The organism is Gordonia sp. VNK1, assembly GCF_040049135.1.
Taxonomy (GTDB): Bacteria; Actinomycetota; Actinomycetes; order Mycobacteriales; family Mycobacteriaceae; genus Gordonia; species Gordonia oleivorans.
In genome coordinates this window covers 56,879-99,158 of record NZ_JBDZDJ010000023.1, presented here as the reverse complement: position 1 = coordinate 99,158, position 42,280 = coordinate 56,879, and the positions used below count along the sequence as shown (strand labels likewise).

The 42,280-nt window shown below is 67.0% G+C and carries 45 protein-coding genes and 1 pseudogene (1 of these 46 only partly in view); 21 read left to right on the top strand and 25 right to left on the bottom strand.

Annotation, left to right across the window (positions count from 1 at the left end):
• Window positions 1-89: 89 nt before the first annotated feature.
• Together ABLE94_RS22105 and ABLE94_RS22100 are read right to left on the bottom strand one after the other, a co-directional pair.
• Window positions 90-950: a serine hydrolase gene (locus ABLE94_RS22105; RefSeq protein WP_348809879.1), complete on the bottom strand. Its 861-nt coding sequence runs from the start codon at window positions 948-950 to the stop codon at window positions 90-92.
• A gap of 37 nt (window positions 951-987) precedes the next feature.
• Window positions 988-1,920 carry a S1 family peptidase gene (locus tag ABLE94_RS22100; RefSeq protein ID WP_348809878.1) on the bottom strand — a complete coding sequence of 311 codons (933 nt, stop codon included), beginning with the start codon at window positions 1,918-1,920 and terminating at the stop codon, window positions 988-990.
• 184 nt (window positions 1,921-2,104) lie between these two features.
• Between ABLE94_RS22100 and ABLE94_RS22095 the strand changes: the two genes are divergently transcribed.
• The 3 genes from ABLE94_RS22095 (at window position 2,105) to ABLE94_RS22085 (ending at window position 5,171) form a co-directional block, all read left to right on the top strand.
• Window positions 2,105-3,340, top strand: coding sequence for an oxygenase MpaB family protein (locus tag ABLE94_RS22095; protein ID WP_348809877.1), 1,236 nt, complete (start codon window positions 2,105-2,107; stop codon window positions 3,338-3,340).
• Window positions 3,341-3,600: 260 nt separating this feature from the next.
• Complete coding sequence (locus ABLE94_RS22090; protein ID WP_348809876.1) at window positions 3,601-4,515, top strand: hypothetical protein; 915 nt, start codon at window positions 3,601-3,603, stop codon at window positions 4,513-4,515.
• Between the two features lie 164 nt (window positions 4,516-4,679).
• Window positions 4,680-5,171, top strand: a complete 492-nt coding sequence (locus tag ABLE94_RS22085; RefSeq protein WP_348809875.1) for a nuclear transport factor 2 family protein — start codon at window positions 4,680-4,682, stop codon at window positions 5,169-5,171.
• A 27-nt stretch (window positions 5,172-5,198) separates the two neighbouring features.
• Here ABLE94_RS22085 and ABLE94_RS22080 read toward each other — a convergent pair whose 3' ends face one another.
• Complete coding sequence (locus tag ABLE94_RS22080; RefSeq protein WP_348809874.1) at window positions 5,199-5,474, bottom strand: hypothetical protein; 276 nt, start codon at window positions 5,472-5,474, stop codon at window positions 5,199-5,201.
• Between the two features lie 215 nt (window positions 5,475-5,689).
• Here ABLE94_RS22080 and ABLE94_RS22075 point away from each other — a divergent pair, with 215 nt between their 5' ends.
• Window positions 5,690-6,529 (top strand): Cof-type HAD-IIB family hydrolase, encoded by an 840-nt coding sequence (locus ABLE94_RS22075; RefSeq protein WP_348809873.1) that lies wholly within the window; start codon window positions 5,690-5,692, stop codon window positions 6,527-6,529.
• A 19-nt stretch (window positions 6,530-6,548) separates the two neighbouring features.
• Here ABLE94_RS22075 and ABLE94_RS22070 read toward each other — a convergent pair whose 3' ends face one another.
• Window positions 6,549-6,695 (bottom strand): hypothetical protein, encoded by a 147-nt coding sequence (locus ABLE94_RS22070; RefSeq protein WP_348809872.1) that lies wholly within the window; start codon window positions 6,693-6,695, stop codon window positions 6,549-6,551.
• A gap of 73 nt (window positions 6,696-6,768) precedes the next feature.
• Between ABLE94_RS22070 and ABLE94_RS22065 the strand changes: the two are divergent.
• Window positions 6,769-7,152: pseudogene (locus tag ABLE94_RS22065) on the top strand (type 1 glutamine amidotransferase domain-containing protein); the annotation flags it as partial.
• 83 nt (window positions 7,153-7,235) lie between these two features.
• Here ABLE94_RS22065 and ABLE94_RS22060 read toward each other — a convergent pair.
• Both ABLE94_RS22060 and ABLE94_RS22055 read right to left on the bottom strand, forming a co-directional pair.
• A complete protein-coding gene (locus ABLE94_RS22060; RefSeq protein WP_348809871.1) occupies window positions 7,236-8,321 on the bottom strand; it encodes an AI-2E family transporter in 1,086 nt (361 codons plus the stop codon).
• A gap of 64 nt (window positions 8,322-8,385) precedes the next feature.
• A complete protein-coding gene (locus tag ABLE94_RS22055) occupies window positions 8,386-8,871 on the bottom strand; it encodes a DNA glycosylase family protein (protein ID WP_348809870.1) in 486 nt (161 codons plus the stop codon).
• A gap of 523 nt (window positions 8,872-9,394) precedes the next feature.
• On the opposite strand from ABLE94_RS22055, the gene ABLE94_RS22050 reads away from it, so the two are divergent.
• On the top strand, window positions 9,395-9,901 hold the full coding sequence (locus ABLE94_RS22050) for a nitroreductase family deazaflavin-dependent oxidoreductase (protein WP_348806060.1): 507 nt from the start codon (window positions 9,395-9,397) through the stop codon (window positions 9,899-9,901).
• 10 nt (window positions 9,902-9,911) lie between these two features.
• On the opposite strand, the gene ABLE94_RS22045 is transcribed toward ABLE94_RS22050, so the two are convergent.
• The 6 genes from ABLE94_RS22045 to ABLE94_RS22020 all read right to left on the bottom strand — a co-directional run bounded on the left by ABLE94_RS22045 (window position 9,912) and on the right by ABLE94_RS22020 (window position 15,465).
• Entirely contained in the window at window positions 9,912-10,745 is an 834-nt protein-coding gene (locus ABLE94_RS22045) for a hypothetical protein (RefSeq protein ID WP_348809869.1), read from the bottom strand.
• Between the two features lie 146 nt (window positions 10,746-10,891).
• Window positions 10,892-11,110 (bottom strand): hypothetical protein, encoded by a 219-nt coding sequence (locus ABLE94_RS22040; protein ID WP_348809868.1) that lies wholly within the window; start codon window positions 11,108-11,110, stop codon window positions 10,892-10,894.
• The gene (locus ABLE94_RS22035) at window positions 11,092-12,423 is read right to left on the bottom strand and encodes a flavin monoamine oxidase family protein (protein WP_348809867.1); all 1,332 of its coding nucleotides are present in this window, start codon (window positions 12,421-12,423) and stop codon (window positions 11,092-11,094) included. Before ABLE94_RS22035 ends, ABLE94_RS22040 begins: the two co-directional genes overlap by 19 nt.
• 52 nt (window positions 12,424-12,475) lie before the next feature.
• Window positions 12,476-14,158 (bottom strand): ArnT family glycosyltransferase, encoded by a 1,683-nt coding sequence (locus tag ABLE94_RS22030; RefSeq protein ID WP_348809866.1) that lies wholly within the window; start codon window positions 14,156-14,158, stop codon window positions 12,476-12,478.
• Entirely contained in the window at window positions 14,104-14,526 is a 423-nt protein-coding gene (locus ABLE94_RS26545; RefSeq protein ID WP_348809865.1) for a glycosyltransferase family protein, read from the bottom strand. Before ABLE94_RS26545 ends, ABLE94_RS22030 begins: the two co-directional genes overlap by 55 nt.
• 126 nt (window positions 14,527-14,652) lie before the next feature.
• The gene (locus tag ABLE94_RS22020; RefSeq protein WP_348809864.1) at window positions 14,653-15,465 is read right to left on the bottom strand and encodes a DUF1206 domain-containing protein; all 813 of its coding nucleotides are present in this window, start codon (window positions 15,463-15,465) and stop codon (window positions 14,653-14,655) included.
• Window positions 15,466-15,638: 173 nt separating this feature from the next.
• Here ABLE94_RS22020 and ABLE94_RS22015 point away from each other — a divergent pair, with 173 nt between their 5' ends.
• From ABLE94_RS22015 to ABLE94_RS22005, 3 genes are all read left to right on the top strand, one after another.
• Window positions 15,639-17,366 carry a GMC oxidoreductase gene (locus ABLE94_RS22015; RefSeq protein WP_348809863.1) on the top strand — a complete coding sequence of 576 codons (1,728 nt, stop codon included), beginning with the start codon at window positions 15,639-15,641 and terminating at the stop codon, window positions 17,364-17,366.
• A gap of 84 nt (window positions 17,367-17,450) precedes the next feature.
• On the top strand, window positions 17,451-17,747 hold the full coding sequence (locus ABLE94_RS22010; protein ID WP_348809862.1) for a YiaA/YiaB family inner membrane protein: 297 nt from the start codon (window positions 17,451-17,453) through the stop codon (window positions 17,745-17,747).
• Window positions 17,748-17,857: 110 nt separating this feature from the next.
• The gene (locus ABLE94_RS22005; RefSeq protein ID WP_348809861.1) at window positions 17,858-18,466 is read left to right on the top strand and encodes an HD domain-containing protein; all 609 of its coding nucleotides are present in this window, start codon (window positions 17,858-17,860) and stop codon (window positions 18,464-18,466) included.
• 28 nt (window positions 18,467-18,494) lie between these two features.
• On the opposite strand, the gene ABLE94_RS22000 is transcribed toward ABLE94_RS22005, so the two are convergent.
• Window positions 18,495-19,616 (bottom strand): CaiB/BaiF CoA transferase family protein, encoded by a 1,122-nt coding sequence (locus ABLE94_RS22000; RefSeq protein WP_348809860.1) that lies wholly within the window; start codon window positions 19,614-19,616, stop codon window positions 18,495-18,497.
• Window positions 19,613-20,800, bottom strand: a complete 1,188-nt coding sequence (locus tag ABLE94_RS21995; protein WP_348806049.1) for an acyl-CoA dehydrogenase family protein — start codon at window positions 20,798-20,800, stop codon at window positions 19,613-19,615. Before ABLE94_RS21995 ends, ABLE94_RS22000 begins: the two co-directional genes overlap by 4 nt.
• Before the next feature lie 135 nt (window positions 20,801-20,935).
• Here ABLE94_RS21995 and ABLE94_RS21990 point away from each other — a divergent pair, with 135 nt between their 5' ends.
• Window positions 20,936-21,943 (top strand): LacI family DNA-binding transcriptional regulator, encoded by a 1,008-nt coding sequence (locus tag ABLE94_RS21990; protein ID WP_348809859.1) that lies wholly within the window; start codon window positions 20,936-20,938, stop codon window positions 21,941-21,943.
• A 136-nt stretch (window positions 21,944-22,079) separates the two neighbouring features.
• On the opposite strand, the gene ABLE94_RS21985 is transcribed toward ABLE94_RS21990, so the two are convergent.
• Window positions 22,080-22,691 carry a TetR/AcrR family transcriptional regulator gene (locus ABLE94_RS21985; RefSeq protein WP_348806047.1) on the bottom strand — a complete coding sequence of 204 codons (612 nt, stop codon included), beginning with the start codon at window positions 22,689-22,691 and terminating at the stop codon, window positions 22,080-22,082.
• 68 nt (window positions 22,692-22,759) lie between these two features.
• Between ABLE94_RS21985 and ABLE94_RS21980 the strand changes: the two genes are divergently transcribed.
• The 5 genes from ABLE94_RS21980 to ABLE94_RS21960 all read left to right on the top strand — a co-directional run bounded on the left by ABLE94_RS21980 (window position 22,760) and on the right by ABLE94_RS21960 (window position 26,919).
• Window positions 22,760-23,581 carry a siderophore-interacting protein gene (locus tag ABLE94_RS21980; RefSeq protein WP_348806046.1) on the top strand — a complete coding sequence of 274 codons (822 nt, stop codon included), beginning with the start codon at window positions 22,760-22,762 and terminating at the stop codon, window positions 23,579-23,581.
• Between the two features lie 50 nt (window positions 23,582-23,631).
• Window positions 23,632-24,600, top strand: a complete 969-nt coding sequence (locus ABLE94_RS21975; protein ID WP_348806045.1) for a DUF389 domain-containing protein — start codon at window positions 23,632-23,634, stop codon at window positions 24,598-24,600.
• Window positions 24,601-24,704: 104 nt separating this feature from the next.
• The gene (locus ABLE94_RS21970) at window positions 24,705-25,595 is read left to right on the top strand and encodes an SHOCT domain-containing protein (protein ID WP_348809858.1); all 891 of its coding nucleotides are present in this window, start codon (window positions 24,705-24,707) and stop codon (window positions 25,593-25,595) included.
• Between the two features lie 14 nt (window positions 25,596-25,609).
• Window positions 25,610-26,206, top strand: coding sequence for a sulfite oxidase-like oxidoreductase (locus tag ABLE94_RS21965; protein WP_348806043.1), 597 nt, complete (start codon window positions 25,610-25,612; stop codon window positions 26,204-26,206).
• Entirely contained in the window at window positions 26,203-26,919 is a 717-nt protein-coding gene (locus ABLE94_RS21960; RefSeq protein ID WP_348806042.1) for an FAD-binding oxidoreductase, read from the top strand. The genes ABLE94_RS21965 and ABLE94_RS21960 overlap by 4 nt, the downstream gene beginning before the upstream one ends.
• Before the next feature lie 96 nt (window positions 26,920-27,015).
• Here the strand turns inward: ABLE94_RS21960 and ABLE94_RS21955 are convergent, their stop codons facing one another.
• The 8 genes from ABLE94_RS21955 to ABLE94_RS21920 all read right to left on the bottom strand — a co-directional run bounded on the left by ABLE94_RS21955 (window position 27,016) and on the right by ABLE94_RS21920 (window position 34,712).
• Entirely contained in the window at window positions 27,016-28,110 is a 1,095-nt protein-coding gene (locus ABLE94_RS21955) for an MSMEG_0565 family glycosyltransferase (RefSeq protein ID WP_348809857.1), read from the bottom strand.
• A 5-nt stretch (window positions 28,111-28,115) separates the two neighbouring features.
• The gene (locus tag ABLE94_RS21950) at window positions 28,116-28,961 is read right to left on the bottom strand and encodes a carbon-nitrogen hydrolase family protein (RefSeq protein ID WP_348809856.1); all 846 of its coding nucleotides are present in this window, start codon (window positions 28,959-28,961) and stop codon (window positions 28,116-28,118) included.
• A gap of 54 nt (window positions 28,962-29,015) precedes the next feature.
• The gene (locus tag ABLE94_RS21945; protein WP_348809855.1) at window positions 29,016-30,476 is read right to left on the bottom strand and encodes an MSMEG_0567/sll0787 family protein; all 1,461 of its coding nucleotides are present in this window, start codon (window positions 30,474-30,476) and stop codon (window positions 29,016-29,018) included.
• A 1-nt stretch (window position 30,477) separates the two neighbouring features.
• A complete protein-coding gene (locus tag ABLE94_RS21940) occupies window positions 30,478-31,533 on the bottom strand; it encodes an MSMEG_0568 family radical SAM protein (RefSeq protein WP_348809854.1) in 1,056 nt (351 codons plus the stop codon).
• Between the two features lie 103 nt (window positions 31,534-31,636).
• On the bottom strand, window positions 31,637-32,956 hold the full coding sequence (locus tag ABLE94_RS21935) for an MSMEG_0569 family flavin-dependent oxidoreductase (RefSeq protein ID WP_348809853.1): 1,320 nt from the start codon (window positions 32,954-32,956) through the stop codon (window positions 31,637-31,639).
• Window positions 32,953-33,288, bottom strand: a complete 336-nt coding sequence (locus ABLE94_RS21930; RefSeq protein WP_348809852.1) for an MSMEG_0570 family nitrogen starvation response protein — start codon at window positions 33,286-33,288, stop codon at window positions 32,953-32,955. The genes ABLE94_RS21935 and ABLE94_RS21930 overlap by 4 nt, the downstream gene beginning before the upstream one ends.
• Window positions 33,281-34,180: a carbon-nitrogen hydrolase family protein gene (locus ABLE94_RS21925; protein ID WP_348809851.1), complete on the bottom strand. Its 900-nt coding sequence runs from the start codon at window positions 34,178-34,180 to the stop codon at window positions 33,281-33,283. The genes ABLE94_RS21930 and ABLE94_RS21925 overlap by 8 nt, the downstream gene beginning before the upstream one ends.
• A gap of 10 nt (window positions 34,181-34,190) precedes the next feature.
• Window positions 34,191-34,712: an MSMEG_0572/Sll0783 family nitrogen starvation response protein gene (locus tag ABLE94_RS21920; protein ID WP_348806035.1), complete on the bottom strand. Its 522-nt coding sequence runs from the start codon at window positions 34,710-34,712 to the stop codon at window positions 34,191-34,193.
• 549 nt (window positions 34,713-35,261) lie between these two features.
• Between ABLE94_RS21920 and ABLE94_RS21915 the strand changes: the two genes are divergently transcribed.
• Window positions 35,262-35,729: a hypothetical protein gene (locus ABLE94_RS21915; protein WP_348809850.1), complete on the top strand. Its 468-nt coding sequence runs from the start codon at window positions 35,262-35,264 to the stop codon at window positions 35,727-35,729.
• 93 nt (window positions 35,730-35,822) lie between these two features.
• Here the strand turns inward: ABLE94_RS21915 and ABLE94_RS21910 are convergent, their stop codons facing one another.
• Window positions 35,823-36,911 carry a VOC family protein gene (locus ABLE94_RS21910; RefSeq protein ID WP_348809849.1) on the bottom strand — a complete coding sequence of 363 codons (1,089 nt, stop codon included), beginning with the start codon at window positions 36,909-36,911 and terminating at the stop codon, window positions 35,823-35,825.
• A 226-nt stretch (window positions 36,912-37,137) separates the two neighbouring features.
• Between ABLE94_RS21910 and ABLE94_RS21905 the strand changes: the two genes are divergently transcribed.
• The 5 genes from ABLE94_RS21905 to ABLE94_RS21885 are packed head-to-tail and all read left to right on the top strand — an operon-like array spanning window position 37,138 to window position 41,731.
• Entirely contained in the window at window positions 37,138-38,016 is an 879-nt protein-coding gene (locus tag ABLE94_RS21905; protein WP_348806032.1) for an acetaldehyde dehydrogenase (acetylating), read from the top strand.
• Window positions 38,013-39,062 (top strand): 4-hydroxy-2-oxovalerate aldolase, encoded by a 1,050-nt coding sequence (gene dmpG / locus ABLE94_RS21900; RefSeq protein ID WP_348809848.1) that lies wholly within the window; start codon window positions 38,013-38,015, stop codon window positions 39,060-39,062. The genes ABLE94_RS21905 and dmpG overlap by 4 nt, the downstream gene beginning before the upstream one ends.
• Window positions 39,059-40,528, top strand: coding sequence for an aldehyde dehydrogenase (locus ABLE94_RS21895; protein WP_348809847.1), 1,470 nt, complete (start codon window positions 39,059-39,061; stop codon window positions 40,526-40,528). Before dmpG ends, ABLE94_RS21895 begins: the two co-directional genes overlap by 4 nt.
• 12 nt (window positions 40,529-40,540) lie before the next feature.
• Complete coding sequence (locus tag ABLE94_RS21890) at window positions 40,541-41,302, top strand: SDR family NAD(P)-dependent oxidoreductase (RefSeq protein ID WP_348809846.1); 762 nt, start codon at window positions 40,541-40,543, stop codon at window positions 41,300-41,302.
• 12 nt (window positions 41,303-41,314) lie between these two features.
• A complete protein-coding gene (locus tag ABLE94_RS21885; RefSeq protein ID WP_348809845.1) occupies window positions 41,315-41,731 on the top strand; it encodes a tautomerase family protein in 417 nt (138 codons plus the stop codon).
• A gap of 185 nt (window positions 41,732-41,916) precedes the next feature.
• Here ABLE94_RS21885 and ABLE94_RS21880 read toward each other — a convergent pair whose 3' ends face one another.
• Window positions 41,917-42,280, bottom strand: the end of a protein-coding gene (locus ABLE94_RS21880) for a hypothetical protein (RefSeq protein ID WP_348809844.1). It continues 878 nt past the right edge of the window; 364 of the gene's 1,242 nt are visible here — the last part of the coding sequence; the start codon falls outside the window, past its right edge — the gene reads right to left on this strand; its stop codon occupies window positions 41,917-41,919.

Sequence of the window (42,280 nt, the reverse complement as noted above, 5' to 3'; positions counted from 1 at the left end):
CTGCACTACACTGGACATGCGCAACGCCGGAACTCCTCAGGTTTAGTCTTCGCAAACCAAACCTTAAGCAGGACAACGGCGTTGCGCCCTCACGCCACGCCGAACCCACCCACAACTACGTCATAAGAGCCGATCTTGCTGTGCAGTGTCACGTATCCGACGGTCGTGTCCCGGTTGAGGAACAGATGCAGATTGATGACCGCACGCTGCAACAGGTCGAGCATCGCCGCATCGCTGCCCGGGTCGACCAACTGCGAATCAGCAAGCAGGGTGAACAGTTTCGCCATCTGGTAGGCGCTCGCTCCCTGAGCGGTCGGACCGTCATTGCTGCACGGAATCCGTTGCGGCGGATAGCCGATGCCGAAGTCGCCGCACAACCACAGTCCCGTTTCGGTATCCGCGTCGAAGAAGTTCGCCTCCGATGCGGCTCCGGTGACGTACCCGAAGCCCAGGCGCTGAATGCACCTTCCGGCAGAGGCGTTGTCTCCGAGTGCGATCGCGCCGAACAGATCGTTCCAGAAGGTCTGGGAGAAGTTCACCGTGTTGGTGGCCGGATCGTAATCGAAGACCTGATCGTACTTGGGAAGCAGGTGCCGGTCGGCAAGGGCCGCCAGGCGCGGCAAGCGGTTCGTCCGGAGCACGTCGTCGAAGCCGTCGTGCAGCGCCTGGAAGGCCGCCGCCGGCACCGTCGCGGCGAGCAGATCGTTGCTCGCCTTCCGTAACTCGAAGGCCGCATACATCGCCACAACCTTCAGCATGCTGGCCGAATAGCACTCGATGAATTCGAGTCGGCCGGCGTAGCCGCGGGTGCCGTCCGGATGGAGGTCGACGATCGCGATCGGCGCCGCATTCGGTGGGTTGGGAGTGGTGGCCATCGCCGTGTCCAAGGCCTGTTGCAGCGCCGGGTCGTGGATCAGGGGATCGTTCTTCGCGTCGGGAAAGGGAAGCATCGGCAGTCCTTGTTGTGGTCCAGAAGGGGCGTGGTGTCTAGAAGGCGATGCCGACGGAGTCGGCCGCCCCGATCAACGCACCCTCGGTCACCATCTGGGTGGCGAACCCGGAGATGGCGCCGTCCGGCGGTGAACCGATCGTGACGATGCGGCTGTACTCGATCCCCTTCTGGGTGAGGATGCCCACCACCTCGTCGTTGTCGTTGACGATCAGCGAACCGCTGTCGCCGGGTTTGCAGAAAATGGGGGCACTGATGTCGCGCGCCCAGATCTCGAAACTGTTGGCCGGGGTACCGCGCCCCAACGGGGCCAGCCCGATCCCGCTGACCGTGCCCAGCGTCAGGTTCGTCGTCCGTCCACGCTTGCGGACCCGGTCGCCCACCTCGGCGCGGGCCATGCCGCCGACACTGCCGATGTCGGCGATCGTGGCGTCGAATCCGACGTTGTCGACCGCGAAGACGGCGATGTCGGTCGACGCCTGCCACCGGTAGAGCCGCCCGACGTGTCGGGTGCTGTCGGGCTGATAGATCGGATCACCCTGGAGGACTTGCTGATCGCTCTCGGCGATCACGTGGGCGCAGGTGACACCGACGACACCACCGAACAGCGTGTCGGAGGCGAACCCGCCGAGGGTGCCGGCGCCGTGCTGGATCAGCGCGCCACCGTGGGCCGCGCGAATGGTGATGCCGCCGAGCAGTGGGTCGTGTGGCGCCGTGTCGAGCAGGGGTGTCAGCGCACGCTCGACGACACTCACCGGGAATCCGGCACCGGCGATGAGGCCATCGAGCCCGGCCGGAATCCGCTCGATATCGGCAACCATGACGCGGATGACCAGATCATCGGTGAGTTCCCCGTCGTCGGTACGCAAGCCGACGTCGACCGCGAGAAGTCCGGGAAGGAAAGGCAGCGCACCGCGGAGGACGGTGGCGAGCGCGTCCTTGGCGTCGAGCATGTCCTGACCGACATCCATGGGCGTCTCCTTCGTGTGTCTGTGGTGGCACCCTGACCTCGGAGCGGGTCCTCGGCGGCTCTTGGGAATCGAGTGTGTCGGAGCCGGCGCGGAACCGAACGAGTAGTGGACTACCCGACCGGCGTCGCCCTCTGCGTGCGGGGCCACCGTTGCATCTGCTGAGACGAATGGGTAGTTTCGTCTCATGACTACCGTTGATCCCATCGCGCCCGCGGACACGCACGCACCGCGCCGATTCCGGTCCGCGGAGCGTCGCGGGCGTCGGATCGGCCGCCTGCTGAAGACCTACATGAACCTGCGCGAACCGACCGCCGCCGAACTCGAGACCATCGGGCGGCGGATGATGATGCGCGACGAACCCGCGGCGGCTCTGGTCCGCGCCATGCGGGCACCACGGGAATCACCCGAGCGGGTCAGCATGGCGCAGTTCCGCGACGCCCTCGACGACGGCGTGCCCACCGACGCGCCGCCCGCGCTCCGCGAGTTCTTCGCCACCGTCGAGGCCACCCCGGACTGGGTCGACCGCGAGCTCTGCGAGAAGGGCGCCGGAGTCTACCGACGCCTGGGGCAGAACGCGAATGATGTTCTGCTGCAACTGTCCTTGATCGGTGGTTACCGCTTCGGCGGGCCGCCGGATCTCCTTGTCGCGACCGGCGGCCTCACCGGGTCCACCGCGATGCGCCGCCTCGGCGAAACCCAGACCTGGGGAATCGCTGTCGGGCAGCGCGGCAGCATGCAACGTTCCGGCGAGGGCTGGAAACTCACCGTCCACGTGCGACTGATGCACGCCCTGGTCAACGACTCCTTCGAACACAATGGTCGTTGGGACATCGAGGAATTCGGCCTTCCGATCAATCAGGCCGACCTCGCCGCCACACTCAGCCTGTTCAGCGGAACGCTGCTGATGGGCGTGCGCGCACTCGGTGTCCCGGTCAGCGATGAGGACTCCCGCGCGTTGATGCACCTGTGGAAGTACGTCGGCTGGCTGATCGGTGTCGACGAGGACTGGCTCTTCGATGAGGAAGTGGCGCAACACCAATTCAGCTACGCCATCCTGCTTGCGCAGGGAGAGGTCACCGACGCCGGAGCCGAACTGACCACCGCCCTGGTGAACGCACAGAAGGACCTACACTACAAGAGGTTTCCCGCGGCGTCGGGAACCTATGCGCGACTGCGACTTCTGAGCATGCTGCAGGGCTTTCTCGGTGTCCGAGGGATGCGCGACCTGGGGCAGCCGCTGACGCTGCCGTGGGCTTTCGGGACCGCATGGGCACGAAACACGCTGAACTACCGGATCATTGGCCGGACCCCCATGGGTGAGCGGTACCTGGAGTTCCTGGGGGAGCGGTCGAGCCGCCGAGCCCGCTACCGCCACTTCGGTGACGACGCGGCGGAGGTCGGCACACTCGACCATCGGTAGCCGCAGGCGCCGGCAGCACTCTTGTTGGGGTACAACGACATTCACAGGAAAGCGCTGTAAGACAACAGGATTCGGTGATCTCGCAGTGATCTCCGGATCATCCACTGGGTGTGCTCGGGCGACGTGAGGGCGACGTCAGTGACATCCGCAAGGGACGAAAGTCCGCAGGTCAGAGGACCTTCTGACGAAGTGTGGCGCACCGATGTCCGGGTGGTCTGCTCGGGCTGCGACGCGTGGCCGTCCAGCGTATTCTGCACTACGTGAGCAAGTTGAGTCCGGCCATTTCTGCATTGAAGGCGGCGCATTGGCAGCATTGCCTGGCGCCGCATCTCCTCGACGGGGAGGTGATCGTCGCGTTTGTCTCGGCGCATCGTCTCAAGCCCACTGTCGAGGGTGTGGCCGTGACCAACGCTCGGGTCCTCGGTTTCCACACGGCCGCTCCATCGCGACGAGACGTGATCACGATGGCGGTTGCCGCCGACGAGATCGTCGACGTGGAATTGGTGTCCGCCCATATGATTCCGACACTGACGATCCGTACCGCGGACAAGGCGCAGTGCTTCGGCGAGTTCCATCGTGAGGAAATGGACTTCCTCACCTACTTCCTCGATACCCTGCGGCATGACGGCGCCGACGAGGCCGTGCGCCCGGCGCTCGACCAATGGCGATCCGAAGCCCGCCAGTCCGCCGACACCAGCTCCCGCCGACGCGAACGGCGTCGCGTACCCGTCTACGGCGAGCCCATGACGTCCGCGCAGTGGGCCGCGATCGAGCGGTCCACCGGTTCCGACGAATACCCGTGGATGATCCTCAACTGCGGACGCCACGGCCAGTTGGCCGCATTTACCGACCGGGTCGTCATCCGAAAGGCCGGCCGCACCACCGATCTACCCGTCGGGGAGCATCTGGAGGTCATCCCGTTCGCCGACATCGTGGACGTCACCTACCGCTGCGGTGCCCTGTCCGGGGTGCTGGAGGTCGTCACCAAGGAGTGCCCGGCGACCTACGCCGAAGGATTCTGGCCGTCGGCGGTGTCCGATCACACCGAGGCGTTGCCCAACGTGCTCCGCGTGCCCAAGGCGTATTACCAAGGCGCACAGGACGGTATCGAGAAGCTTCGGCAGCATGTCCGTGCCGGTGAGGGTGCAGGAAGCCGGACGGCCTCGGCCCGCTGAGTGACTCAGGTCGCGTCGACTCCGAGGACGCCGGGTAGGACGGGGATCTCGAGGAGATCGCAGCCCAACTGGAGTCCTGGAGTCATCACGAAGCGTGATCGTTCCGTCGACTTGGTAGCCCGAAGCCGGGGACGGGGCCGTCTGCGCCGCGCGACAATCAGACGATGAGCAGCGTCGCGACCGATCCCGTCGAATCGATCAAGCGGCTCAAGTACCGCTACTGGCGGGCCTGCGACGCCAAGGACCCGGACACGTTCCGCTCCTGCTTCATCCGGCACGGTGCGCGGATCGACTACGGCCCGCTCGGGAATTATGACGATGCCGACGACCTCGTCGAGGTGTTCCGGTCGATCGCGCTGCTGCGCGTCGACGGCACCTACGCCGTCTACGACATGCATCACGGCATGCACCCGGAGATCACCGTGACCGGTGACACCACCGCCGTCGGCCGATGGTCCTTACGATTTCGGCAGGTCAGCCTCCTCGACGACACCGAGTTGCTGATGACCGGCGACTACGACGACGACTACGTCATCGAGGACGGGGAGTGGAAGATCGCGGCGTGCCGGTTCACCGACCGATGGTCGATGCGGCGGCCGCTACCTCCCGATACGGTCATCACGCCCGGGACGTTCGTCGCCGACGCCGCCAGCTGACGGGGTGGCCCGCCACACCCGCATCGGTCAGGGTCGGGCACTCAACGCGGTGAACAATCCACCGATCGTCCGGTCCGCCAGCGGAAACTCCTCGCCGTCGAGAAGGACCCGCAGCACCCGATCACTGTCGGCGAATGGCGGCACCTCCAGGTACTCCACCGAGAGGAAGTCGCTGGGTTTGTCATACGTCGCGACCTTCTCCGGTCCGTTGTTCTGGCTGTAATGGATCTCCAGCATCTGGGTTCCCTGCTCTCCGACTCGGCCACCTGCGTCGAGTCCACCGCGTGCGACGACGTGGGTCAAGCCGAATCTCCGTGGTCACGCCCGACGTGGTCCGAGTGCCCAAGGCGTAGTACCTCGCGCGGGTCGCGCCAGGCTGCCGTGAGAGTTCTCGGGTCGCGCGGGCCGTCGACGACCTTCACGAGCCGAGACGACTCGCCCGAGCCGGGAGGGACCGCGCGAACGCCGGCGAGCCTCACGACGGACCGGCGCGACGACAAGTGCGACGATGGAGGGCGATGAACACCCCACTGCCACCCGTACCCGACGACGTCCGCCTGGTGGTCTCCGACATGGACGGGACCCTGCTCGACGGCGCCAAACAGATCCCGGAGTCGCTGTGGCCGCTGCTCGACGAACTGGGCCGCCGCGGCATCGTGTTCAGTCCGGCCAGCGGCCGGCAGGCGGCCACACTGCTGCATCAGCTCGGTCACGCAGTGCCGGGGCTGGTGGTCATCGCCGAAAACGGATCGGTGGTGGCCCGGGACGGAGAGAAGCTTCGCGTGGCACCCCTCGACGGCGACGTCGCCAAGGCGGTGCTGGCCCGGGCCCGCGAGCTGTCCGCGTCGGGCGTCGACCTCGGCGTCGTGCTGTGCGGGCCCGACGGTTCCTTCGTCGAACGCTCCGACGAGAAGTTCCTCGAACAGGTCGAGCCGTACTACTTCGCCAACCAGATCGTCGACGATCTCGCCGCGGTGGATGCCGAACTCGTCAAGGTCGCCGTCTACGCCTTCAACGGCATCGAGTCGGTGACCGCGCCGGCCATCATGGCGGTCGGCGGGGCCAAGGAGGTCGTCGTGTCCGGGCACCACTGGCTCGACGTGATGGCACCCGGCGTCGACAAGGCCGTCGCCGTCCGCGCGATCCAGGACCGCCTCGACATCACCCCGGCACAGACCATGATCTTCGGCGATTACCTCAACGACCTCGCGATGCTCGGCACCGCCGACTGGTCCTACGCCATGGCCAACGCACACCCCGACATCCTCGCGGCGGCGCGATTCGTGGCGCCGTCGAATGAGGAGAACGGGGTGGTGCGCACGGTGCGGTCGGCGCTGGGGTTGTCGGATATCGGGTGAGCTCGATCCCCGGCCGGGCTCACGCCGTGAACTCCGGTCGCCGACGGACCTGCGTCCGGTAGATGACCCCGCCGAACAGTGCCGACTGGATGATCTCGTCGGCGAGGTAGCCGTCGATGTCGAGGGGCTCGGTGATGGTGCCGTCGGCGAGGCTGCTCGCCAGCACCGACGACACAGTGTCGATGGTGAGGAGATACCGCTCGCCGCCGAGGTCGGTGATGGCCAGGGTCCGTTCACCGGGTGGCCACGCCGTGATGTACGACTTTCCCGATAGCGAAGGGCTGCAACGCATCACCCGCGAGATCTACGAGCGCGGCGATGTCGTCGCCTCGGTGTGCCACGGCTACTGCGGTTTGCTCAACACGCAACTCTCCGATGGCAGCTACCTCATCGCAGGCAAACACATGACCGGATTCGCTTGGCAGGAAGAGGCTTTCGCCCGCGTCGACAAACTCGTCCCGTACAACGCCGAAGAACGGGCGAAAGTCCGTGGCGCCCTGTACGAGAAGGCGAAGCTGCCGTTCGTCTCCTACACCGTCGTCGACGGAAACCTGGTCACCGGCCAGAATCCCGGCTCGGCGAAGGAGACGGCGAAGAAGGTGGCCGCGCTCCTCACCCGGTAGTCGTCACCGTGAGCGGCAGGCTGCGCAGGCGCCGGACGAGCAGACTCCGTCGACTGGTCAGGACGAGTGACGCGGCGCCCCGATCAGGTCGCCTCGCTCGGGGCGTCCTCGGCGGCCGGCCTCCGCATCTCCTGGATGGCCGCGATCGACTTGGTCACCACCGCGAGCACCGGCGGGCCCAGGACCATGCCGAGCAGGCCGGCCGCGGTTCCGCCGATCATCGTCGCCAGCAGCACCGCCACCGGATGCAGGTGCAGCGACGACCCGAGTGCCCATGAGCTGACGGCACTTTGGATGGTGCCGTTGGAGACGATGAAGGTGATCCCCATGATCAGCGCGGCCGTCGGTCCGCCGGTGCCGAAGGCGATGAGCACGACGAAGGCGCCGGTGAGCCACGCCCCCAGGTAGGGGATGAACGACATGAAGAAGTACAGGACGAAGATCGGGATGGCGAGCGGGATTCCCAGTATCAGCAGCGGAATCATGAAGATCGGGGCGGTGAGGATGGCGGTGATCGCGGTGCCGCGGAAGTACCCCCGGATCGACTGTCGTGACAGTGCCGCGATCTGCTCCACCTCGGCCGGGTCGAGGTCGGCGCGATGGGCCAGCCACGTCGAGAACCGTTGGCCGTCGCGGAGGACGAAGAACAGGAAGAAGAGCGCGAAAAAGGTGCCCATGATCAGGGAGATCACGCCGTAGAAGGTGCTGGTGACCGCACCGAGCGCACCCTGACCCAGTTGTGCTGCATGGCTTTCGAAGGCTGCGCGGGCATGCTCGAGCAGTTGGGCGTCGATGTCGAGATCGCCCGCCCACTTCACGAAGGCGTTCCACCCGCCGATGAGCTGACGGTAGATCTCCGGCCATTGGTCGAGGAACCCGGACACGACGATCGCGATGGTGGCCGCGGCGACCGCCACCGCCACCAGCAGTGTCACCATCGTGGACGGCGTCGACGGGAGACCCCACCGTTCGAGTCGTTCCTTCAACGGTTCCAGGACGAGACCGATGATGATCGCGATCACCAGCGGGACGAGGATGCCACTGACCGCACCGATCGCCGTGGCCGCAACCACGATCAGTGCGACCACTCCCAGTAGTGACCAACTCGCGACGCCGGCACGACGCAACGTCGATGCTCTCGTCGGGCCCGACCGCTCTGCCACACCCATCACACTTCCTTCACGCGCGACGCTCGACCGGGTTGCGAGGGGACATCGTGCACGCAGTAGTTAATCACCCGCCGGTGATCTCGTGCATGCGGTGCTCGCGGCCGGCGCGCAGATACACCGACGCCCAGGTCCGAAACGGTTTCCACGCCTCCGACACGTCGGCAACCATGCGGTCGGGTCCGTAGAGTTCGTGCACCTCGGCCTCGAGCCGCCGCTCGTGCGTCGGCACCATGTCGGGAGCGTTGGCTCCGCGCAGCACGATCAACTCCGACGCGAACGGGCCGATGCCTCTGATCTCCTGTAGCGCCGACACCGCCTCCGCCGGCGGGATCGACCGCAGATGGCCGGTGTCGAGGAGTCCGTCCAGGGCCGCCTCGGCGACGGCGTGCAGATACTCGGCCTTACGGCCGGGGAGGTCGAGATCGAGGGTGGCCAGGGTGGACGGCGCGGGAAACGCGCCGTCGCCGCTGTACCGGGTGGTGATGTCGGCACGGAGCTTCGCGGCTTCGCGGCCTGCACGATGCGGATGCGCTGGGAGAGCACCGTCCACGCCGCGGCCTCGTAAGCGGAGTGAAAACCGCACGGCCGCAGTCCCGGAAGCGATGCCTGCGCCGCCCCGATCACCGGATCACGCGCCCCGACCTCCGGCCACCCGCGGGCGTCGACGTCGAGCGCGAGGAACCGTGCGGTCTGCGTCGCCGCGGCATCGAGGTCACCATCACCGTCGACGACGATGTGTGCGTCCTGATCGTCTTGCTCCACGGTGACGTGCGCCGCCGACCAGTCCGCGTCGACGCGGAACACCGTCGACAGCCGACCCGGTTCCTGGGCGCCGCGCAATGCCGACGGGGTGAATCCTTCCCAGAACTCCCGACTGACGTCGAGCGACCATGGACCGAGGACGAGGTGGGTGACGGTGTGGGTGGCCATCATGCTCCGATCGCGGGAATGTGGAGGCGACGCTACGCCGACCCTCCGACAGTCGCGGATTGTGATGAATCCGGACCGGACCGGATGCGCGATCCCGCACACTTGGGACACCACAGCCGGATCACACACCGAGGAGTCACGCCATGGGAACGCCTTACCCCGACGTCCGATGGGGATCGGAGACCAGTCCGCTGCGTGCGCCGCTGGTCGCGTTCGCGAAGACCAAGCCCGGCTCGTGGGTGATCCGCACGATGACCCCGCTCGACCGGGCCCTGATGAAACGCTCCCACGGCCGATTCACCACGCTCGGGCCGATCGCGGCACCGACCGCGCTGGTGACCACGATCGGACGCAAGTCGGGTGAGCGCCGGACCTCCCCGCTGCTCTACTACCGTGAGGATCCGCACATCTTCCTCATCGGCTCCAACTTCGGGCAGGAGCACCATCCCGCCTGGACCTGGAACCTGCTCGCCGATCCGCGTTGCTGGGTGACGATCGGCGACTCCGAAATCGCTTCGGAAGCAACCCTTCTCGACGGTGAGGAACGGGACCGGGTATTCGGCGAGATGGCGAATCTGATCGAGGTCTACGGCGAATACCGGCGGCGTACGGATCGCGAGATCCGTGTGTTCCGTCTGACGGCGGTGTGACGGCGCACGCTCACCCGGCGGTGCCCAGCGGGGTGCACCGAAACGCGTTGGTGTGCGCATCCCAGGCATAGGAGAAGCTGCTGTCGGCGGTGGTGTCCGACCCGCGTGGTTGCCACGCATTCGCGCTGAAGGTGAAGTAGTTCTCCGTTCGCCGGCCGCCGCCGGGAATCGGAATCCCTTCCTGGGTCGCCGCACTCAGACTGACGACCGCGATCTCGCCCGGCGTTCGGCACACGATCGAATCCTGCTTGCCGTGCGACGAACCGAGATACCAGATACCCGGGGTGGCCATACTCGTCGCACCCGGGATGGGCGGCTGGGGCAATGGCACCAATTCGGCTCCGTTCCAGCCGATCACAGAGAACTGTTCGGCATTGCCCTGCCCCCGGACCAGATGCAGGGCGAGATCGGCGCCGTGCGCGCGGCTGATCGCGAATGCGCCGCGGAAGATGTCGAGCGGGGTCGTGTAGGCGCTGCCCGACACATTCTGGGTGACCGAGTGGACCGTTCCGTTGATCCCGACCCGGGTGGTGATGTGCGATGTGCCGAAGGCGATCCCAGGTGCAGGCGCATCGGAGGAGTACGCGATCGCCACCGGATCCGGTGTGCCGTCACCGTCAACGTCGACGATGCGTACCACCTGGCAGGTCCCCGATGCCCCGGCACATGGATCGACCGTCGCCGTCGGGCTTGCGGTAGCGCCACTGCCGCCCACCGTTGACACCGCCGCGTTCTCCGGAACCGCGGTTCCCGTCTCGGCGCTGCATCCGGCGCCGGCGAGGACGGCCGTCACCGCGGCCACGAGCAACGCCCACCGGCGGTGGGCGTACGTGCGAGAACGCATGGACATGAGGGCCTTTCATTCGACAGGCGATGATCGTAACGGCAACCCGCACGCGACGATCCGCGGACGGCCCCTCGGGGTGAACTTTCATCTCTTCGGGGTACAGGGACCACGGGGTGCGGGGGATCCTCCGACGTACACCACCGTCACATCAGCGCCCACACGAACCGCAGCACGATGGCGCCGACACCGAAAACAACTGTGCCGATCAGCCATTGGCGGGCCCGTCGGTCCCTGTCGACCCGGTCACCGTGCACATCGTCACCCGCGCCTGCCAGGTACACGTAAGCGGCGGCGAGGGCGCACACCGCGGCCACCACGCCGCAGCCGAGGACCAGGACGAACATCACGAGGCCGGTGTCCACAGGTCCTCGATCGGGATGTCGCGTCCGAGGATGGTGCACGCCGCCCGGTGGCCCGACATCAGCGCCGCGGTGACGGTGGCCGGATCGTCGGTCCAGGTGGCCTCACCGGCGAGGTGCAGCACCCCACCGACCGGCGTGGCGAGGACGTCGTGATCGGCGGTCGTCGAACCCACGGTCATGTACGCATACGAGCCGCGCGCGAAAGGGTCGTCCTGCCAACGGGTTACCTTCACCTGCGTGGGTGTGGAAACCGCGTCGCCGTAGATGTCCCGAAGTGCGTCGAGCACCGACTCGACGATCTGCGCGTCGTCCCACCCACGAATCGCTCGTGCGCAGTCGGCGGCGGCGAAGGTCAACACGGTGGGGGTGCCGTGCAGTGCGGTGAGGTCATACCAGGAATGCCACCACGCTCCCGCCGGGCCCTGACGCCGGATCGCGTACACGTCGTCGTCCCAGAACTTCTCCGGGAACCTCAGGAAGATCTTCTCGAAGGCGTTCATCTCGAGGCGGCCGAGTGCGCCGGCAACCGGTTCGGGCAGCGGTGGCTCGATCACGATGGTGCCGGATCTGAGCACGCCCACCGGAACGGTGACGACCGCGACCGCCGCGTCGACGACGTCCCGATCGGTGTGGACGACAACACCGTCGGCATCCCTCTGGACGCGAGTGACGATGTGTCCCAGACGAATATCGAGACCGACCGCCAGGGAGTCGGCAAGGACGCCGTAGCCCTCGGGAAAGACCACCTCGTCACCGAGGGTCTCGTCGTCGTCGAGTCCATGGGCATCGAGATCGTGTGCATCGACGCCGTACTGCTCTTCGGTACGGTGGTGCAGGAATTCCCGGACCCGCTCGATTCGTCCCGCCGACCAGCCCACCGCGCCGAGGGGCTCTTCCATGGCCGCCGCATACGATGTGCCCGAGCCGATGTCGGCGATGTATCGCGACAGGTGTGCATCGCAGCCTCGGATGTCGGCGGCGAAGGCCGCCACGGCGGCGGCGTCGAGGCGTCGGCCGTCGGGATCGTAGTAGGCGATCGGCCGGGAATCGGGTTGATAACTGCCGACGGTGAATTCGACCGATCGCATCCCGAACCCGCGGACCGCGTCGAACAGTGGGGCGTCGTCGATGCCGTGAATCCACGAGGCGCCGAGATCGGTGACCGTCCCGTCGGAGCGATCGGTGTGGACACGACCACCGATCCGGTCACGCGCCTCGAGCACCACCACCGATCGACCGTGGCGAGACAGCAGCCGGGCCACGGTCAGGCCCGCGATTCCCGCCCCGACGACCACCGCGTCGGGACGAGACATCTGGTGCGTCACCTCAGGCCTCCTGACCTCGATGAGGCCAACCTACGCGCGATCAGCTCAGATCGTAAACGGTGTAATTGCCGACTCGGACTCCGTGATAGGTGCTGGTCACCCATTCGCTGATGGCGGTGCCGACACCGGAACGGCGCCCGCCCATCGGACCACCCGGGGTTGCTCCGCCAGCAGAGGTGCCGGTCCCTGCGACCAGGTAGTAGCCGATCTGCTTGTCGGCGACGTAGTGCTGGAACTGTGCGAGCGTCGGCGTCGGATCGCTGCCACTGAATCCGCCGATGGCCATGACCGGCACCTTGGCGGCGAGCTCGATGCCGGAGGCTGCATTCGCGCTGGTGACCGCGGCGGCCCAGCGGGCGCCCGAGCCCTGCAGCATGGCGGTCAGCTGCGCGGGTGTTGCCTGGTTCTCGAATCCGCCCATACGCGTCCCCGACTGACCGCCCGCGGCCGATCCGGTCCGTCCACCGGAACCACCGCCCCAGCCGCCGGTATGTGTCGACGACGAGGTGGGCAGCACCGACGGCCCACCGCCGGTGTGGGCGACGGTGTCGCCGTTGATCGCGTACGCCGCGGGTGCCGAGATCAGTGCGGCCAGACCGACTCCGGCGGCGATCACCGCGATCCGGCGACGTGACCACGCCGGAATCATCAGTGCGATGGCCGACGCGATCGCGGCGACGAGGACCAGCCACCGCAGCCACGGTTGCCAACTCGGCGCGTGGTCGAGGATCACGAATCCCCAGATCCCGCCGGCGAGCACCATCGCCGCGAGCCCGTACCGCCCGATGCCGGCGCGCACCGCATCGGTGTCTTCGCGTGCCCGCCACAGCCGCACGGCGCCCACGCCGATGAGTCCGGCGATGGGAGGTGCGATCGCGAGACTGTAGTACGGGTGGGTGGTGCCGTTCATGAACGACAGCACCAGACCGTCGACGATGAGCCAGATACCGAAGAGCAGGGTGGTGGCGCGGACGAGGTCGGTCCGGGGGCGGCGGCCGCGGAGCACGAGCAGCAGCACGAAGGCGATCAGTGCCGATGGGAGCAGGAATGAGATCTCCGCACCGAACTCCCCGGTGAACAGTCGGGTGATGCCCGGCGACGAGCCGAACATGCCACCCCCACCGCCGAAGCGACCGCCATCACCACCGGCGCCGGTCGCGCCGTGCTGTGTCAACGCGTCCATCCCCCCGGTACCCATTCCCCCGGCCCGCATGCCACCGTGCTGTCCGCCCTCGCGGCCCTCGATCCGGGCCAGCCCGTTGTATCCGAGGACGAGATTCATGAACGAATTGTCGGTGGAGACGGCCAGATACGGACGTGAGGATGCCGGCCACAGAATGGTCAGCAGCACAAACCATCCCGCCGACACCACCATCGCGCCGGCGGCCGCGAGCAGGTGGCCGAATCTTCGCCCCCACGTGGTGGGTGCGGCGACGAGGTAGACCAGACCCAGCGCCGGGAGGATCATCAGACCTTCGAGCATCTTGGCCAGGAACGCGAATCCCAATGCCACCCCGGCCAATATCAGCGACTTCATCGACGCTCGGGGCAGTGCACGCACCGTGCAGTAGGCGGCCGCCGTCATCAGCAGCACCATCGCCGCATCAGGATTGTTGTAGCGGAACATCATTGCCGCGACCGGGGTGAGTGCCAGTGCGGTACCGGCGATCAGCCCGGCCGTGCGTCCGCTGACCCGGGTGGCCATGGCATAGACCAGGAACACCGACGCGACGCCATCAGTGCCTGCGGGATCAGCATGCTCGCCGACGAGAAACCGAAGATCTGCCCCGAGACCCCCATCACCCATTGGGACAGTGGTGGTTTGTCGACGGTGATGAAGTTCGACGGATCGACCGACCCGAACAGCAGCGCCTCCCAGTTCCGCGAACCCGCCCACGCCGCCCCGGCGTAGAAGGTGTTCGCGTTGCCGTTGGCGGTGATGTTCGCCAGATACAGGACGGCAGCGCCCACCAGTAGCACGGCGAGCAGGATGCGGTCGCGGACCGTCGGTTTCGTCGACGCGGCTTCCGGGTTTCCGGCTGGCGGGGACGCGGTGTCGGGACTCACGGGCTGGGCGTGGAGAAAACTCACGGGATCGATCGTGCGGACGATTCCTCGATGGTCGGTGTCGATCGGCTGGCAACTTCCTGCCAATCCGCTCCGAGGTGCGGGATTGGCCGGAAGTGTCTGGTATGCGGTGCCTTTGGTCCGGTCGCCTCACATCCGCGCGTACCGCGCCATCACGAGACAGTAGATCCCGTAGGCGGCGAGTCCGAGCGCGGCGACCACGAGCAGCACCTGCCCCGCGGGCCACCCGGCGACGGTCTTCACCGCCCCGTCGATGCCGGTGGCCTTGGACGGATCCACGGTCGCGACCGCGACGATGACGAGTAGTCCGGCACCGGCCAGCACCAGTCCCTTTGCGGTGTAACCGACGATCCCGGTGACCTTCACCGCGTCGTTCTCGTCGATCTTGAGATCGTCGAAGAAGGATCGCGTCACACCCTTGTAGACGTGGTAGGCGCCCACCGCGATGATCACGAGCCCGACGACGACGAGCAGGACCTTGCCCGGCGCCGATCCCATCAATCGTGCGCTCAGACCGGCATTCTGACGGCCGCTGGATTGCCCATGGCCAAGGGCGAACTGCGCCGCCGACCACGCGAACGCCAGATACACCACGGCGAGTGCGCCCGCCTTCGCGCGGTCGAGCCAGCCGTCGTCATCGTCGGGCGCCGGATCGGCCGGATGCGGGCCGAGGATCACCTCCGCGACGCGCCACAATGCCATCGCGACAAAGGCGACGACCGCGATCCACAGGGCGGTGCGGCCACCGGGCGTGGAGGCGAACAGGCCGAGCGCCCCGGACTGATCGGCATTGCCCGGATCGCCGAAGGCGAGGCGCGCGACGATGTAGGCGATCAGCAGGTGCAGCAAACCGCTGACGACGTGCCCCGCGCGGGCGAGCCGCTCGAACCACTCGCTGTCGGTGGCCCCGCGGACGGCGTCGGCGGGTGTGTGATCGGTCATCGGGCATCCTCGCCTGGTGGTGGACGGTCATTGACCAGGATGGACCGCCGGGCGCGTCGGGTCATGGGTTTCGCCGTCTTGGCAAGTCACCGCGTCGCCGTCCCGTGCACTGCCGCGGTGCATCGCCACAGGGTATGGTGACCGGCGTACTGACTGGGTCGGGGACACTGCAGATGACCGCGGGGAGGCGGATCTGCGGTGACGAACTCGGTGGGGTGATCATGGATCGTCGATCGTTTCTGAGGATGTCGGCCGGTGGCGCGGTGGCCGCCGGCATGTCCGGAGCCCTTTGGGGCAGTGGGCTTCTGGCGGCCGGACGTGGTGCCGCGGCACCACCTCGCCGCGGTGTGTACGAACGTCTCGTCCCGGAGATCTTCCGGCCGGTCCCGGCGCCACCGCAGCATTCCGAGGCCATCGTCATCGGCTCCGGATTCGGCGGTGCGGTCAGCGCACTTCGCTTGGCGGAGGCCGGAATCGCCACCACCGTCCTCGAACGGGGCTCGCGATGGCCGCATGATCCGTGGCGCGAGATCTTCGGATTCGACGGACGGATGCTGTGGCATGCGCAGCAGTCCCTGGCCGACGGTGCACCCGATTCGACGCTCACGGTGCCCGCATACGCCGAGACCCTCGGCGCGATGGCCGCGGTCGACGACTTCGGCGGCATCTTCGAGATCAGCTGGCATCACAACTCGGCAATCCTGTGCGGTGCGGCCGTCGGCGGCGGGTCGGTGGTCTACATCGGCATCACCGCACAATCCGAACGCACACCGTTCGACGAGGTCTTCGGCGGCACCGTCGACTACGACGAGATGGCGCGCGTCTGGTACCCGAAAGCCCTTGCCGGACTGGGGGCTACGACCGTACCGGCGGACGTGTATCGCGATCACACGTTCAGCAACGCCCGGGACTTCGCACGCGTCGCCCGATCGGCGGGCTACCAACCGCATGCCCTGCCGGGCAACTGGCGGTGGAATGTGGTGCGCGACGAGATCGCCGGGCGGGCCAAGCCGATGGCCACCAGCAGTGCCCTGGCCAACTCCAACGGGTCGCTCAACTCACTGACGTTCAGCTACCTGCCACGCGCCGAGTCGACCGGCAAGGCCACCATCCATCCCCGGCATCAGGTCAACGCCATCCACATCGAACGATCCGGTCGCTACGTGCTCGACGTCGACTACGTCAGCCCCTACGGCGACATCCTTGCCCGCCGCGTCCTCACCACCGACCGTCTGGTCCTGGCCGCCGGCTGCCTCGGCACCAACCGGCTGCTGGTGGCCGCCCGGGACACCGGGACCCTGCCGAACCTCAACGAGCACATCGGCACCGGCTGGGGTAACAATGGCAACGGCAACATCGACATCGCGCTCGGCGGGACCCGCAAGGACACCCAGTCGGCGGTCGGCGCACAGGGATTCTTCGACACCGATGGTCCGTTCGCCCGCGCCGTCGTCAACAGCACCTTCTCGCTCGGCCCACTGGACTCAGCTGCGGCTGCACTGGACACCTCGGCCATCAAGGTCGGGATCACCTCCGTCGACCATTCCCGTGGCACCTTCCGCTATCACCGCGACACTCGGCGGGTGGTGCTCGACTGGCCTGCCGCGGGCAACGGCGACGTGGCGGCCAACTGCGTGCGGATCGGGCATCGGCTGGCCGACCATTCCGGGCTCCCGGTCAACGGTGTCGTCTACGAACCGGACCTGACGTGGGCCCACTGCCTTGGCGGCGCGACACTGGGCACCGCATGCGACGAGTACGGCCGCGTCAAGGGCTACCAGAACCTCTACGTCAACGACGGCGCGATGCTGCCGGGTTCGGCGGGTGCGTCCAATCCGTCGTTGACGATCACCGCGGTGGCCGAACGCAACATGGCCGAGATCATCACTCGGGGGGCGTGACGCCACCTGGTCCGCGCCATCTACCCACGCCATCTGGGTAGATTCACCCATTCCACAGACCCCCTGGATTGTCATCCTCATCGCATGACTTCTTCCGCTGATGTGTCCCGTACCGCCACCACCGCCGCCTTCTTCCTGCAGGCCGCCATCGCCTTCGGCGTCAGTCTCGCCACTGCCTGTGTCGGCATCTTCTACCTCCCGATCGACCCGTGGCAGCGGGGCTTCCTCGCCATCACGCTGCTGTTTCTGACCTCGAGCACATTCACCCTCGCCAAGGTGGTCCGCGACCGGCAGGAGCAGGAGTCCGTTCGCGTCCGGCTCGACGAGGCCCGCGTCGATCGCCTCATCGCCGAACACGACCCGTTCGGCAAGATCGCCTGACGCGAATCGTGGGTCGGTCCCCCCGGTGCGTGCGGCTACGCGTTACCCGGCAAGTGGACGCAATCAGGAGTACCGTCCGATTCGTCAATCAGTGGCGATCGGGGAAACGTGTGAATACGACTGCCGAGGAACCGCGGATCTCTCTCGTCGGTGCCGCGCAGACGTTGGCCGAGACACTTCTCGCCGATGACCCTCGGCGCCTCGATCATGTCGTCACGGCAGCGTCCCAGGCCGAGAAGCTGGCCATCACCGTCGACCCGGCCGACCGCGACATCCTCGTCGCGGCGGCCTGGCTCCACGACATCGGATATGTCCCGGCACTCCGCGACACCGGATTCCACCCGGTCGACGGGGCACGTTATCTGTGCGCGCACACGTGGCCGAAGCTGATCGCCGACTTGGTGGCCCATCACTCCGGCGCCCGATTCGTCGCCGACGAACGTGGACTGGGGTCCGTGCTCGCGGCTTTCGATTTCACCGAGGACGCGCTGTCGGATGCACTCACCATCGCCGATCAAACCGCCGGACCGTGCGGGCGGGTGATGCTCGTCGAGGACCGGATGATCGACATGCTCGCACGCCACGGGTCCGAGTCACCCAACGCGCGTGCGCACGATCGTCGGGCACCGTACTTCCGAGCTGCGCGGGATCGGGTCCGCCGACGACTCGTCGCAGCCGACCCGACGATTGTCCTGCCCGCCGCCGCAGCACGGATATGATCCGGGCGGTCGTGGTCTGCCACGTGCATCACCGCCCGGGGTCGTCCTCACCCAGCAGCGGTGGCGCCGACCGGTAGGTCGCCGGCGTCGCGCTGAGCCGAATCGGGTTGGCCACCTGCGTGATCGGCGCATCGCGCCGGTCGTCGTCGATGGTGATCACCGGTGCCAGACCGAGCCGTTCGGCGAGCGCGATGGCGTCGTCGATGTCGTTGAGCGGGCCGCACGGTACCCGTTCGGCGGTCAGCGCGGTGAACCAGTTGTCGGCGGTGTCGGCGGCGAGGGCGTCGTTGAGGATGCGGCCGAGTTCCTCACGGTGCGCCACACGTGCCGTGTTGGTCGAAAACCGTTCATCCACAGCGAGATCCGGCAGCCCGATGGCCTTGGCGAGGGAGGCGAACTGGCGGTCGTTGCCGACGGCGAGGACCAACGGGCGGTCCGATGCCGAAAACACCTCGTACGGTGCGATACTCGGATGGCGGTTGCCCATCGCGTGCGGCACCACACCGGCGGCCACATAGGCCGAGGACTGATTGACCAACGCCGACAACAACGACGACAGCAGATTCACCTCGACGCGCTGACCCTCGCCGGTGGCGTCGCGATGACGAAGGGCGGCAAGGATTCCCACCGTCGCATGCAACCCGGTGATCACGTCCACCATGGCCACACCCACCTTGGTGGGGGTGTCGGGATCGGGGCCGGTGATGCTCATCAGTCCGCCGACGGCCTGGATCAGCAGATCGTAGCCGGGTAGTTGATTGTTGCCACCGAAGCCGGTGACCGAGCAATACACGATGTCCGGGTTGATCTTTCGAGCGTCGTCGTAGCCGAGGCCGAGGCGGTCCATCGTGCCGGGCAGGAAGTTCTCGACGACGACGTCGGCCCGCGCCACCAGGTCTCGAGCCCGGGCCAGCCCGTCGGGATCGGTGAGGTCGACCGACAGGGACTGCTTGTTGCGGTTGACCGACAGGAAGTACGACGACTGATCGCCCACCCACGGCGGACCCCAACTGCGGGTGTCGTCACCGGAGCCGGGCCGTTCGATCTTGATGACCTCGGCACCGAGATCGGCCAGCAGCATGGTGGCGTACGGCCCGGCGAGCACGCGACCGAAGTCGGCGACGACGAGCCCGCCGAGAGCGCCACTCACCGGAACGCACCCTCACCGGTCAGGGCCTTGCCGATGGTCAGCTGGTGGACCTCGGAGGTGCCCTCGTAGGTGAGTACCGACTCCAGGTTGTTGGCGTGTCGGATCACCGGGTACTCGAGGGTGATCCCGTTGGCGCCCAAGATGGTTCGGCATTCGCGGGCGATCGCGATGGATTCCCGGACGTTGTTGAGCTTGCCGGTGCTGACCTGCTCGGGGGTGATCTCGCCGCGGTCCTTGAGGCGACCGAGGTGATAGGCCAGCAGGTGGCCCTTGCCGACCTCGAGAGCCATGTCGGCGAGCTTGGTCTGGGTGATCTGGTACCCCGCAAGGGGTTTGTCGAAGACCTCGCGGGATTGCGCGTACTCCACGGCCACCTCCACGCAGTCGCGCGCGGCGCCGATGGCGCCGAAGATGATGCCGAAGCGGGCCTCGCCGAGGGCGGTCAGCGGTCCGGACAATCCGCGGGCCTTGGGCAGCATCGCCGAGGCCGGCAGGCGGACGTCCTCGAGGATGAGTTCGGAGGTGACCGACGCGCGCAGCGACATCTTCTTGGTGATCTCCGGGGCGGAGAAGCCGGGGGTGGTGGTGGGGACGACGAAGCCGCGGATGCCGCGGGCGCCATCTTCGAGGTCGGTGTTGGCCCAGACGACGGCGACGTCGGCGATCGAACCGTTGGTGATCCACATCTTGGTGCCGTTGAGGACCCAGTCGTCACCGTCGCGCTTGGCGTTGGTGCGCATGCCGGCGGGGTTGGATCCGAAGTCGGGCTCGGTCAGACCGAAGCAGCCGATGGCGGTGCCGGCCGCCATCTGCGGCAGCCACTCGGTCTTCTGCTCCTCGCTGCCCCAGTGGTGGATGGAGAACATCGCCAGTGATCCCTGCACCGACACCAGGCTGCGGATGCCGGAGTCGACGGCCTCGAGTTCCAGGCAGGCCAGCCCGTAGGCGGTTGCGCTGGTGCCGGGGCAGCCGTAGCCCTCGAGGTGCATGCCCAACGCGCCGAGTGAGCCGAGTTCGACGGCGAGGTCGCGGGCGGGCAGGGTGGCGTCCTCGAACCAGTCGGCGATGTGCGGCCGCAGGCGCTCGTCGCCGAACTTCCGGACGGTGTCGCGGATCGCGATCTCCTCGTCGTCGAGCAGGGAGTCGAGGGCGAACAATTGGCTCAATGTTTGCGGCTTGGACATCTAAATCTCCTGGTAAGAACGATTGCACAATCGATTTCTGGTGGCTACTGTAGGCAGCATCACGGCGTGCCGTCAAGATGGAGGGTGGCAGGCGTTGGTCCGGGAGTCGGCGGATCAGGGAGGAAAGGTGCGGCGATGTCGAGCACCCCGCGGGTGGCGACCCTCAAGGAGGTCGCCGAACGCGCCGGAGTTCACGTGTCGACCGCGTCGCGCGTGTTGCGGCAGAGTGAGCCGGCCGGTGGCTGGTCGGAATCGGCGCGACGGATTCGGGAGATCGCCGACGAACTCGGCTATCAGCCCAACCGCTGGGCGGCGAGCCTGCGGACGCGCAAGACGACGACGATCGGGGCGGTGATGACGCGGTTGACCGACGGCGTCGTCGCCACCACCTATCAGGGCATCGAGGAGGCCGCCACGCGCGCGGGGTATTCGGTGCTGTTGTCGTCGCCGCCCGACGATCTCGACGCCGAGCGCCGGGCGATCGAAATGCTCGCCGGACGTCAGGTCGACGGCCTGCTGCTGGGTGGCCTGCACATCCCCGGAAAGCCGTTCATCGAGTCACTCCCGGTTCGCGATCTGCCGATGGTGACGGTCACCCGGCACGCCGACGCCGGACTGCCGTTCGTCGGCGCCGACGACCGCAACGGCGGGATCCTCGCCGCGCGGCACCTGCTCGATCGCGGCTACACCGACCTCGCGGTGATCACCGGTCCGGCGCATGCGAGTACCGGCCGGGACCGGACGGCCGGGTTCGTCTCCGCGCTGGAGTCCGCGGGCGTCGTGTTGGCTCCCGAGCGGATCGTCGAGTCGAGTTTCGGCGTCGACGGGGGCGTCGCGGCCGGCCGGGCACTGCTCGACGCGCCGCGCCCACCGCGCGCGATCTTCGCGGTCTCCGACACGGTCGCGATCGGCGTGATGGGCGCCGCCCGCGACCTCGGCATCCGCATCCCCGACGACGTCGCGTTGATCGGGTTCAACGACATCCCCACCGTCGCACAACTGCCGGTCCCGCTGAGCACGATCCGCTCGCCCGCCCACCGGATCGGTGAGACCGCGGTGCGGCGACTCCTCGACCTCGTCGAGGGCCGGGAACCCGAAACCATCCGGCTGCCCGTCGAACTCGTGATGCGTGCCACCACCTGATCCCTGGACCCACTGACAGCGCTCGCCTCAACGTTGACAGCGCTCTTGCCATCACTGACAGCGCTCTTGCCATCACTGACAGCGCTCGCCTCAACGTTGACAGCGCTCGCCTCAACGTTGACAGGGACCTCGCCGTTCAGTGGATCCGCGGCCGTCGCAAGGTCCAACCGCGCGGGGGCTCGGTGTCGATGTCGAGAACGCGCAGTGATCCCAGGATCAACGACTTCAGACCCCAGTCGAATTCGCGATCGGCGTCGCCGGTGTCGTGGTCTGCGGCGCCGTCGCGGGTGGCGTAGAAGGTGTCGGCCAGTGCGACACAGTGAAATGCGATGGTCGACAACAGCCACTGCGCGGTGGCGCGGGGCAGCCGGTAGGTGGCGGCAACCTCGCGGTGGTGCTCGGCGATCTTGTCGACCATCGAGGGTGTCGTGTCATCGCGCCGGGTGAGGAAGCCGGTGATCCCCGGATGCTGTTGCGCCAGTAGATACATCGAGTGGCCGAAGCCGAACAGATAGGTCGGCAGCGAGTCATCTGCGGACGGCGCCGGAAGAGCCCAGGACAGGAAGATGTGCTCGGCGATCAGCCGTTTGAGTTCGTCGACGCCGGAGACGTGTTTGTAGAGGGCGGGCTGTGTGACGCCGAGTTCCTTGGCGACGCGGGCAAAGGTGATCGCGGGGAGGGTGATCTCGGTGCCCACGGCGACGATCCTCTCGGCGCTGATCGTTGGTGGCCGGCCGACGCTTCCCATGGTTTGTATAGTACCCCTATACTAAATAAGTAGAGGGTCCATAAACTAACCAAGCAGAGGTGGGATCGATGACTGCCGACAAGCCCGATGACGTGCTCGAGAACGACGACCACGCCGGCGAGTTGACGACGCTGACCGCGACGGTCGTCGCGCGTGAGTGTCCCGACCCGCATCTGATGCGGCTGACCATCGACATCGGTGATGCCGCAACGGATCCGACCTGGGAGCAACCCAACGTGGCCGTCCGGGTCAATCTGGGACCGCGGTTCGACGACGCGTCGCGCGTCTACACTGTCCGTGACGCCGACCGATCCCGGTCGCTGATCACCCTCGACGTGGTCCGGCATCGATCCAGCAGTCCGATGATGCGGTGGTCGGCGGCAGTGCGGGCGGGCGATCAGGTGACAATCGTCGGGCCACGACCTCACTTCGTGGTACCCGAGGGCCGCGCCGACGCGGTCCTGTTCGCCGATGACTCGGCGATCCCGGCGCTGTATGAGATCCTCCGCCAGTGGCCGTCGCATCGCCGAGCCGACGCATTCGTCCTCAGCCACAGCGACTTTGCGTTTGACGAACTGCCCCGTTCGGCACAGATCGCCGTGCACCGGGTGACCGTCGCCGATGGAGGGCTCGAAGCCGCGGCACGGACAATCGAGCATCCCGCCGAGGTCGTGGTGTGGGCCGCCGGCGAACGCGAGGATATGCGCACGATTCGCCGGTACTTCCGCAACTCGGTCGGACTCGGCAAAGACGACGTCGCGGTGTTCGGCTACTGGAAGAAGGGCGTGAGCAACACCGACATCGACCGCGTGCGCCTGGCCGCCTATCAGCAACTCCTGGCCCGCGGTGAGGGTCTCGCACAACTCGACGATCTCGCACTCGACATCTGAACCCGGTGTTTCGCAGGCGTGACGACGCCGACCAGGCGCCACAATGAGGCATGCTCCATCTCGAGATCTCGGTGCCGACGGCACAGACCGCCGGTGTGCTCGACCTCGTCGTCGACGATGAGACGGTCAGTTCGGTGGCGGTCATGCGGGGTGCGTCGGTGAAGCCGCAGGGCGACGTCATCACCCTCGACGTCGCGCGCGAAGCCGCCGACGACCTGATCATGACCCTGCGGAGCATGGGCGTCGCCGATGACGGGTGCGTCCGCGCCGAAGAGGTGGAGACCTTCCTGTCCCGGCACGCCCTGGAGGCCGAACGCGCGGCGCCCGGCTTCGGCTCGGATGCCGTCGTGTGGGCGCAGGTCGGTCGCCGCGCCTACGCAGACTCCGAACTCAACTTCACCTACCTCGGGTTCATGGTGCTCGCCACCATGCTGGCGGCCATCGCCATCGTGCTGGATTCACAGATCCTGACGATCGGGGCGATGGTCCTCGGACCCGAGTTCGGGGTGATCTCGGCGCTCGGGGTGGCGTTGGTACTCCGGCGATGGAATCTGCTCGGCATGTCCGCACGCACCCTGGTGGTCGGTTTCGCGGTCGCGATGGCCGTGACATACGCCCTGTCCTGGGTGATGCGCGGGATCGGATGGGTCGACCTCGACGATCTGCAGCACCACCCGGAGACCGATTTCATCTACTCACCGGACCGGTGGTCGTTCGTCGTGGCGGTCCTCGCCGCGGTGGCCGGCATCCTCTCGATCACCTCGGCGCGCCTCGGCGGCCTGGCCGGGGTGTTCATTTCGGTCACCACGATTCCGGCCGCCGGGAACATCGCCCTGGCGGCGGCCTTCGCCGAATGGCATGAGGTACGAGGTTCGGCATTGCAATTGTTGGTGAACATCGTCGGAATGACCGTGGCCGGCTGGTTCACCCTGTGGACACAACGAATGCTCTGGGCGCCGGTGGCGCGCCGTCGTGCGGCACATGTCCGCGGTGCGGTGGTTCCGCCGCCGACCACCTGAGGAACGGACGTGCGCGTGCGAGCAGGGGCCGCCTGCGCGGGCTGAATTCCGTTGCGTGGTAGCCGTACACTTGTGTCGGATTTCCTCGACGAAAGAGTCACATCATGCAGGGTGCCCTCACCCCCGAGGCCGAGCAATCGGTCAACGAGATCGCCGGACGCTACGGCATCTCCCACGACGCCGTATTGGCGATGCTGTACGCCGTCAACAGCGGTGGCGGCACGATGGCGCAGTTCTCGATCCCCGAACTCGGCGGATCCGGACAGTGGATGCGCGGCGGTATGACCATGGTGGGCAACATGTTCGACAACGCCCTGAAGGCGCGCGTCGATTCGCTCTGCAATGAGCTGTCGCAGCTCCTGGCGACCACGATCGTGTTCCCGCCGCCCCCGGCGCACCCCGCCGGCGGAAGCGCGAACTACGGCTTCGGTACGGCCAACAACTGGTGGCCCACCGAGCTCGGCGTGCCGAGTTCCACCGGTGGGCAGAACGACTCTCGGTATGCGGTGTTCCCCGGAACCCGGCGACTGGCCATCCAGCAGAACGGGGTCACGCGCGTTTTCGACACCGGCGACCACCAGATCGGCGGCGTGCAACAGCAGCAGGGCGGTTACCCCGGCACCGTGAGCTTCACCAGCCAGTTCGGCACCTTCGATGTGTCGAGCCTGACCGAACTCACCGATCGGCAGGTCGACGCCACGCCGGTGGCCGCACCGGCCCCAGACCCCGGATCGGTGTCCCAGCCCGGATTCGCGTCCCAACCCGGATTCGCGTCCCAACCCGGATTCGTGTCCCAGCCGGGATTCGTGTCCCAACCCGAACCCGCGCCGCAGTTCGATCAGGCACCGGTAACGCCGACGTCGCATCAGGCGCCGTCCTCGGGTTCCGACGACATCTTCGCGGCCATCGAGCAGCTGGCCGGTCTGCATCAGCGCGGCATCCTCAGCGACGAGGAGTTCGCCACCAAGAAGGCCGAGTTGCTGGGCCGGCTGTAGGCTGGATCGGTCACATGGCCATCGTCAACCGTGGATTCGTCGGGCGGCGCGATCGCACCGCCCGACGGCTCCCGCCCGGGCAGTATTCGACGGTCGACTTCCCGGTCCTGTCCGCCGAACCCACCCCGTCGCTACCGCTCGAGTCGTGGAAGCTGACGATCCAGTCGTCGGATCATCGTGCGCACAGTCTGGACTGGGCCGCGTTCTCGGCATTGCCCCACGCAGACATCACCACCGACATCCACTGCGTCACCCGATGGTCGAAGTTCGACACCCGATGGCGGGGCGTGTCTTTCGATACCCTGCTGGCGCTGTTGCCATGGCAGCCGGACGATTTCGTGATGGCGCACTGCTACGGCGGCTACACCACAAACGTCCCACTCGCCGACCTCGTCGACGGAAAGGGCTGGCTGGCCGACACCTTCGACGGTGAGCCACTGGCAGCCGAGCACGGCGGCCCGGTGCGGTTGCTGGTCCCGCACCTGTACTTCTGGAAGAGCGCCAAATGGGTTCGGCGCCTACGGTTTATGCCGCGTGACACCCCCGGCTTCTGGGAGGAGCGCGGCTACCACATCTACGGTGACCCGTGGAAAGAGGAGCGCTACTCGTGAGTGACGGCTGGCAGGTCACCACCGTGATCTCCACGATCCGGCAGAGTCCGTCATCGGTGTCGCTGCGACTGGCGCTGGGGGAGCCGTTCACCGCAATTGCCGGCCAGCACATCGACATTCGGCTCACCGCCGAGGACGGCTACACCACCGCACGGGCATACTCGCTGTCGGATACCCGGGAACGCGCCACCACCGAGGTCACCGTCGAACGTGCCGACGACGGCGAGGTGTCGCCATATCTGGTCGACGTCGTCGAGGCCGGTGATCCGCTGGAGATCAGCGGACCGCACGGCGGTTGGTTCACCTGGGAGCCGAGCAGTCCGCGGTCGGTGCAACTGATCGGCGGGGGTTCCGGCATCGTTCCGTTGATGTCGATGATCCGTGCCCGCGAGGCGTCGGCGCCACAGGTTCGGTTCAACCTCGTGTACTCCCTGCGGTCGCCGGACCGAACGCTCTTCACCGATGACCTGCGCCAGCTCGCCGACCATCATCGGCTGTCGCTCAATCTCTTTCACACCCGAGTCGCACCCGCAGGCGAGTCACGGCCACCAGGGCGACTCACGTCCACCGAGCTCGCCGACGCCACGATCGCTCCCGACCGACGACCCGACGTCTACATCTGCGGACCGAACGGCTTCGTCGAGAACTGTGCCCAATGGATGATCGAGGCCGGGCACGACCGCGCGCTGATCCGGACGGAACGGTTCGGGTAGGAATCCCGGTTGTGTCCCAGCATCACCGCAGCGGGCATCGACCAGATATCGAGGCTCGTTGAGCTGACGCCGGCGCGGGATCACCACCGAAATGCTTTACCCCCGCAACGGATGTCGTCGATAGAACTCCAGATGTGCCGCAGCCGCGCGCTCCCAGGTCAGCGACCGGGCCAGGGCTCGTCCACGCTCGCGGCGACCACCGTCCTCACCCGCGGCAGCCAATGCGGTGGCCAGCGACGAGATGTCGGTCGCATAGGACACGCTGTTGCCGAACACTTCTCGCAGTATCGGCAGATCACGCGCGACGACGGGCCGACCGGCCGCGAGAGCCTCCATCGCCGCCAGACCGAAGCCCTCCTTCGTCGACGGGAAGGCGAACACCTCGCAGGCGGCCACCAGGGACGGCAGGTCGGGATCGGCGACATTGCCGAGCACCACCGGATGCACACCCAAAGTCTCTTGGAGACTGTCGAACTCGGCACGATAGCCGCGATAGTCGAAGAGTGTCTCGCCACCGGCGAAGACGAGTCCGAGGTCGGGGTCGTCGCGTCGTAGCCGTGCCCACGCCGCCAATAGGTCGATGCTGCCCTTGCGGGGCTCGATGCCGCCGACGGCCAGCACATACCGACCGAGTCGAGATCGCCACTCTCCGCGGGCCGCGACAGCGGTCGATGTATCCGCCGAAGCCGCAGCAAAACGTTCGTAGGCAACACCATTGGGGATGACGTTCGGTGTCAGACCCCAACCGGCATGCACCTCGTCGGCCACCGCCTGCGACACGCAGATGCGTGCGTAGGGGGTGACGACGGCCTTCTCGTGGCATTCGACGAGGATGGGCGTGGTGAACTGGTCGAGGTGATGGATGGTGCGGATGCAACGTCCGACGGCGTTGGCACTGATGCAGTCCTGCGCGTGGACGATGTCGTACTCGTCGGGGCGGAAACCGTTGCGAAGAGTGTCGATGGAGCGCAGAATGCGGTCGGTGACCGTCTCGTCGGCGCGGTCGGGAAACGGCAGAAGTATTTGCTGCACAGCAGGATCGACGTCACGGAAGAATCCCTCGTCGCCACCACGGGCCAGGCTCCACACCGTCACCTCGGCGCCCTGCGCCGCCAACGCCTCGGCCAGGTTCAGTGTGTGCACGACACCGCCGCGCGGCTTCGTCGAATAGGTCAGCAGTGCGACCCGCATATGGTTCACCTCTCCCGCACCGGATCGGTGGCGTAGATGTCGGGACGCAGTTCGGTGAGATGGTTGAGAACCCTTCGGGCGCGGCCGATCTCGGCGTCGATGTCGACCTCCACCTTGGCCAGGCCGCCCTTGGATCGGGTGGTGGCCAGCACGTCGCCGCCCGGCCCGACCACCTTGGCCTGACCGAGGAACTGCAACGACCCGGTGATGCCGGTGAGGTTGGACGACACCATGAACACCTGATTCTCCGCGGCGCGGGCGCAGTCATACAGGTCGAACAGCCGGGACTGCCGGTCGGCGGGTAATCGGGTGGCGCGGTCGGTGACACTGGCCGGCCACGCCGACAGCGCCGCGATCACCCGGGCGCCGTGCAGGGCGAGGGTACGCGCCGATTCGGGGAAGGTCTTGTCGTAGTCGATGAGCATACCGATCCGTCCCACCGGGGTGTCGAAGGTGCGGAACGAATCGCCCGCCGCGTACGCCTCCGATTCGCCGGCCGGTTGGTGGACCTTGCGATGTGACCCGAGGATGCCGTCGCCGTTGACGCAGATCGCCGCGTTGTAGTGGACGTCGCCGGCGGCCTCGGTGTATCCGATGCACACCGTCATCGGGCCCGCCGCCGCGATGATCGCCGCCACCTCGGGCCCGGCCGGGTCGATGGCGGGCGGCAAATCCTCGGGGTCGGGATGTCGCAGGTCACCGATGTATCCGCCGAGCGCGGCGTCGGGAAACACCAGAAGGTCGACGCCGTCGCGGGCGGCGGCCTCGATGATCCTGACGGCCTTGTCCACTCCGCGCGTGAGGTCGCGGCCGAAGTGCCCGGCCAGCGCGCCCAGGGTGACCGTGCTCATGTCAGCGAACTCTACTGAGGAACGCGCCGCGGTTGGCGCGGGCGGGCACGGTGATCACGCCACCCCCAGTCCGGTGACCGTCGACGCGACGGCGGTGGTCACCTCACCGTCGGGCCAGCGCAGCCGAACCCCGGGTGCGGCGGTGAGACGACCACAGGATGCGGTCACCGCCGGACCACCCGCGTCGGCGGCCGGTTGGCGATCGGCGATCAGCATGGCGAATCCGGGGAAACACGTGAGCCAGTCACCCATCGTCGCCGCGTCGGGTCGGGGAATCGCGGTGACGTCGAGCTCGGCTCCGGTCCCCGACGCCTCGGCCAGCATGCCGAGGGTGCCCGCGAGCCCGGCCATGCTGACGTCCTTGGCGGCGGCCGGACGTAGTCGCTGTACCAGTGCGGCCAGCTCGCCGAGTTCGGTGGCGCTGCGCGAACTGGTGCTGTCCCACTGTCTGCCGTGATACCCCGGTCGCCACGAGCCGCCGACATCGGCCGCCACGGACACGACGTCGCCGACGCGCCCGCCGCCTGCCGCGATCGGCTCGGTGGTGCGACCGAGCGCGGTCACCGACAGCGATGCGGGAACGCCGACCTGCGTGTGGCCACCCACCACCGGGGTGCGCCAGGCCTGCGCCGCCCCCGCGATACCTCCGACGATGCGGCGCAGGTGTGCGGTGGTGGGTGCGCCGACCGCATCGAGAAGGGCTGTCGGTGTGGCCCCCATCGCCGACAGGTCGTTGGTGTTGACCAGAACCGAGCACCACCCCGCCCATTCCGGGTCGCGGTCCACCATGGCCGGAATGATCGCATCGCAGGCGGCGATCATGTCGGAACCGTCCAGGGGCACTCCGTCGTCACCGCGGAATCCGTCCGGACCGAGACCGCCGTCCTGGTGACGTAGCGGGGCCAGCACATCGGCGAGGAGGGATTTGGTGGAGTCCGCGGTCCGCTGAATCCGGTGCAGCGGCCACCGCATTCGACGGTGGGCACGTTCCCCGATGGTCTCCCCGGTCCCGGTGTCGTCCCACCCGAGGGAGGCGAACATCGTGGCGTACCTGGCCTGCACGGTGGCGTCGAAACGCAGGACGCCGGCCTGCTCGACGTGTGCGCAGGCGGCCCGCACCAGCGCCCGTCCGATCCCGCCGGCGTGCGCGGTGTGGGCGACCACCAATCGGCTGCCCGCCCACCAGCCGATGTCGGGCGAGTGCATCGGTGCCACACGCACTCCGCCGACGACGGTGTCACCGGCGACGGCCACGAGCACATCGGTGCGCGGGTCGTCGTCGACGTGATCGCGGTCGGAGCCGGCGAACAGTGCTTGGTGTACGACGAATTCCTGATGTCGCAGAGCGTGATACGCGGCCAGTGTGGTCGGGTCGTCGGCCACCCGGATCAGAAAGGCAGGCGCGGGTGCCGCGCGCCGGCCGGCGAGAATCGAGAGTTCCCGGGGTGCGGGACATGCGGCGGGGGCGGGTGTGGTGTGCGCGAGTGTGCCGGGCCGGGGCCGTCCGTCGAGCATGTCAGCCTCCCACGCTCGCCAGGATGCTGCAGGCGCCGCAGGCCGCACATCCGGCGCGTTGGTCGGTGCCGGCCATTCCGGTGAAGGCCAGGTGGGCGGCAACCTCCCGACTGATCTTCTCGACGATCGCCGGGTCGGGAGCCTGCGCCTTGTCCACGTCGACGGCGAGGGTCCCGGCGTGCGGACGGAACGGAACGATGAACGGATACACCCCCAAGTCGACGAGTTCCTTTGCACCGGAGATCATCTCGTCGGGGTCCTCGCCGAGTCCGACGAGGAGGTAGGTGGAGACCTGATTGCGCCCGAAGACACGTACCGCCTCGGCCCACGCCGCGCGGTACTCACTCAACGGGACCGACGATTTGCCGGGCATCCAGCGCCGGCGGACGGCGTCGTCGAGCGACTCGACGTGGATGCCGATGGCGTCTGCGCCGGCATCTCGCAGGTCGGTGATGGTTGAGAGGTCGGCGGGCGGTTCGCACTGCACCTGGATCGGCAGATCCGGTACGGCCCGCTTCACCGCCCGAACGCAGCGCGCCAGGTGTCTTGCGCCCCGGTCTTTTCCGGCGGAGGTGCCGGTGGTCATCACCATCTGGGTCACGCCGTCGAGTTCCACTGCTGCCCGTGCGACCTCGGCGAGTTGCTCGGGGCGTTTGACCGCCACCGTGGAACCGGATCGCAGGGATTCCTCGATGGAACAGAATCGGCAGCGCTGATCCTCGCCGTAGCGGATGCACGTCTGAACCACGGTGGTGGCCAGCACATTCCGGCCGTGGAGTCTGGCGATCTGTTCGTAGGCGATGCCGTCGTCGGTGCGCAGATCGTAGAACCTCGGGCGGCCGATCACTCCGATCTCGAAGCCGGTGTCGTCGCCGTCGCGCAGCACCCGGCTGCCGTCGAAGACGAAGGGACTGTCGGGGTTTCGGGGGATGGCCGCGTCCAGGCCATCGACGATGAGGTGGCCGTCGTCGCTGGGGCCGGCACCGCCGGTTCGATGGACCGGGGGTGTGCCCCGGATACCGAGGAGTGCGAGGTCGACCCGGGTGGATGCTGTCATGGTGTGCTCCGTTCGCTCGCGGGATGCGCTGGGGCGAGGTCGGTGCCGCGTCGTTGCGGATCGATCGGGTGTGGCTGGTGCGGGTGTGGGTGAGGCGGGTCGATCAGGACGCGATGCCGACCGGACTGGCGTGCGTACCGGGGTTGCCCCGGCGCAATGCGGTGGTGATGCTGTCGGCGACGTGGTGGGCGTCGCGGTCGATTCCGAGGAATCGGCCGGATCCCCAGGTGTGCATCCACGGTAGTCCGATGAAGCTGAGTCCGGGGACCGCGGTGATTCCGCGGGTCTGCATCGGGCGGCCGGCGCCGTCGAAGGCGCTGGCCTCGATCCAGCGATAGTCCGGCCGGTACCCGATGGCCCAGATGATGCTGGTGATCCCGGCCGCGGTGAGGTCCAGTGCGGTGGGACCGGCCTCGGGTGTCCACACCGGCTCGTACCGCGACGCCGGGGGAGCGTCGATCCCCTGGGTGTCGATGTAGCGGTCGATGTCGGAGCAGATGGAGTTGTACACCGCGTCGGCCCGGTCCAGCGATCCGGTCAAAGTCGGGGCGAAGGTGAGGTGATCGTCCTTGCCGCCGGTGAGCGCACCGTAGAGGCGCATTCCTTCGCGGGCGAACTGGCGCAGGTCGACGTCGCGGCCACCGTCCCGGCCGGTGACGTAGTGGTTGGTCTTCTCCTGCGCCGCCCGTCCGCCCGGATACTGTTGCGCCGGAATGTCATACACACCCATCTCGGCCAACCACGTCATGCAGTCCCGGCCGCGGTAGGTCCGCGCGACGCGGGGTGCGTTGCCGATGGCGAGGTGGACCTCGCGGCCGGCCAGATGCAGGTCCTCGGCGATCTGGGTGCCGGACTGGCCCGATCCGACGACCAGCACGCCGCCCTCGGGGAGTTGGTCGGGGTGGAAGTACTGTTCCGAATGAATCTGGGCAACAGCAGGATCGAGTGATGACGCGTAGGGCGGTAGCACCGGCAGCGGGTACCCGCCGGTGGCGATCACGACGTGATCGCAGGTGAGGATCTCGTCGCCGGCTCCGGCGTCGGCAACCTGCGAGTGAAGTGTCACCTGGAACCCGTGCGCGGTCGGCTGGTGGACGCGGGTGACCGTGGTGTGCTCGCGTACGGGAGGACTGAAGGTATCCAGCCACCTCGACAACCACGCGACGACCTCGTCGCGGGTCATGAATCCGTCGGGGTCCGCGCCGTCGTAGGTGTGTCCGGGCAGTCGGCAATGCCAGTTCGGGGTGACGAGAGTGAAATTGTCCCACCGCTTGTCGGCCCAGGCGTGCATGAGGGTGCCGGATTCGACGACGAGGTGGTCGATGTCGGCTCGTTGCAGGTACCAGCTGACCGACAGGCCGGCCTGGCCGCCGCCGACGATGACGACAGGGATGTGGTGGGTGGGATGAGCCGGTGTGCTCATGGTGACTCCGGGTGGTGGGAGGAGGAGCTGGAGGAAGTGGGTTGGGGCAGTGGCGGATACATGGTGATCACGGTGACGGTGGCATCGTCGTCGTAGCCGCCTGCGGTGGAGGTGATGTCGGCCGCGGAGGCGGCGGCCGACGTGCATGCGAATCCGTACTTGGCGCGGACGCGTTCGGCCGCCTCGCCGAGAGCGGTGGTGGCGCGATCACGCAGTTCGGTGACGGTGTAGTCCGCTCCCGAATCCAGGTGATCGTGCATGACCAGACTGGGTGAATAATATTCGCGCACAGCACCATCGGGCCAACGTACGGTGAAGGTCATCTCAGGCATGCGACAGACTCCGCCAGGCCGCCGCGCCGGTGGCGTCGACATCGGTCAACGTGCCGTAGACGTCGGGCCGTCGATCGCGGAGATGGAACATGCCTGCGCGCATGGTGCGGAAGGTGTCGGGGATGTCGACGTCGGCGATGGCCAGTCCGCTCCCGAGCAGGGTCGAGTCGAGGATGTTTCCCCCGGGGTCGACGATCTTGGCGTTGCCGACATAGCGAAGGGAGCCAAAGGTTTCCGCCTGATTAGACGCCACCCAGAACACCTGATTGTCCAGGGCGCGGGCGACATCGAAGAGGTTGAACCGGTAGGTCCAGCGATCCTCCTGCAGGTTCTCCGCGGTTGCCGTCCGCGCGGCCGGCCACGCCGACAGGCTGGCGATGACCTCGGCACCTTTGAGGGCCATGATCCGGGCGGCTTCGGGAAACGCCTTGTCGTAACAGATTTGGAGACCGACTCGGCCGATGGGTGTCTCGAAGACCCCGTAGTCGGTGCCCGACGAGTACGACATGTTCTCGCCCAGTGGCTGGTGCACCTTCCGGTAACTGCCGTAGATTCGGGTGCCGTCGAGGAGTGCGGCCGCGTTGTAACGGGTTTCGCCGTCGTCGGCGAGTTCGCAGAAACCGATGGCGATGAGCATGTCACCGATAATCGACTGTATCCGAGCGATTTCCGGGCCGTCGAGACGAATCGCCGGCGGCAGTGACCGCTGGGTGTTCTTGATGGTGTCACCGTGATTGCCGAGGCTCGACAGGTAGCCGCCGATGGCGGCCTCGGGGAAGACGAGGAAGTCGACGCCGTGCTCACGAGCCTGCGCCACATACTCGGCGATCGTCTGGAAGTTCTGCTCGAGGTCGCGGGTGAAGTTGGCCGCGACCGATCCGATGATGGTCATGGCATCCTCGTCAGACCATGTAGGTCGAGTTGATGATGGCGCCCTTGCGGGCGTAGTGGATGACCGCGTCCTGCACGTCGAGTGGGTGCGCGGGAATGACACCTTCGATGAGGTCTTCTTCGCGGCCGCCGTGCAATGCCAGGCCGAACCGGCAGCAGAAGACGGTGCCGCCCTCGGAGATGAACGTGGCGAGGGAGTCGTTGATGTTCTGCTCACCCGGGAATCCGGAGTCGCCGGTCTTCGGAAAGCCGCGTGTGGCAAGGCAATTGATGGCGCCGGGGCCGTAGAAGTAGATGGCGGATTCGAATCCCTTGCGCAGTGCGCGGGTGGCCTGCAGCACCGCCACGAATGACACCGACGACTCGTGCGCGATACCGTGGACGAGGGTGAAGTACGTCTCGCCGTCCTCGGCCTGGTAGTCGGGGAAGATCTTGGTGCCGCCGTAGATGTTCGACCCCTTGGGCAGCGAAGGATGGGGGATCTCGGCGAGCGACTTGGCGATGTTCTCGGTGATGGTGTCGTCGAGGGACATGGGACTCCTTGAGGGTGCGGAAAGCTCTGCAGGAAGTGAAGATTCAGATTCGGCGACATTGCCGGGGAGATTCCGGATCAGGTTCCGGGCGGGCCGTCGAACTCTCGGCCACGCATCAAGTAGACCGCCGGCGTATTTCGTGGTGGTTACAAACGGAACAACTGAACGGCCGATCTGTGTAACACGCCTCGTCGAGTTGGGCGTCCTTTTCGTCGAGTGTGCGCTCATTCCCGTCGAGTGTGCGCTCGTCCGCGTCGAGTGGGTGTCGTTCAGCGTCGAGTGGGTGCGGCGAGGGATGCCTCCGATGCGGGAGAGTGCGCACTGTCGGTGGCGGTCACGTGCCGTGCACTGGATCCAGAGATGGCGACGAGCCCCGAGGCCTCGTAAGAATCGGCTGGAGCCGATCAACCTGGGAGCGCTGTGAACGAGGAGGAGAGCGCTGTCAGTGGGCTGGAGAGCGCTGTCAGCGAGGAGGAGAGCGCTGTCAGTGGGCTGGCCGCGTCACCCCGGTCCATGCCGTCCCTCGACACGGGGAGCACACTGGTAGCAGTGGCCGACGATCGGAGAGTAGTGGCAGGGCTCGAACTGGACCCGGGGTTCGCGGCTTCGTTGCGCAAGATCGAGCGCAAGGTGCTGGCAGAGGTCCCGCTGCGTCCGCGCTCGGTCCGGGTGATCTGGACCACGATCGTGGTGCTTGCGGCGGCGACCGTCACCGCGTGGATCACCAGCGACGCCGACGGTGTCCGCACGATCCTCGGTGAGATCGCCATCGGACTCGGCGTGGCCGGCGCGCTGATGTCCACCGTCGCCGTGACGTTACGACGATTCGGCTGGTGCTGGGTGGCCTCGGCGATCAGTGCGATCGCGGTGCCGTTGTCGGTACTCGGCTACTGGTCGACGCAGACCGGACTCGGTGTGGCCTCCGTCGGATTCCTGGTCGCCGCGCTGGCCCACGCTGTCCTGGTGGGGAACTGGGTTCAGTGTGGACGACCGCCGCAGCCCGGGCCGGGAAAGTAGTCTTCCACGAACACAACATCGGCGAACACAACATCGGCGCGGAACCTGAGGGTTCCGCGCCGATGTGCGTGATGGCGGCGTGATGTGGCGCGCCTACACCGGGGCGCCGGCGACCGCGCGCGAGTGATCGATCTCGGCCGGGATGTTCTCCGCCGCAGCTTCGGCCTCGGGTAGTTCGGCGCCGGGACCGAAGTGGGCGAACTGCTCGATGTGCTGATCGAGTGACAGCGGGCTCGGGGTCCCGTAGGTGAAGTAGGTCTCCCACGGAAGTTTCGCGCCGCCGATGGCCAGACCGGTGTCGATCTCGGCCATGTTCCAGGTCTTGGTCTGCGCGTCGGGATCGAGGTGCAGATAGCCGGCCTCACCGAACAGCTCGATCCGGTTGCCGCCGGGTTCGAAGACGTAGAGGAACTGGCCCTGGGTGATGCCGTGCACGTCGGGACCGGCCTCGATCTGAATGTCGTAGTCGCGGAACATCTCCGCAGCATCGACATTGTGCTGGCCGGTGCCGTAATAGAAGGCGAGGTGGTGCAGCTTGCCCCGACCGCCCGTCATGTCGCGCATGCAGGCGACCTCGTGACCGAGCAGGTTGGAACTCATCCAGGCGCCGATTTCGACGTCACCGTCGACGACGCGCTCGGTGGTGCGGAAGCCGAGGTGACGTTCGAACTCGTTCTTCACCGCGGTCACATCCGATGCCATCAGGTTCAGGTGATCGATGCGCTTGACGGGGATGCCCTGCAGCGGCTTCTTCGACGGCCGGGACAGGATCTTGCTCTGCAGTTCCGCCGGCGCGACGTACTTCTCGGCCTCCCACAGCAGTGCGAAGTCGTGGCCGTCGGCGGTGTTGTATGACAGCGTCTTTCCGTAGCCGAATTCATCCTCGTGCCAGGAGGTTTCGACGTTTCCGTCCTGAAGGGACCTCGCGCGCCGCTCGAGCGCCTCGGGTGAGCTGGTGCGCATTGCCGCGTGGCCCATGCCCGGCTGTGCGGACTCGGTGATCTTCAGACTCCACTGGTAGGGGTCCTCATAGCCGCGCAGGTATACCGACTGCCCCTCGCGCTTGGTGACGTACATACCGAGGAACCGGGTGAAGAAATCTTCGGTCTCCTGAGGCTTGGGGCTGAGCAGCTCGCAGCGTGCCAGATGGGCAACGTCGAAACGGCCGGGATTTTCGGTCATCGGATCTCCTGTGGTGACTCATTGGCGAACCGCTTGGGCGGTGCCATCCATCTGCGGATGAGACGAGCATGGACCAACTCTGTGACCGCCATCACTGTTGTTCGGCAATGCCGAACAACGTCGCCGGGACGGGCTCGTCTGTCCGGGTACCCCGTGACCGGGCTCACGAGCAGGGACCAACTGCCTACCGTCGGTGCCAATGCGTCAGCGAACAAGGGAGAACACGATGAGTCGGTTGACCGCCGCGATAGTCGGGTCGGGCAACATCGGGACGGACCTGATGTACAAACTGCTCCGGTCCGAGCACGTCGATCCGGTGTACATGATCGGGATCGATCCGGACAGCGAGGGATTGCGCCGCGCCGATCAGAAAGGTCTCACGATCTCCGCCGGGGGAGTGGATTGGCTTCTGGCGCAATCGGATCTGCCCGATCTTGTCTTCGAGGCGACCTCGGCGAAGATCCACGCCGCGGCAGCCCCGCGGTATGCGAACGCCGGTATCACCGCCATCGACCTCACGCCGGCGTCGGTGGGTCCGTATGTGGTTCCGGCCGTCAATCTCGACGAACACCTCAGCGCCCCCAATGTGAACATGGTCAGTTGCGCCGGACAGGCCACCATCCCGATCCTGTACGCCATCAACGAGGTTGCCGACGCCGCCTACGGCGAGATCGTCGCCGCCATCGCGTCGGCGAGCGCCGGCCCCGGAACGCGGCAGAATCTCAGCGAGTTCAGCGAGAAGACCGGACGTGCCCTCGCGCAGGTCGCCGGGGCCGACAAGGCCAAGGCCATCTCCGTCATCAATCCGGCCGAACCGCCGATGAACATGCGGGACACCGTCTACGCGAAGGTGCGCAACCCCGACGCGACGGCCATCGAACGTGCCGTCATCGACATGGTGACCCGAGTGCAGGAGTACGTGCCGGGGTACACCCTCAAACTCGTCGACGTCGAAGGCGATCTCGTCACGGTGATGCTCGAAGTCGTTGGCGCAGGCGACTTCCTGCCCACCTACGCGGGCAACCTCGACATCATCACCGCCGCCGCCGTACGCGTCGCCGACGTGATGGCCCAGCAGAACCTCGTCGCAGGAGCAACACGATGACCGACCAGCCGACCACGAACCGCGAGATCACCCTCGTCGACACCACGCTTCGGGACGGAATGTCCAGCGTGTCACACCAATTCACGACCGAGAACGTCGCGGCGATCGCCGCCGGACTCGACCGCGCCGGAGTGCCGACCATCGAGGTCGCCCACGGCATCGGGCTGGGTGCCTCGTCGATCCAATACGGCTTCGCCGCCGCCACCGATCCCGAATACGTCCGCGCCGCCGTGGATACCGTCGAGAACGCCGACATCGCCGCGCTGTACGTCCCCGGAATCGCCACCCTCAACGAACTGCAGGGCGCCATCGGCGCGGGCATCTCCACCGTCCGGGTGGCCGTGCACTGCACCGAGGCCGACTGTGGTCAGCAACCGGTCGAGTGGGCAAAAGACAAGGGCCTCAGAGTCATGTGCTTCCTCATGATGAGCCACAAACTCGAGGCCGAGCCACTCGCCGAACAGGCGGCCAAGCTGGACTCCTACGGCGCCGACGTCGTCTACGTCGTCGACTCCGCCGGTGCGATGGTGCCGCAGCAGGCGGGCGAACGGGTCGCCGCACTACGGTCGGCAATCTCCGCCGACATCGGATTCCACGCCCACAATAACCTCGGCGTCGGAATTGCCAACGCGCTCACCGCAGCCGAGAACGGCGCCACCTTCATCGACGGTTCGCTGCGCGGTCTCGGCGCGAGCGCCGGCAACGCCCAGACCGAGGTTCTCGCGGCCGCCTTCGAACGCGCCGGATGGGACACCGGAGTGGATCTCTTCCCGCTCATCGACACCGCCGAGCACGTGGTCGCGCCACTGATGAAGGAACCGCAGATCGTCGACGAGACGGCGTTGGTCCTCGGCTACGCCGGTGTGTACTCGACCTTCTTCCACCCGACCAAACGCGCCGCCAAGAAGTTCGGTGTCAGTACCCGCGACATCCTGCTCGAACTCGGCCGCCGGGGTGTGATCGGCGGCCAGGAGGACATGATCATCGACGTGGCCTCCGAACTGGCCGGCCGCACCTACGAGACCCCGGAGGTGGCGGCGGTATGACCACCACATCAACACCCGTCGAGATCCGTCACCTGATCGGTGACGAATGGCATGGTGCCTCGGACGGAACAACTTTCGAATCCCGAGATCCGCACGACGGCACACTGCTGGCGAATGTGGCCCGCGGAACCGCCGACGACGGCGCAGCCGCCATCACCGCGGCTCGCACCGCCTTCGACACCGGACCGTGGCCGCAGATGTCACCCAAGGAACGCGCCACCATCCTGCGCGCCGTCGCCGACGCCGTCGACGAGCATCGAGAAGAACTGGCGCAGCTGGAAACCCGCGACGGAGGCAAGACGATCTCGCAGTCGCTCCACGCGGAGATCCCGCGGGTCGCCCACAATCTGCGGTTCTTCGCCGACTACGTGTCGATGGCCGCCAACGAGGCCTACCCCGACGGCGACCTGCTGTCCTACGTGCTCTACCCGCCGGCCGGAGTCGTCTCGGCGATCAGCCCGTGGAATGCGCCGCTGATGCTGGCCACCTGGAAGATCGCACCGGCGCTGGCCTTCGGGAACACCGTGGTGCTCAAACCGGCACCACAAACCCCGTTGACCGCCAACCGGTTCGCCGAGATCGCACTGGAGGCGGGCCTGCCGGCGGGCGTGCTCAATGTCGTGCACGGTTTCGGCGGCGAGGCCGTTGCCGGACCGCTGACGTCGGACCCGCGGGTGGATCGCATCACCTTCACCGGGTCGAGCGCCACCGGCGTCCACATCCTGCAGGCGGCAGCGCTCAATCACACGCCGGTGTCGGCGGAGATGGGTGGCAAGTCGGCCAACATCGTCTTCGACGACGCCGATCTCGATGTGGCGGTGCCGATGTCGATTCGTGCGATCTTCGGGGGCAACGGTCAGGTGTGCCTGTCGGGTTCACGACTACTGGTGCAGAACTCGATCCGCGAAGCCTTCATCGAGCGTTTCGCCGAAGAGGCCGCCAAGCTCACCGTCGGCGATCCCAAGGATTCCGGTACGTTCATGGGCCCGCTGATCGAACAACGTCACCTCGACAAGGTCGCCGGGTACGTCGAACTCGCTCAGGAGGAGGGCGGGAAGGTCATCACGGGAGGCGAGCGGCTCACCGGTGTCGCGCATGCCAAGGGGTTCTATTACGCGCCGACGGTGATCACCGGGCTCACCAACGAGTCCCGCACCGCTCGCGAGGAGATCTTCGGCCCGGTGGAGACGGTGATCGGCTTCGACACAGAGGACGAGGCGCTGCGGATCGCCAACGACTCCCCGTACGGCCTGGCCGGAATGCTGTTCACGCAGAACCTCGATCGTGCCCATCGGATGGCGGCGCGATGGAAGGCCGGGACGGTCTGGATCAACACCTTCTTCGAGAGGGATCTGCGCCTGCCGTTCGGCGGGGAGGGCATCAGCGGACTCGGCCGCGAAGGCGGTCAGTACTCACGCGAGTTCTTCACCGAGCCCCGCGCGGTGACCATCCGGCTACGGAAGTGAGTGCGGTACAACATGTCTGAGCTCGACGCGGCAGAGGCCTGTGTGGTGGTCGGCGCCACGGGCGCGATGGGGTCGGTCATCGTCGAGCGACTCGTCGGGCGCGGCCATCGGGTGGTGGCCGTGGCCCGTTCGCAGGAGCAGCTCGACAAACTCGCGACGACGAGCTCGCTGATCGTGCCATGCCGCACGGATATCGCCGATGACGCTGCGGTCGAGGACATTCGGGCAGCGCTCGACGCGCCCGTCCGGATGGCGATCTTCGCGGCCGGTCTGCCGGTCAAGGGTTCGGTGGACACCATCACGCCGTCGGCGTTGGCCACCGCCGCCAACGTCAAGGTGGCCGGGCCGGTGCGGCTGCTGCACGCGGTGCGGGATCACTTCGTGCCGGGATCCCGGTTCGTGGCGATCGCCGGATCGCTCGGCATCGAACCCGGGCCGCTCGATGCCGGGCCGGGCACCGCGAATGCCGCACTGCTGAACCTGATGCGGCAGATCAGTGCGCTTTACGGGCCGAAGGGAATCACCACGCACACCGTCGCGCCAGGGCCCGTCGACACGCCCCGGTTGCGGGCGATCATCGAGACCGAGTCGCAGCAGACCGGGCAGGCGGTCGAGGAGATCTGGGCGCGCTACCGCGCCAAGACCACGCTGGGCCGCCTACCCACCCTCGACGAGATCGCCTGGGTGGTGGAGATGCTCCTGGCACCGGAGGCCGACGTCCTGCACGGCGCCGTCCTCACCGCCGACGGCGGCGTGCGCCACGGACTTCTCTAGAGGGGAAAGACCATGCCGGTAGCCCACTTTCATCTTCCCTCCGGAGCGGCGACACCCGATCAGGAGCGCCGGCTGCTGACCGAGGCTGCGGTCGTGTACTCGCGGGTCCTCGACTCGCCGATTGAGCGGGTGCGGACCTTTCTGGTGCACTATGACCCCGCTCACCTCACGGTGGCCGGGGAGCTCGTCGCCGAGAGCGGTGTGGTTGCGCCGTATTTCACCGCAATCGTGCTGGCCGGACGATCTGTGAAGCAACGTCAGCAATTGCTCGCTGCATTCACCGACCTCATCGTGGACGTCCTCGACGTCGACCGCGCCGGCGTACGCGGACAGATCATCGAGGTCGATCCGGACAACTGGGGGATCGCGGGCCGTCCGGCGTTGGGTGCGCGTGCATCGGAGATCGCGGCCCGCGCAGGCACTCCCTGACCCTCGTGCGTCGAGTGGGCGCTGTTTCACGTCGAGTGGGCGCCACTCTGCGTCGAGTGTGCGCCCTTTCCTTTCGAGCGTGCGCCACTCAGCGTCGACTGTGCATCCGATCCGGTCAGCAGACAGTTGGGTCTGCAACGCAGGTCGCGTGTTCACCGTGTGATCGGTGATGGCCACTGCGAATATCACCACCCGGGGTACGGCGTCACTCCCGAGGGTGTCGCGGTCACGACCGCATCGGGCGGGAAAGCGCCGAGCGGAATCGTCGCTGTGCCGGGTACGAGGGGTCGGACGCACACGCCGGACGGATTGTCCGGCGGTGACAGGTCGATCCGCCACGCGACGTCGTGCGGTGGTGTCGACAAGGCGGCGACGCGCCCGCCGGAGTCCGTGGCCGTTTTCCGATCGTCAAGGCGTGCCGGAGCATCCAGGCGATCTCGGATGAGGTTGCGCACCACCGGATCGATGAGAAGTTGAACGTGCGCAATGGGATCGAGCAAAGTCCGGTGTCGGGGACCGGAGGCTGCGAGATATCCTCGGTCGGTCCGA

Coding starts and splice junctions, on each gene's coding strand:
- ABLE94_RS21970 (WP_348809858.1), top strand. CDS start 24,705: ATGCAGGGTGCCCTCACCCCCGAGGCCGAGCAATCGGTCAACGAGATC.
- ABLE94_RS22095 (WP_348809877.1), top strand. CDS start 2,105: ATGACTACCGTTGATCCCATCGCGCCCGCGGACACGCACGCACCGCGC.
- ABLE94_RS22085 (WP_348809875.1), top strand. CDS start 4,680: ATGAGCAGCGTCGCGACCGATCCCGTCGAATCGATCAAGCGGCTCAAG.
- ABLE94_RS21975 (WP_348806045.1), top strand. CDS start 23,632: ATGCTCCATCTCGAGATCTCGGTGCCGACGGCACAGACCGCCGGTGTG.
- ABLE94_RS21925 (WP_348809851.1), bottom strand. CDS start 34,180: ATGACCATCATCGGATCGGTCGCGGCCAACTTCACCCGCGACCTCGAG.
- ABLE94_RS22105 (WP_348809879.1), bottom strand. CDS start 950: ATGCTTCCCTTTCCCGACGCGAAGAACGATCCCCTGATCCACGACCCG.
- ABLE94_RS21890 (WP_348809846.1), top strand. CDS start 40,541: ATGTCTGAGCTCGACGCGGCAGAGGCCTGTGTGGTGGTCGGCGCCACG.
- ABLE94_RS21905 (WP_348806032.1), top strand. CDS start 37,138: ATGAGTCGGTTGACCGCCGCGATAGTCGGGTCGGGCAACATCGGGACG.
- ABLE94_RS21950 (WP_348809856.1), bottom strand. CDS start 28,961: ATGAGCACGGTCACCCTGGGCGCGCTGGCCGGGCACTTCGGCCGCGAC.
- ABLE94_RS22075 (WP_348809873.1), top strand. CDS start 5,690: ATGAACACCCCACTGCCACCCGTACCCGACGACGTCCGCCTGGTGGTC.
- ABLE94_RS21955 (WP_348809857.1), bottom strand. CDS start 28,110: ATGCGGGTCGCACTGCTGACCTATTCGACGAAGCCGCGCGGCGGTGTC.
- ABLE94_RS21910 (WP_348809849.1), bottom strand. CDS start 36,911: ATGACCGAAAATCCCGGCCGTTTCGACGTTGCCCATCTGGCACGCTGC.
- ABLE94_RS21885 (WP_348809845.1), top strand. CDS start 41,315: ATGCCGGTAGCCCACTTTCATCTTCCCTCCGGAGCGGCGACACCCGAT.
- ABLE94_RS21965 (WP_348806043.1), top strand. CDS start 25,610: ATGGCCATCGTCAACCGTGGATTCGTCGGGCGGCGCGATCGCACCGCC.
- ABLE94_RS21895 (WP_348809847.1), top strand. CDS start 39,059: ATGACCACCACATCAACACCCGTCGAGATCCGTCACCTGATCGGTGAC.
- ABLE94_RS22015 (WP_348809863.1), top strand. CDS start 15,639: ATGACCGCGGGGAGGCGGATCTGCGGTGACGAACTCGGTGGGGTGATC.
- ABLE94_RS21985 (WP_348806047.1), bottom strand. CDS start 22,691: ATGGGAAGCGTCGGCCGGCCACCAACGATCAGCGCCGAGAGGATCGTC.
- ABLE94_RS21930 (WP_348809852.1), bottom strand. CDS start 33,288: ATGCCTGAGATGACCTTCACCGTACGTTGGCCCGATGGTGCTGTGCGC.
- ABLE94_RS22060 (WP_348809871.1), bottom strand. CDS start 8,321: ATGGGTGTGGCAGAGCGGTCGGGCCCGACGAGAGCATCGACGTTGCGT.
- ABLE94_RS21990 (WP_348809859.1), top strand. CDS start 20,936: ATGTCGAGCACCCCGCGGGTGGCGACCCTCAAGGAGGTCGCCGAACGC.
- ABLE94_RS22045 (WP_348809869.1), bottom strand. CDS start 10,745: ATGCGTTCTCGCACGTACGCCCACCGCCGGTGGGCGTTGCTCGTGGCC.
- ABLE94_RS21920 (WP_348806035.1), bottom strand. CDS start 34,712: ATGTCCCTCGACGACACCATCACCGAGAACATCGCCAAGTCGCTCGCC.
- ABLE94_RS22035 (WP_348809867.1), bottom strand. CDS start 12,423: ATGTCTCGTCCCGACGCGGTGGTCGTCGGGGCGGGAATCGCGGGCCTG.
- ABLE94_RS21980 (WP_348806046.1), top strand. CDS start 22,760: ATGACTGCCGACAAGCCCGATGACGTGCTCGAGAACGACGACCACGCC.
- dmpG (WP_348809848.1), top strand. CDS start 38,013: ATGACCGACCAGCCGACCACGAACCGCGAGATCACCCTCGTCGACACC.
- ABLE94_RS22100 (WP_348809878.1), bottom strand. CDS start 1,920: ATGGATGTCGGTCAGGACATGCTCGACGCCAAGGACGCGCTCGCCACC.
- ABLE94_RS22050 (WP_348806060.1), top strand. CDS start 9,395: ATGGGAACGCCTTACCCCGACGTCCGATGGGGATCGGAGACCAGTCCG.
- ABLE94_RS22020 (WP_348809864.1), bottom strand. CDS start 15,465: ATGACCGATCACACACCCGCCGACGCCGTCCGCGGGGCCACCGACAGC.
- ABLE94_RS21940 (WP_348809854.1), bottom strand. CDS start 31,533: ATGACAGCATCCACCCGGGTCGACCTCGCACTCCTCGGTATCCGGGGC.
- ABLE94_RS21995 (WP_348806049.1), bottom strand. CDS start 20,800: ATGTCCAAGCCGCAAACATTGAGCCAATTGTTCGCCCTCGACTCCCTG.
- ABLE94_RS21935 (WP_348809853.1), bottom strand. CDS start 32,956: ATGAGCACACCGGCTCATCCCACCCACCACATCCCTGTCGTCATCGTC.
- ABLE94_RS22010 (WP_348809862.1), top strand. CDS start 17,451: ATGACTTCTTCCGCTGATGTGTCCCGTACCGCCACCACCGCCGCCTTC.
- ABLE94_RS21945 (WP_348809855.1), bottom strand. CDS start 30,476: ATGCTCGACGGACGGCCCCGGCCCGGCACACTCGCGCACACCACACCC.